General features: G+C 62.7%; 53 protein-coding genes (1 of these 53 running past the window's edge). 26 read left to right on the forward strand and 27 right to left on the reverse strand.

The window, feature by feature from the left end; translation table 11 throughout:
• The first annotated feature begins 244 nt into the window (after positions 1 to 244).
• Entirely contained in the window at positions 245 to 469 is a 225-nt protein-coding gene (locus ACODR6_RS03275; RefSeq protein ID WP_130280000.1) for a hypothetical protein, read from the forward strand.
• Here ACODR6_RS03275 and ACODR6_RS03280 read toward each other — a convergent pair.
• Positions 466 to 672, reverse strand: a complete 207-nt coding sequence (locus tag ACODR6_RS03280; RefSeq protein ID WP_112712372.1) for a hypothetical protein — start codon at positions 670 to 672, stop codon at positions 466 to 468. The two genes, ACODR6_RS03275 and ACODR6_RS03280, sit on opposite strands and share 4 nt — an antisense overlap.
• A 193-nt stretch (positions 673 to 865) precedes the next feature.
• Between ACODR6_RS03280 and ACODR6_RS03285 the strand changes: the two genes are divergently transcribed.
• The gene (locus tag ACODR6_RS03285) at positions 866 to 1,036 is read left to right on the forward strand and encodes a hypothetical protein (protein WP_489020726.1); all 171 of its coding nucleotides are present in this window, start codon (positions 866 to 868) and stop codon (positions 1,034 to 1,036) included.
• Positions 1,037 to 1,051: 15 nt separating this feature from the next.
• Here the strand turns inward: ACODR6_RS03285 and ACODR6_RS03290 are convergent, their stop codons facing one another.
• Entirely contained in the window at positions 1,052 to 1,303 is a 252-nt protein-coding gene (locus tag ACODR6_RS03290; protein ID WP_130280004.1) for a hypothetical protein, read from the reverse strand.
• A gap of 161 nt (positions 1,304 to 1,464) precedes the next feature.
• Here ACODR6_RS03290 and ACODR6_RS03295 point away from each other — a divergent pair, with 161 nt between their 5' ends.
• From ACODR6_RS03295 to ACODR6_RS03315, 5 genes are read left to right on the forward strand one after another with little or no spacing between them, the layout of a single operon-like run.
• Entirely contained in the window at positions 1,465 to 1,797 is a 333-nt protein-coding gene (locus tag ACODR6_RS03295; RefSeq protein WP_130280923.1) for a DUF6665 family protein, read from the forward strand.
• A gap of 48 nt (positions 1,798 to 1,845) precedes the next feature.
• Complete coding sequence (locus tag ACODR6_RS03300; RefSeq protein ID WP_489020728.1) at positions 1,846 to 2,403, forward strand: DsbA family protein; 558 nt, start codon at positions 1,846 to 1,848, stop codon at positions 2,401 to 2,403.
• 31 nt (positions 2,404 to 2,434) lie between these two features.
• The gene (locus tag ACODR6_RS03305) at positions 2,435 to 3,022 is read left to right on the forward strand and encodes a hypothetical protein (protein ID WP_489020730.1); all 588 of its coding nucleotides are present in this window, start codon (positions 2,435 to 2,437) and stop codon (positions 3,020 to 3,022) included.
• The gene (locus ACODR6_RS03310; RefSeq protein WP_489020732.1) at positions 3,019 to 3,582 is read left to right on the forward strand and encodes a hypothetical protein; all 564 of its coding nucleotides are present in this window, start codon (positions 3,019 to 3,021) and stop codon (positions 3,580 to 3,582) included. The genes ACODR6_RS03305 and ACODR6_RS03310 overlap by 4 nt, the downstream gene beginning before the upstream one ends.
• A complete protein-coding gene (locus ACODR6_RS03315) occupies positions 3,572 to 4,150 on the forward strand; it encodes a hypothetical protein (protein WP_489020734.1) in 579 nt (192 codons plus the stop codon). Before ACODR6_RS03310 ends, ACODR6_RS03315 begins: the two co-directional genes overlap by 11 nt.
• Here ACODR6_RS03315 and ACODR6_RS03320 read toward each other — a convergent pair.
• Together ACODR6_RS03320 and ACODR6_RS03325 are read right to left on the reverse strand one after the other, a co-directional pair.
• Complete coding sequence (locus ACODR6_RS03320) at positions 4,147 to 5,445, reverse strand: hypothetical protein (RefSeq protein ID WP_489020736.1); 1,299 nt, start codon at positions 5,443 to 5,445, stop codon at positions 4,147 to 4,149. The genes ACODR6_RS03315 and ACODR6_RS03320 overlap by 4 nt on opposite strands.
• 41 nt (positions 5,446 to 5,486) lie before the next feature.
• Complete coding sequence (locus ACODR6_RS03325) at positions 5,487 to 6,539, reverse strand: LacI family DNA-binding transcriptional regulator (RefSeq protein ID WP_165402678.1); 1,053 nt, start codon at positions 6,537 to 6,539, stop codon at positions 5,487 to 5,489.
• A 160-nt stretch (positions 6,540 to 6,699) separates the two neighbouring features.
• Here ACODR6_RS03325 and ACODR6_RS03330 point away from each other — a divergent pair, with 160 nt between their 5' ends.
• Positions 6,700 to 7,968, forward strand: a complete 1,269-nt coding sequence (locus tag ACODR6_RS03330) for an ABC transporter substrate-binding protein (RefSeq protein ID WP_489020739.1) — start codon at positions 6,700 to 6,702, stop codon at positions 7,966 to 7,968.
• 17 nt (positions 7,969 to 7,985) lie between these two features.
• Positions 7,986 to 9,635 (forward strand): acyltransferase, encoded by a 1,650-nt coding sequence (locus tag ACODR6_RS03335; protein ID WP_489020741.1) that lies wholly within the window; start codon positions 7,986 to 7,988, stop codon positions 9,633 to 9,635.
• A 3-nt stretch (positions 9,636 to 9,638) separates the two neighbouring features.
• On the opposite strand, the gene ACODR6_RS03340 is transcribed toward ACODR6_RS03335, so the two are convergent.
• Positions 9,639 to 10,778, reverse strand: a complete 1,140-nt coding sequence (locus ACODR6_RS03340; protein WP_489020743.1) for a sensor histidine kinase — start codon at positions 10,776 to 10,778, stop codon at positions 9,639 to 9,641.
• 297 nt (positions 10,779 to 11,075) lie between these two features.
• On the opposite strand from ACODR6_RS03340, the gene ACODR6_RS03345 reads away from it, so the two are divergent.
• Positions 11,076 to 12,977: a potassium transporter Kup gene (locus ACODR6_RS03345; RefSeq protein ID WP_449097638.1), complete on the forward strand. Its 1,902-nt coding sequence runs from the start codon at positions 11,076 to 11,078 to the stop codon at positions 12,975 to 12,977.
• Between the two features lie 66 nt (positions 12,978 to 13,043).
• Here ACODR6_RS03345 and ACODR6_RS03350 read toward each other — a convergent pair whose 3' ends face one another.
• From ACODR6_RS03350 to ACODR6_RS03395, 10 genes are all read right to left on the reverse strand, one after another.
• A complete protein-coding gene (locus ACODR6_RS03350; protein WP_489020746.1) occupies positions 13,044 to 13,889 on the reverse strand; it encodes a fumarylacetoacetate hydrolase family protein in 846 nt (281 codons plus the stop codon).
• A gap of 29 nt (positions 13,890 to 13,918) precedes the next feature.
• On the reverse strand, positions 13,919 to 14,653 hold the full coding sequence (locus tag ACODR6_RS03355) for an SDR family oxidoreductase (protein WP_203431106.1): 735 nt from the start codon (positions 14,651 to 14,653) through the stop codon (positions 13,919 to 13,921).
• Between the two features lie 4 nt (positions 14,654 to 14,657).
• The gene (locus ACODR6_RS03360) at positions 14,658 to 15,113 is read right to left on the reverse strand and encodes a MaoC family dehydratase (RefSeq protein WP_203431107.1); all 456 of its coding nucleotides are present in this window, start codon (positions 15,111 to 15,113) and stop codon (positions 14,658 to 14,660) included.
• 4 nt (positions 15,114 to 15,117) lie between these two features.
• Positions 15,118 to 16,197 (reverse strand): Gfo/Idh/MocA family protein, encoded by a 1,080-nt coding sequence (locus ACODR6_RS03365; RefSeq protein ID WP_203431108.1) that lies wholly within the window; start codon positions 16,195 to 16,197, stop codon positions 15,118 to 15,120.
• Entirely contained in the window at positions 16,190 to 16,519 is a 330-nt protein-coding gene (locus ACODR6_RS03370) for an L-rhamnose mutarotase (protein ID WP_112712414.1), read from the reverse strand. Before ACODR6_RS03370 ends, ACODR6_RS03365 begins: the two co-directional genes overlap by 8 nt.
• A gap of 11 nt (positions 16,520 to 16,530) precedes the next feature.
• On the reverse strand, positions 16,531 to 17,643 hold the full coding sequence (locus tag ACODR6_RS03375; RefSeq protein WP_489020749.1) for a mandelate racemase/muconate lactonizing enzyme family protein: 1,113 nt from the start codon (positions 17,641 to 17,643) through the stop codon (positions 16,531 to 16,533).
• A gap of 16 nt (positions 17,644 to 17,659) precedes the next feature.
• The gene (locus tag ACODR6_RS03380) at positions 17,660 to 18,757 is read right to left on the reverse strand and encodes an ABC transporter ATP-binding protein (protein ID WP_489020751.1); all 1,098 of its coding nucleotides are present in this window, start codon (positions 18,755 to 18,757) and stop codon (positions 17,660 to 17,662) included.
• Between the two features lie 6 nt (positions 18,758 to 18,763).
• Entirely contained in the window at positions 18,764 to 19,630 is an 867-nt protein-coding gene (locus ACODR6_RS03385) for a carbohydrate ABC transporter permease (protein WP_130280029.1), read from the reverse strand.
• A gap of 3 nt (positions 19,631 to 19,633) precedes the next feature.
• Positions 19,634 to 20,527, reverse strand: coding sequence for a carbohydrate ABC transporter permease (locus tag ACODR6_RS03390; RefSeq protein ID WP_130280031.1), 894 nt, complete (start codon positions 20,525 to 20,527; stop codon positions 19,634 to 19,636).
• Between the two features lie 122 nt (positions 20,528 to 20,649).
• Positions 20,650 to 21,960 carry a type 2 periplasmic-binding domain-containing protein gene (locus tag ACODR6_RS03395; protein WP_489020754.1) on the reverse strand — a complete coding sequence of 437 codons (1,311 nt, stop codon included), beginning with the start codon at positions 21,958 to 21,960 and terminating at the stop codon, positions 20,650 to 20,652.
• Positions 21,961 to 22,127: 167 nt separating this feature from the next.
• Here ACODR6_RS03395 and ACODR6_RS03400 point away from each other — a divergent pair, with 167 nt between their 5' ends.
• Positions 22,128 to 22,913 (forward strand): IclR family transcriptional regulator, encoded by a 786-nt coding sequence (locus ACODR6_RS03400; RefSeq protein ID WP_112712426.1) that lies wholly within the window; start codon positions 22,128 to 22,130, stop codon positions 22,911 to 22,913.
• A gap of 54 nt (positions 22,914 to 22,967) precedes the next feature.
• Positions 22,968 to 23,807 (forward strand): amidohydrolase family protein, encoded by an 840-nt coding sequence (locus ACODR6_RS03405; protein WP_489020757.1) that lies wholly within the window; start codon positions 22,968 to 22,970, stop codon positions 23,805 to 23,807.
• Between the two features lie 54 nt (positions 23,808 to 23,861).
• On the opposite strand, the gene ACODR6_RS03410 is transcribed toward ACODR6_RS03405, so the two are convergent.
• The 3 genes from ACODR6_RS03410 to ACODR6_RS03420 are packed head-to-tail and all read right to left on the reverse strand — an operon-like array spanning position 23,862 to position 26,710.
• Complete coding sequence (locus tag ACODR6_RS03410; protein ID WP_489020759.1) at positions 23,862 to 24,992, reverse strand: extracellular solute-binding protein; 1,131 nt, start codon at positions 24,990 to 24,992, stop codon at positions 23,862 to 23,864.
• The gene (locus ACODR6_RS03415; RefSeq protein ID WP_489020761.1) at positions 24,989 to 26,149 is read right to left on the reverse strand and encodes a CaiB/BaiF CoA transferase family protein; all 1,161 of its coding nucleotides are present in this window, start codon (positions 26,147 to 26,149) and stop codon (positions 24,989 to 24,991) included. The genes ACODR6_RS03410 and ACODR6_RS03415 overlap by 4 nt, the downstream gene beginning before the upstream one ends.
• A gap of 6 nt (positions 26,150 to 26,155) precedes the next feature.
• Positions 26,156 to 26,710, reverse strand: a complete 555-nt coding sequence (locus tag ACODR6_RS03420) for a MaoC family dehydratase (RefSeq protein WP_112712434.1) — start codon at positions 26,708 to 26,710, stop codon at positions 26,156 to 26,158.
• A 323-nt stretch (positions 26,711 to 27,033) separates the two neighbouring features.
• Between ACODR6_RS03420 and ACODR6_RS03425 the strand changes: the two genes are divergently transcribed.
• Positions 27,034 to 28,179, forward strand: a complete 1,146-nt coding sequence (locus ACODR6_RS03425) for an alpha-hydroxy acid oxidase (protein WP_489020764.1) — start codon at positions 27,034 to 27,036, stop codon at positions 28,177 to 28,179.
• A gap of 97 nt (positions 28,180 to 28,276) precedes the next feature.
• On the forward strand, positions 28,277 to 29,308 hold the full coding sequence (locus tag ACODR6_RS03430; RefSeq protein ID WP_489020766.1) for an aldo/keto reductase: 1,032 nt from the start codon (positions 28,277 to 28,279) through the stop codon (positions 29,306 to 29,308).
• Between the two features lie 30 nt (positions 29,309 to 29,338).
• Here the strand turns inward: ACODR6_RS03430 and ACODR6_RS03435 are convergent, their stop codons facing one another.
• The 6 genes from ACODR6_RS03435 to ACODR6_RS03460 form a co-directional block, all read right to left on the reverse strand.
• Positions 29,339 to 30,415, reverse strand: a complete 1,077-nt coding sequence (locus tag ACODR6_RS03435; RefSeq protein WP_489020768.1) for an ABC transporter ATP-binding protein — start codon at positions 30,413 to 30,415, stop codon at positions 29,339 to 29,341.
• Between the two features lie 46 nt (positions 30,416 to 30,461).
• Complete coding sequence (locus tag ACODR6_RS03440) at positions 30,462 to 31,349, reverse strand: carbohydrate ABC transporter permease (protein ID WP_489020770.1); 888 nt, start codon at positions 31,347 to 31,349, stop codon at positions 30,462 to 30,464.
• Positions 31,346 to 32,254, reverse strand: coding sequence for a carbohydrate ABC transporter permease (locus ACODR6_RS03445; RefSeq protein ID WP_112712442.1), 909 nt, complete (start codon positions 32,252 to 32,254; stop codon positions 31,346 to 31,348). Before ACODR6_RS03445 ends, ACODR6_RS03440 begins: the two co-directional genes overlap by 4 nt.
• Before the next feature lie 66 nt (positions 32,255 to 32,320).
• The gene (locus ACODR6_RS03450) at positions 32,321 to 33,580 is read right to left on the reverse strand and encodes an extracellular solute-binding protein (RefSeq protein WP_112712444.1); all 1,260 of its coding nucleotides are present in this window, start codon (positions 33,578 to 33,580) and stop codon (positions 32,321 to 32,323) included.
• 90 nt (positions 33,581 to 33,670) lie between these two features.
• Entirely contained in the window at positions 33,671 to 34,573 is a 903-nt protein-coding gene (locus ACODR6_RS03455) for a sugar phosphate isomerase/epimerase family protein (RefSeq protein ID WP_489020773.1), read from the reverse strand.
• Positions 34,574 to 34,584: 11 nt separating this feature from the next.
• Entirely contained in the window at positions 34,585 to 35,619 is a 1,035-nt protein-coding gene (locus ACODR6_RS03460; RefSeq protein ID WP_489020775.1) for a Gfo/Idh/MocA family protein, read from the reverse strand.
• A 264-nt stretch (positions 35,620 to 35,883) separates the two neighbouring features.
• On the opposite strand from ACODR6_RS03460, the gene ACODR6_RS03465 reads away from it, so the two are divergent.
• The 8 genes from ACODR6_RS03465 (at position 35,884) to ACODR6_RS03500 (ending at position 43,781) form a co-directional block, all read left to right on the forward strand.
• Positions 35,884 to 37,014 (forward strand): ABC transporter ATP-binding protein, encoded by a 1,131-nt coding sequence (locus ACODR6_RS03465; RefSeq protein WP_413711888.1) that lies wholly within the window; start codon positions 35,884 to 35,886, stop codon positions 37,012 to 37,014.
• Positions 37,015 to 37,044: 30 nt separating this feature from the next.
• Positions 37,045 to 38,178, forward strand: a complete 1,134-nt coding sequence (locus ACODR6_RS03470) for an ABC transporter substrate-binding protein (protein WP_203431123.1) — start codon at positions 37,045 to 37,047, stop codon at positions 38,176 to 38,178.
• A 178-nt stretch (positions 38,179 to 38,356) separates the two neighbouring features.
• Complete coding sequence (locus ACODR6_RS03475; RefSeq protein ID WP_112712454.1) at positions 38,357 to 39,181, forward strand: ABC transporter permease; 825 nt, start codon at positions 38,357 to 38,359, stop codon at positions 39,179 to 39,181.
• Between the two features lie 80 nt (positions 39,182 to 39,261).
• Entirely contained in the window at positions 39,262 to 40,020 is a 759-nt protein-coding gene (locus ACODR6_RS03480) for an ABC transporter permease (RefSeq protein ID WP_449097662.1), read from the forward strand.
• Positions 40,021 to 40,029: 9 nt separating this feature from the next.
• Positions 40,030 to 41,073, forward strand: coding sequence for a LacI family DNA-binding transcriptional regulator (locus ACODR6_RS03485; RefSeq protein ID WP_199625472.1), 1,044 nt, complete (start codon positions 40,030 to 40,032; stop codon positions 41,071 to 41,073).
• Between the two features lie 15 nt (positions 41,074 to 41,088).
• Entirely contained in the window at positions 41,089 to 41,904 is an 816-nt protein-coding gene (locus ACODR6_RS03490) for an inositol monophosphatase family protein (RefSeq protein WP_489020778.1), read from the forward strand.
• A gap of 2 nt (positions 41,905 to 41,906) precedes the next feature.
• Positions 41,907 to 42,662, forward strand: a complete 756-nt coding sequence (locus ACODR6_RS03495) for a phosphodiesterase (RefSeq protein ID WP_489020780.1) — start codon at positions 41,907 to 41,909, stop codon at positions 42,660 to 42,662.
• 81 nt (positions 42,663 to 42,743) lie between these two features.
• Positions 42,744 to 43,781 (forward strand): LacI family DNA-binding transcriptional regulator, encoded by a 1,038-nt coding sequence (locus ACODR6_RS03500; RefSeq protein WP_112712462.1) that lies wholly within the window; start codon positions 42,744 to 42,746, stop codon positions 43,779 to 43,781.
• On the opposite strand, the gene ACODR6_RS03505 is transcribed toward ACODR6_RS03500, so the two are convergent.
• The 3 genes from ACODR6_RS03505 to msrA all read right to left on the reverse strand — a co-directional run bounded on the left by ACODR6_RS03505 (position 43,771) and on the right by msrA (position 46,628).
• Positions 43,771 to 45,069, reverse strand: a complete 1,299-nt coding sequence (locus ACODR6_RS03505) for an MFS transporter (protein ID WP_489020783.1) — start codon at positions 45,067 to 45,069, stop codon at positions 43,771 to 43,773. The two genes, ACODR6_RS03500 and ACODR6_RS03505, sit on opposite strands and share 11 nt — an antisense overlap.
• Positions 45,070 to 45,261: 192 nt before the next feature.
• The gene (locus ACODR6_RS03510; protein ID WP_112712516.1) at positions 45,262 to 45,702 is read right to left on the reverse strand and encodes a response regulator; all 441 of its coding nucleotides are present in this window, start codon (positions 45,700 to 45,702) and stop codon (positions 45,262 to 45,264) included.
• 230 nt (positions 45,703 to 45,932) lie between these two features.
• Positions 45,933 to 46,628 (reverse strand): peptide-methionine (S)-S-oxide reductase MsrA, encoded by a 696-nt coding sequence (gene msrA / locus ACODR6_RS03515; protein ID WP_413711913.1) that lies wholly within the window; start codon positions 46,626 to 46,628, stop codon positions 45,933 to 45,935.
• Positions 46,629 to 46,830: 202 nt separating this feature from the next.
• Between msrA and ACODR6_RS03520 the strand changes: the two genes are divergently transcribed.
• The 4 genes from ACODR6_RS03520 to treY all read left to right on the forward strand — a co-directional run.
• Complete coding sequence (locus tag ACODR6_RS03520; protein ID WP_489020785.1) at positions 46,831 to 52,305, forward strand: MG2 domain-containing protein; 5,475 nt, start codon at positions 46,831 to 46,833, stop codon at positions 52,303 to 52,305.
• Positions 52,305 to 54,386 (forward strand): penicillin-binding protein 1C, encoded by a 2,082-nt coding sequence (pbpC, locus tag ACODR6_RS03525; protein WP_489020787.1) that lies wholly within the window; start codon positions 52,305 to 52,307, stop codon positions 54,384 to 54,386. Before ACODR6_RS03520 ends, pbpC begins: the two co-directional genes overlap by 1 nt.
• 90 nt (positions 54,387 to 54,476) lie before the next feature.
• Entirely contained in the window at positions 54,477 to 55,040 is a 564-nt protein-coding gene (locus tag ACODR6_RS03530) for a dihydrofolate reductase family protein (protein WP_489020789.1), read from the forward strand.
• A 95-nt stretch (positions 55,041 to 55,135) separates the two neighbouring features.
• Positions 55,136 to 57,026: the 5' portion of a malto-oligosyltrehalose synthase gene (gene treY / locus ACODR6_RS03535; protein ID WP_489020791.1), read on the forward strand. 551 nt of this gene lie beyond the right edge of the window; 1,891 of the gene's 2,442 nt are visible here — the first part of the coding sequence; its start codon is at positions 55,136 to 55,138; the stop codon falls past the right edge of the window.

Consider the following 57,026-nt stretch of genomic DNA (forward strand, 5'->3'; position numbering starts at 1 on the left):
CGAGTGAATCACGACAACAGCATATGTGCCAGCGCCTTTTTCAACGGCCTGCTAGTCATCCCGCTTCGCCCGGCTCAAGCGAAATCCACGAAACCGCGGCGGAATATCGGCGGCGTCAGCCTCGCCGTCTCCTCCCGGCAACAGCCCCACGTCGAAGCGCAACACTTTGCTAACCATAGGCTTTCGATAGACGGAACGTGCGCCGGGTTCGCTCGTTTGCAGAATAGAAGAGGAGCCTTTCACCATGAGCGAGCGGCTGGAAAAGCAATTCATCACCCAGAAAGAACATCAGGACATCGTCGACTTCTACAAGAAGGTCGTGGCCTTTCAGCACCGCACGATTCGCGACCTGCGCGAGTTGATCGCGGTCAGGGATGGTCCGCGGGAGCCCGAGGAAGAATTCGTGGCGCCGCAGATCGAGACGCAGCCTGACAATGTGATCACCGTCGAGTTCAGACGGCAACGCTAGCTGACCAGGCGGCAACGGAAGGCTGGGCTGCGGGCGATCTCAGCCCGCTCCTTGCCAATCGGGACGATGTCGATGACATCGGCCAATCTGAAGAGGTGGCGAACGCCGCCAGCCTCGATGAGGATATCGCCGTGATCAACGCGAAGATCGGTAGCAACAAAGTTCCGTTCGTCGCCGTCATCTATAATCGACACAACAAACACGACAGCCTCACCAGAGATCGACTTTGAGATTCTGTCTAATTTCGCGTCAATTCGTAAATATTATATGAGAAATTACTGATTAGACTTTGTAGTCGCGCTAAATCTTCGATGTCCTTGCCTTAGTTTTGCCACCGGCACGACATGCCGCCTTTACAGAGCGGTGGTAATCTCCTTCGCAAAGATGGAGATGATCATGCAAGATTTGACGATGTCCGAAGCCCTGAAGGATCCGCTGATCCGGCTGCTGCTGCGCGCCGACAAGGTGAGCCTGGGCGACTTTGCCAAGGTCATGGAAACCGCTGCCAACGACCGGAATCGTCAGCTCGGCAGCAAGGGCAAGCAGCGGGAGCCGCTCGCCGCCTGATTGTTGGAAATCATTTCAGTGGTGGCTGTAGAGGCCCGGCTGGAAATCTTCGTCGGCGCGATCGGGAAACAGGGTTCTGCGCACCTGCTTCAGCCGCTGCACCTCATTCTGCTGCCGCAACAGAAGCTCGGCGGTCACATCCTTGAAAGCACCGCCGTCGGATTGGGCGACGCGAACGGTGCCTCCCTTCGACAGGAAGTCACAAAACGACTGCGCCGAGCGCAGATGGGTCGTTATCTCGACATAGCGATCATCAGTGACTGACACGCTTACCTCCTCGCTTTGACGTCAGCATTAACCATCAGTTTGGCGACTTCATGACTGCCGCCTGTGAATGGTCAGCTATCTCTCCCTAGCCTCAGTTCAAGGGTTCCGTTTGCTGCTGCCAATAGTGTAAGACCTTGGATAGCGATGACATATTTGATTGGCTGACAATGCGCGCACCCCGCAGCTTGAACCCATCGAACTTGGTCGAGACCGGCTTGGGCGTCCTCGAATATGAGCTGGCGGCTGAACGCGCGAGTTCGCTTGGCCGCCAGGGATTGTCCGTCGAGCAGGCTCTTTCTTCTCTCAAGACAGCCGAAGAGAAGGGCGTGCCGGTAGCCGAGCGCGAGCAGCTCGTCGATACGGCAGCGCAGGCCGTCTGGGCGCTTTTCGTGCAGCGCGACATTTGCGGATTGCGCAACACCCGCGATGTCATCCAGCGTTACGGCATTCCCAACCACGTGCTTGCGCGTCTCGGCGCAGCCCCGCGGCGATAGCCTGCCGCCCCACCAATCCCGAAATATCAATCCCGAGGAACATCGACGATGAGCATGACGAACTGGAAAGCCGACCCATTGGAATGGGGCAACGGAAAGCGGATCTTCGAGGTTTTTCTGGAGCCGACCTGCCCCTATTCCGTCAAGGCGTTCCGCAAGCTCGACGGCCTGCTGAAACTTGCCGGAGAGGATCGCATCACCATCAAGATCCGCCTGCAGTCCCAGCCCTGGCACATGTTTTCGGGTGTCATCGTCCGCGCCATTCTGGCGGCATCGACGCTTGAGGGCGGCAAGGAAAGCGCCAGGAAAGTGCTCGCTTCCGTCGGCGATCACCGCGAGGAATTCGAGTTCACCCACCACGCCGGCGGCCCCAACATGGACGCGACGCCGAATGACATCCTCAAGCGGATCGCCAATTACAGCGGCCTCCAGCTCGCCGAAGCCTTCGCGATCCCCGATCTCGACCGCGAGATCAAATGGCATGCCAAGTATGCCCGCCAGAACGGCATCCATGTCTCGCCCACCTTCATGATCGACGGATTGGTCCAGGCCGATCTCGGCAGCGGAGACGAGATCGAAGTCTGGGCCAAGAAGCTTGTGGGGTGAGAGCGCCTGACAAGCGCGAACCGATTGACGCATGAAGCAGCCATCGAGAAGTCAGAAAGCGAGAAAGGCGTTCACGGCAAAGCTCATTGCCGGGATCGGCGGCTTTGCGGCCGCAGCGCTTTCGCTCGGCCTGTCGCTCTATCAGGCGCGGACGGCGGGCGAGATTGCGACGGTCGCGCCGGGCACCTCGGTCGATAGCGGCCAGTGGAATGTGACGCTCTATTCGGCGCAGGTTTCGAGCGAAATGCCTGACGGTTCACGCATTCCCGACGGCAAGAAGGCGCTTGTCGTTGAGGCGGCGCTGGAGAATATCACAGAGGAAAGCTCCAACCTCTACAGGAAAACGATCAGGCCGGATCTGGCGGATGCGCCGGAGCCGCAATTCTACCTGATGCGCGATCGGGGCACACTCTGGGATCTGCAGCCCCTGATGCCCGAGAAGATCGCTGTTGTCTGGCAGGTGCCGGCCTCGCAGAAACTGCCGGACAGGCTGAGCCTCACCATTGCCGGAACCACCTACAAGGCGAAGGACAATCTCTATGCGGCGCCCGGCTGGTTTCCGGCGAGCGACGTCGCCAAGGTCGAGCTGCCGCTTTCGCAGCAGGGAGCGGCGCAATGATGCGGCTTCTGACATCGCTGTTGCTGGTCGTCGCCGCCTTTGCCGTGCTGGCATTTCTGCATTCGACAACGCCGTCCTATGCCGTGCTGACCGGCCCGCTCGAAACCTTCGGTCCGCAGCACCAGACAGTCGAAAGCGACATCTTCAGCCTCAAGGCCAACAAGGTCCTGCGGGCGAAAACCCTCGCCTTCAAGCGGTATGGCAGCCCGGTGTCGCTCGATACGCAAGGGATTTTCGTGATCGTCACCGCCGATGCCGAGACGAAGCACGAGACCATGCCGCTCCGCGCCGCGGCGATCGAGGGCGCCTCCGGCCGGCTTTACCGGCAGACCCACCGCGCCGATGGCGCGCCGCAGCTTTTCAGCGACAAGACGCTGCAGCCCGGCCTTCCGGCCAGCGGCCTCTTCATCTTTGAAATGCCGGAAGCGGAAACCGCCGGCATGACCCTCATCGTCTCGCGCCAACCGGGACCGCAGCTCGACGCGGAGATCCACATCCGTCTCGATCAGAACGGCATCGAGACACGCAAGATTGCGGAGATCGGCGAAAATGGGCTCTAGAACCGAACGCCGCTTCCGTCTGCTGTCCATTTGCGCGCTTCCAATCCTGCTGGTTGCCAGCTACGGCGTCTTTGCCTGGCGCAATATCGAGGACTATGTACAGCGCAACGAGCTCAGCATTCGCGAGAATAGCGAGCAGACGCCTTACGCCGGGGCCCTCTGGAGAATCGAAAAGGTCCGGCTGATCGGCGATGGCCGCGATACCAAGGTGACCTTTCCCGGCGAAAGGCGGCTGCTGATCGTTCGCCTCGCCGCGAAGGCGGAAGGCGAGATCGGCGATGGCTGGTTCGATTGCACGATGTCGCTGACCGACGGCAGCGGCCGGGAATGGGCGCCGCTCGATTTCATCTCCTCCGACACGATCAGCCGCACGCTCGATCCACAGGCAAAGCCGGTCGAGGGATGCGCAGCAGCATCCCGCCAGCCGCCGGCCAGGGATGCCGAGGTCGAGATCGAGGAAAAATTCGTGATCCCCGCCAGCGCGGCGCAGTCGCTTCAGGCAAGGCTGAGCTTTGCGTCGACGCGGCCGGAGGCTCTGGCCCTGCCGCTCGGCTTGCAGCAGAACTAGCTGGCGCTGCGCCGCCACTCGCGGCCCTGCGCGAAGCCGATTTCGAGCGCAGCGGCAAGCAGGCAGATTTTCACCGGGATGACGAGAACGCCGACATCGCCGGGCGCACTCGGGCTTCCGAGAAACAGCGATATCCCCTGCGAGATGATCTGCCAGGTGTGAAGGTCGTGGGGACCGATCAGATTGGCAGTTCCATACCAGGCCCAGGCAGCCGCCCAATCCAGCACCCGGTAAAGCACGATGACGCTGAGGGCCAAGGCGAGACCGGAGCCGATCGCCAGCCCGATGCCTTCCGCCAGCGCCCTGTAGCGCTTCGCCGTCCCGGCGATGAAATGGGCAATGAAATCGCGGATGAATGAGGGCAGCCCGTCCCAGCGCGACACGATGCGGGCGATGCGCCCTTCGGTCATCGGCCGCTCGCCATTGATGTCATAGCCGTAGATGATTGCGGCGAGCGTCAGCCACACCGCCGGATAGACGGCGTAGAAGAACAGGTTGCGGATCTGATCATAGGTGCTGATCGACGCCGCTTCCGCCGTCGGCGGAAAGGTTGTCGCGGCGATCGCGTTTCCGATGGGGTCGAGCGCGGCAAACAACTGGCCGATTGCCTCCGGCAGGTGGGCGACCCAGGCCCTGATCTCGTCTTCCCAACTTGAAATCACATAAAGACCGATAAAGGCCCAGTTGGCGTCGCAGACGACGATCACCAGCGGCCAGACCGGCGACTTCGAGCGCTTGTGCATCGCCTTGGCAAACCGGCGCACCGCCCAGGCGATGGCAACCGAGGCGATGAGCCAGGTGCTTGTCGAAAACTCCAGAATATTGGCGTCCTCGCCAAACATCGTCAGGTCGAAGGAGAGTTTCGAATATTCGCGGATAGTATCGCCGAGCAGGCCCCAGGCGGTGTAGTAGGCAAAGAACGGCAGAAGCGTCAGCGCCAAAGCCGAGGTGAAGCCGGAAGCTCCGGAGTCCGAACCCTTCGCCCTCTCCGGCCGCGCCTCGGCAGTGCGCGAGGCGGCATCGAGCGCGGGCAGGCCCGGCCTTACCGTCTGGAACAAGGCGACGATGATCACGAGCTTGAGGAGAACGACGAAGGCGAGCATCGACAGGCCGGCGATGCCATTCAATCGCCCAAGCATCACGGCCATCTCGTTCAATACAGCGTTGCCGATAACGCCGACCAGCCAGAGCGCCATCAGTTGCGGCCAGAACCGCCACAGAAGACGAAGCGTCAGAGAGGGAAGCCGGAAGAGCGGGCGCACCGGCGAAGTGCTGTCCTGAACGAGCGCGGTCATGCCTGTGATACTAACCGGCACACCGGAAAACGCCACCCCGCCTATCGATTTGGCGAGGAGCGGAGATAGTGGCGCGGCGGGCCGACGGTGGCGCGCTCGATGAGCCTGACGGACATCCCCACGCGCCGCACCCTGGCATCCGGGTTCAGCGCCCTTTCCTTCAGGATTTCCCAACCAACGCGTCCGAGCTCCTCGCGCTCGATCCTCATCGTCGTCAGTGGCGGGTTGCTGTGCTGGGCAATCGAGATGTCGTCCATGCCGATGACGGAGAAATCGCGCGGGATGCTGTGGCCGCGCCCGCGCAGTGCATCGACCACGCCGAGCGCCATGATGTCGTTGCTGCAGACGAAAGCCGTTGCCTTCTCGAAGCGGCCCTTCTGCATGGCTTCGATAAGCGCCTTGGAGGTATCCGGCTCAAGAATACCGGCGGCCGTCAGGTCGAACAGATGCCGTTCGGGATCGATCGCAATGCCCGCCTCCTGCATGGCATCGCGGAAGCCGTCGAAGCGCTCCTTGAGCGAGGTCCTGAACAGACGGCTGACATGGACGATCTCGGTATGCCCCTCCGACAGGAGCCGCGTCGTCGCCAGCCATCCGGCCGAACGGTTATCCGGCAAGACGCAGGAGATCCGCATCGTCCGGTCGATACCATTGACGATGACAGCCGGCGCCCTGCTCCTGACGACCTGCTCGATGAGGACGGGATGATCGAGCCCGACGAGCAGAAGGGACGCGCCTTCGGCCGCAAGCAGGTTCTCGACATTGACGCTTCCGGTCTCGATATCGGGCGTCAGCAGATTGACCTTGGCATCGATGCCAGCCTCGCGCGCCGCATCGAGCGCGCCCTGAATGACGCCTTCGTAGAATTTCGAATTGAGATAGAGCGCCGCCGTCGTCACCACGGCAAGGCCGGAGGGAAAGGCCTCGGCCAGATCGTTGTTCCTGTGCCGGTAGTCGAGACGCGCGGCCGCTTCGAGGATGCGCTCGCGGCTTTCGTTGCCGACGCCGGAGCGGTTGTTGAGCGCCTTGGAGACCGACGCAATCGAAACGCCTGCGGCTTCGGCAATATCGGCAATTCTCGATCTGCGTGACATTGGGCTCTCCTCGCATTCCATCTAGCACGAGAAAAGCGCCCTTCACCAGATGAGGAAGAAATTTTCGTTCAGTACGAAATTTTTCTTTCCTGCATCACATTTTCGTTTATCGTTGCCCTGTCGCCGCATCAAGCGGGCGGCATTGACCTGGGAGGGGAAGATGCTGAGACGAAGGGAATTTATCGCAAGCGCACTCGCGGCAGCGGTCATCGACATTCCTCGCGCCATGGCGGCGGAAGAATCGCTGCGGGTCTTCTGGTGGGGAAATCCCGACCGCGCGAAACGGACCGGCGAAGTCATCAAGCAGTTCGAAGCCGCCACTCCTGACGCGAAATTCGTCGGGCAGGTCGCCACGTCTGACTATTGGGTGAAGCTCGCGACGATGGTTGCCGGCCGCAATGTTCCCGATGTCTTCGCCCTGGAGCCGGTGACCTTTGCCGATTATTCGCGCCGCGGCGCGACGCTCGATCTTTCACCGTTCCGCGACAGTATCATCGCCTCAAAGGATTTCTCGCCCGGCGCCCTCGATCTCGGAACGGTCGACGGCAAGCTGACGGGCATACCGACATCGCTGAACGCCGCCGCGCTCATCGTCGACAAGACTGCTTTGGAGAAAGCGGGCGTTCCCGCGCCCACGGCGACCACCACCTGGGACCAATTCAAGACGATCTGCACCGATTTAAAGAAGGCGGCGGGTTCCGGAAACCTCTTCGCCGTCGGCAACGGCGCGCGCTACAGCTTCGTCTTCGAAGTCTGGCTGCGCCAGCGCGGCAAGACGCTGTTCACGCAGGACGGATATCTCGGCTTCGAAGAGGCGGATGCGATCGAATGGTTCGACTATTGGGACCAGATGGCCAAGGCGGGCGCTTGCGTCACCGCCGACATCCAGGCGCTCGACAAGGGGAATATCGAGACGAACCCGATCGCCAGCGGCAATGCCGTCATGGCTTTTGCTTACTCCAACCAGCTTGCCGGCTACGGCGCGCTTGCAAAATCCGAGATGTCGATCGGTTCGCTCCCGGTACAGGATGCCGGCGGCCCTTCGGGGTTGTTTTACCGCCCCTCGACGCTATGGTCCATCTCACCCTGGTCGAAATCGCCGGAGACGGCGGCCAAGTTCATCAACTTCTTCGTCAATGACACCAATGCCGGACATGCGCTTGGAACCGAGCGCGGCGTGCCCGTGAATACCAAGATCCAGGGTGACGTGGCGGCGACCGGCGACAAGATCTCGAAGCAGACGATCGACTATATCGCCTCACTGAAGGACCGGGTCGGGCCCTATCCGCCCGCCATCCCGATCGGAGCTGCGGAGTTTTCGCAGCAGGTTTTGACGGCAACGGCCGACAGCCTGGCCTTCGAGCAGATCTCGCCGTCCGACGCCGGCAAGCAGCTGATGTCGGAAGGCAAGCGCATACTGGGCGGCTAGACCGCAGCGAGACGATCATGGATCAGCGAAACAATCCGAACCCGGCCGTGGATAAAGAGGATGAAGCGCGCCGGCTGCAGTTCCTGCCCTGGGAACATGTGGCCGGCGACCTGCTTCATCCGGCGCACCTGGCACGCAAGGCGGCACTCCAGAAGGCATGCGGAGCTGAGCTGGCGCAGACGGCCTACATTGCCGAGCAAGCCGCCGTCTTCACCGAGAGGCTGAAGATGGGCGAGCGGTCCTGGATTGCCGGCCATGCGCTGGTCAGGGGCGACATCACGTTCGGCGACGATTGCACCGTCAACCCCTATGCCTGCATCTCCGGAAAAGTCGCCTGCGGCAATGGTGTCAGGATCGCATCGCATGCATCGATCGTCGGCTTCAACCATGGCTTCGATGACACCAGCCTGCCGATCCACCGCCAGAAAGTGACGACCACGGGCATCACGATTGGCGACGATGTGTGGATCGGCGCCAATGCCGTCATTCTTGACGGCGCAATCATCGGCAGCGGCGCGGTGATCGCCGCGGGCGCCGTCGTCGCCGGCGAGATCCCGCCGATGTCGATTGCCGGCGGCGTGCCCGCGCGCGTCATCCGCAAGCGCGGCGCCCCCTCCCGCCTCTCCGCTTCCGGCGGCATCGAGGACCGGCTTCAGAAGCTGGGCAACAAGGCGCAGGCGCAGTGGCCCGAAATTCTCGGGCGATGGAAAACCGCCGAAGTCTATGAATCGCTGGAAGCCGACGGCATCAGTCGCCCGGCCGCCCGGCATCTCAACGATGCGATCGAGATTGCCGCAGGTTTCGGGGCACTTCCGCCGGGCCTCGATGCGACGGCGACGGTCGAGCTTCTGCAGAGCCTGCAGGACGAGGAGACCGGTCTCTTCCCTGACGAGAATACGCCGCGGGATCGTCCGCTCCGGGAAGATCCGAAGGCACTCTATAACGTCCTTTCGGTCGGCTACGCGCTCGAAGTGCTCGGATCGCGTCCACGCCAGGCTATCCAGGCGGTGCAGATCGATGAGACCGAGCTCGGCCGGTGGCTTTCGGGTCTGCCCTGGAAAACATCGGCCTGGAGTGCCGGGAGCGTCGTCGACGCGATAGGAACGGCGATGTATTTCAACGCCCGCTATTTCAATGTCGAGCAACCGCGCCAGGCGCTCTTCGATTGGCTCACCCGCCATATCAACAAGGCGACCGGCCTTTGGGGCGAGCCCACAGCGCTCGAAGGCTGGCTGCAGCCGGTCAACGGCTTCTACCGCCTGACCCGCGGCACCTATGCGCAATTCGGGCTTCCGCTTCCGAACCCGCAGGCATCCTTCGAAACGGTGCTGCTGAACTACCGCAATCACGAGGGTTTCACCGGCGCCAAATACACCGCGTGCAATCTCCTCGACACGATCCACCCGTTGCTGCTGATCGCGCGGCAGACCGATTACCGGCGCGGCGATGGCGAAGAGATTGCGCGCAAGATCATCGTAAGAGCGCTCGATCGATGGCAGGATGGCGAAGGTTTTGCCTTTGCCGACGGTAGCCCGGCGAGCCTTCAGGGCACCGAGATGTGGCTCTCGGTCGTTCATCTCGCCGCCGACTATCTCGGGCTTGCTGGCGCCTTTGCCTTCGTTCCCAAAGGTGTCCATCGCACCGAAACCGTCGGTCTCGGGCTTTAGGCGCTACTTACCGGCCACCGGGAGGGAAACGCCCACCGGTACGCGCGGATGCTCGCCCTGCCGGAAGGCAATCCGGCAGCGGACGCCTGCGGGATCGAAAATATGCTCCAGCGTGCCGCGAAGCTGGCGCTCGACGAGGCGGGCGAGCAGGCCCGATCCCTCCCCGGTCCGGCCGATATTTCCAACGCGCGGTCCATTCGTCTCGATCCACGAGAGAGAAATGGCCTCGCCATTCCGCGACCATGTGATTTCGACCGTGCCCGATTCGATCGACAGCGCGCCGTGCTTCAGCGCGTTCGTTGCAAGCTCGTTGATAGAGAGCCCCAAGGGCACGGCCCGGGTACTGTCAATCTCCATCGAGGGACCGCTGAGCACGATCCGTCCGGGCGCCGTGTTCCTGTAGGGCTCGACCTCGATCTCGATAAGATCGCGGATGTCGATGCTGGCATCCCGCGACATGCGCTCGTCGAGCAGCGAATGAGCGCGCGAAAGCGCCTGGATACGCCCGACGAGATCGTCGGCGGCTTCGCCCTTTATCGAGAGCTTAGCCAGGCTCTGCGCACCCATATAGGCATTCTTGACCCGGTGGCGCAGTTCATCGCGTGCGAGTTCCGCCTCCTCCAGCGCGCCTGACAGCGCGACGATCAGCCGGACGTTTTCGATCGCCGTTGCCGCCGCACTTGCCAGCGCTTCGAGAATCTCGATCTCCATTCTCGTCGGCCGATAGGGTGCCGCCCAATAGGCGCCGATCGCACCGATCGGATCCTGTGGACGCACCGGCGTCATGGCGATCGCGCGAACGAACGTGTCCTGATAGAGCTCCCGCGGAACGCGGTCCTCGTGGTCGATATCGGGAATGACGATCGTCTTGCGCTCGGCCATCGCCCAGCCGCTGACGCAGGCCGATGCCGGGAATTTCTGTCCCTTCCAGAGCGCGCCGATCGCATCCTCTTCGATATAGTGGCAGAGGTCGTCCTCTTTCCGGATCACGGCGATGCCCTGGCAGCCGATCATGCTGCGCGCGGTGGCGCGGATGATCTCGACGACATGGCTGGCGTCGCGCGCGCCGGCAAGCTGCGCAATCGCGTGCGTCAGGACGGCGAGCGGCGTCGCTTGCTGATCTGTGTAATCCAGGGATGTCATAGCGGCCTCCTTCCGGGGCCGGCGGCCGCTTCTCGACCACTCAAGGTGGCATCCTACAGGTTTTGATGGGATACGTCTAACAACCGGATCGATTTATATTTTCAAAGATATCGCCCTCCAAAATTGCCGCAACCGGCGCATGCGACGCAACGAAAGTCCGGCCACGGCGTTGGAAAGCTGATTGTGTATGGACCGTCTCGAAGCTTTGCACATCAGGCGTTTGCCGATATCAATCATATCGCCGCAAGGCAGCAGCCATTGCTTCGCTGACACGAAGCTCGAAACAGGACCCCTTCGTTGACATTCCCGCAATTGCGATCCGAAGATCCCGAGCTGGGGCACGAGACCCGAAATGGTCTGCCCGCGCTCGTTCTGGCAGCCTTGGGCGTCGTCTATGGCGATATCGGCACCAGCCCGCTCTATGCTTTCAGAGAGGCGCTGCATGCGACGGCGGGATCGGGATCGCATCGCGATAATGTGCTGGGCATTCTCTCGCTGATCGTCTGGGCGCTGACGATCGTCGTAACCGTCAAATACGTGACCTTCGTTCTGAAGGCAGATAACCGAGGCGAAGGCGGCACGCTCTCCCTGATGACGCTCGCGCGCCAGAGCCTTGTCGGGCGGCCGGTCTGGGTGCTCGTGCTTGGCGTCGCCGGCGCCTCGCTGTTCCTGGGTGACGCGATCATCACGCCGGCGATTTCCGTGTTGTCGGCGGTCGAAGGCATTCAGGTGGTGGCACCGGCGCTGTCCGACTGGATCGTGCCGATCACCCTGACGATCATCGCCGTCCTGTTCTTCGTCCAGCGTTTCGGCACCGGCGGCGTGGCATCCGTTTTCGGCCCGGTCATGGCGCTCTGGTTCGCCGTGCTCGGCATCAGCGGCGGCATTCATATTCTCGACGATCCGGCCGTCCTCGGCGCGATCAACCCCGTTCACGCGGTCACCTATGCCGCAAGCAATGTCGGGCTGACGATCACCGTTCTCGGCGCTGTCTTCCTCGCCGTCACCGGCGCCGAGGCGCTCTATGTCGATCTCGGCCATTTCGGCCGCAAGCCGATCGTCATGGCATGGTTCTGCCTCGTCTTTCCGTGCCTGCTGCTCAACTATTTCGGACAGGGCGCCTTTGTTCTCGCCAATCCGGAGATGGCCGCGCACCCGTTCTTCGGCATGCATCCGCCATGGGCCCGCGTGCCGATGGTCTGCCTTGCGACCGCCGCAACGGTCATTGCCAGCCAGGCGGTGATCTCGGGCGCCTATTCGCTGGTGCGCCAGGCGATGCACCTCAATCTGCTGCCGCGCCTGCAGATCCTGCACACCTCGGAGACCCATTCCGGGCAGATCTTCATGCCGCAGGTGAACTCGTTCCTGTTCATCTTCGTCGTCGCGCTCGTGCTCTATTTCAAGAATTCGAGCGGACTGTCGGCTGCTTACGGCATCGCCGTGACCGGCGAGATGGTGATCACCAGTGTCCTGCTCTTCGTGGTCATGCGCCGCATCTGGAACTGGAAACCGGTAACCGCCGCTGCCGTCGTCGTGCCGCTGTTCCTGATCGACAGCGGCTTCTTCATCGCCAATGTCGCCAAGTTCGCCGATGGCGGCTGGGTGCCGGTTGCCGTCGCCTCGACGATGGGGCTGATCATGTACACCTGGATGGCGGGACGCCGTTTGCTGATTGCCCGCACCAGGGCAGACGAGATCCCGCTCGCCTCGATCATCGATCGTCTCGCGCAGAAGCGGCCACCGACCGTTCCCGGCACGGCGATCTTCCTGACCAGCGATGTCGAGGGTGCGCCGACGGCGCTGCTGCACAGCCTCAAGCACTACAAGGTGATCCACGAACAGAACGTCATTCTCAGCGTCATCACCGCGACAACGCCGTTCGTGCCTGATGACGAGAAGATCTTCCTCGAGAGCTTCAATCCGCTGTTCAGCCGGCTGATCATCACCTTCGGCTATATGGAGACGCCGAACATCCCGCGCGCGCTCGTGCTCGTGCGCCAGCTCGGCCTGAAGTTCGACATCATGTCGACCTCCTTCTTCCTGTCGCGGCGGACGCTCCTGCCGTCGAAGAAGGGCGGCATGCCCTTCTGGCAGGACCGCCTCTTCATCGTTCTTGCCCAGAATGCCGGGAATGCGACCGACTATTTCGGCCTGCCATCCGGCCGCGTCGTCGAACTCGGGCTGCAGACGACGATCTGACATCTTCTTAAAATGAAAGAGGCGGAGCTCATGCCCCGCCTCTTGCTCACCGGCAGCCTGGAGCTGTCAGATGTCCGCCCTGACGGCCTGGCGCTGGTTGCCGAGCTTTTCGATGCCGAGTTCGACGACGTCGCCTGCCTTGAGATAGCGCGGCGGCTTCATGCCCATGCCGACGCCGGGCGGCGTGCCCGTCGAGATAATGTCGCCCGGGTGCAGCGACATGAACTGGCTGAGATAGGAGACGAGATAGGCAACGCCATAGACCATGGTCTTGCTGGAGCCGTTCTGCATCGTCTCGCCATTGACCTTCAGCCACATGCCGAGGTTCTGCGGATCGGGAACCTCGTCCTTGGTGACCAGCCACGGACCGGTCGGACCGAACGTGTCGCAGGACTTGCCTTTGGTCCACTGGCCGGAACGCTCGATCTGGAAGGCGCGTTCGGAGACGTCGTGGATCGTGCAATAGCCGGCGACATAATCGAGCGCGTCGGCTTCGCTGACATATTTCGCGGTCTTGCCGATAACGATGCCGAGCTCGACTTCCCAGTCGGTCTTTTCCGAACCGCGCGGGATGAGGAGATCGTCATTGGGACCGACAATGGCGGAGGTCGCCTTCATGAAGATGATCGGCTCCGGCGGCACGGTGGCGCCGGTCTCGGCGGCGTGGTCGGAATAGTTGAGACCGATGCAGATGAACTTGCCGGTTCCGGCCACGCAGGCGCCGAGCCGCGGATTGCCGTCGACGGCAGGCAGCGTGCTCGCATCGATGCGCGACAGTTCTGCGAGGCGATCGGGGTTCAGCGCTGCGCCGGAGAGATCGGTCAGATGGCCCGAGAGATCGCGGATCGTGCCACCGGCATCGAGAAGGCCGGGCTTTTCCTGACCGGCTTCACCGTAACGAAGAAATTTCATGATGCTTCCATTCTGTTGTCTTCCGGAAATCAGATCGTCCAGCCGCCATCGATGGCGTAGGCCTGGCCCGATGTGTAGGTGGCGCCGGCGAGATAAACGGCGAGCTCGGCGATCTCTTCTGGCGACCCCAGGCGGCCCATCGGCTGGCGGGAGATGAAGGCGGCGCGTGCCGTCTCGTAGTCACCCTGTGCCTTCATGCGATCCTGCAGCGACGGGCTCTCGACGGTGCCGGGGCAAATGGCGTTGCAGCGGACGCCCTGGGCGACATAATCGGCGGCGACCGACTTGGTCAGCCCGATGACGGCCGCCTTGGTCACGCCGTAGGCGAAGCGGTTCGGCACGCCCTTGATGCTCGAGGCGACCGAAGCCATGTTGATGATCGAGCCATCCTTGCGCTCCAGCATCCCGGGCAGCACCGCACGGATGGTGCGGATCATCGCCTTGACGTTGAGGTCGAGCGCAAATTCCAGATCGCTGTCCTTCATTTCGAGGATCGATCCGGCATGGACGAACCCAGCGCAATTGAACAGCACGTCGACCCGGCCGATCTCGGAGACCAAGGCGTTCACTGCCGCTTCGTCGAGGACGTTGAGCTTGTGGGTCGAGATCCCGGTCTCGGCGCTAAGCTGCGCCAGCGTCTCGGTGTTGATATCGGTCGCGTGCACTTTGGCACCGGCCTGATGGAAGGCGATCGCCGAGGCCCGGCCGATCCCCTGCCCTGCAGCGGTGATCAGAACGGTCTTGCCGGCCAAATCCTGTGTCATGGTTCTATCCCTGTTTCTGTTTGCGCTCGACGAGCAGGATGTGGTCTGCGGCGAGCACGACTTCATTGCGCTGGTTCAGCACTTCGCAACGCTCGACGACGCGGCCCATATCCGGTCGCTTCGGATCGTCTTCCTTCGAGGAGATCGTCACGCGAGTGCGGATCGTATCGCCGATATGGACGGGGCGGACGAAGCGCAGGCGGTCGTAGCCGTAGGAGAAGGCGACCGGGTTGATGAGCGTCGCCGTCAGCCCGACGCCGATCGAGAACACCATCGTGCCATGGGCGATCCGCTGGCCGCCGGGCATCGTCTTGGCGAATTCGGCATCCATGTGATGCGGAAAGAAATCGCCGGTATGCCCGGCATGGACCACGAAGTCGGTTTCGGTGATCGTGCGTCCCGTCGTCGTGCGAACGGCGTTCAGCGCGTAGTCTTCGTAATGGATGGTCTGTTCGGACACGGGATCACTCCTTCGGCAGCGGGCTCAGCGGCGTCGCCGGGCTCGCGCTCGATTGATAGGCGGCTTCGACAAGCGCCATCGTTTGCCATCCGTCCTCGACGGATCCGATGAGCGCATCGTCTTCGCCGGAGGCAAAGCGCTGCAGGTTTGCCATGCGGTTGGCAAAGGCATCCGGGAACCAGGTTCCGTCGAGCGGCACCGAGACCCAATCATCGGCGCCATTGGCCTTGATCCAGAGTTCGTCCGGCTCGCCGCGCGGATAGTCGAGATTGACGCCGAGCTTCAGATAGGCAGCACCCTTCGTTCCGCAAATACGGAATTCGCAGGCCTGGAACCGGCGCCCGAAATCGTGGTCGTGATTGATCGACAGCGCGCACCGGATCCTGTCGCCATAGTCGAGGATCGCGGCGGTGCGCGTCTGCGCCACCTCATGGTTCGGATGGCCGATGGTCTTGGCGTGGACGCCGAGCGGATTGCCGAGCAGGTCCCTGACGACATCGAGATAATGGATCGAGTGCATGGCGATCTCGATGCGCGGCAGTCCCTTGAGGAACGGCCAGAGACCCCACGGGGTCGCCAGCGCCAGCCATGCGTCGAAATCGACGACCTCGCCGAGATGCCCCCTGGCGATCGCATCCTTCAGCGCCAGCATCATCGGCGCGAAGCGCAGCTGGAAATTGACGGCGGCCTTTATCCTCCGGGAACGGCAGAGCGACAGGATTTCCGTCGCTTCCTGCAGATTGCTGCCCATCGGCTTTTGCAGCAGCGCGAAGGACCCTTCCGGCAGCTTCGACAGGATTGCGGCATGGGCAGCGGGCGGGGTCGCCAGATCGAAGATCGCGCCTTCGGTCTTGAGCGCGTCGTCTTCAGAGGTGAAGGCGACCGTGCCCCATTGCTCGGCGAGTGCGCTCGCCTTGGCATGATTGGGATCGAAGATGCCTGCGACGGGAAACCCGGCCTTCCTGTAAGCCGGAAGGTGCGCGTCGCCGACGATGCTTCCGGCCCCGAAGATCACGATCGGGCGCGGCTTGGCGGGGCGCGGCCATGATTGCCGCAGACGGCTTGGATCGAAGGCCTCAGTCATGATGGAAGACCTCCTCCATCATCGCCCACCATTCGCCGGGCTTGCGGGTTTCGAGCGGCTGCTGCTGCGGCATGCAGACGGCCCACCACTCCTTGTTCTTCGGATGTGCCGCCATCTTCGCCATGTCGGCGTCGAAGTCGTCGCCGGTATATTCCCAGTAGCCGAAGAGCAGGTTTTCAGGCTCTTTCAGGAAGATGGAATAGTTGGTGATGTTGCATTCGGAGATCAGCGCCAGGATCTCCGGCCAGACAGCCGCGTGCAGGGCCTTGTACTCCGCGATCTTCTCGGGTTTCAGCCCGACAACCATTCCCATGCGCTGCATGGCCACTCTCCTCAGCCGCGAAACTCTCGGGTGAATTCCTTGATTGAGCGAGCCTCGACGGCCTGCCAATCCCAGCTGATGCCGAGGCCTGGTTCGGACGGCGCGATCGCGCGGCCGTCGCGGATCTCCATGCCCTTGGTGGTCAGCTGATCGAGCTGCGGAATGTATTCGACATATTTGCCGTTCTGCACGGCGCAGACCAGGCTGACATGCAGCTCCATCAGGAAGTGCGGGCAGACCGGGATATCGAAGGCCTCGGCGGCGTGCGCGACCTTGAGCCAGGGCGTGATGCCACCGATGCGGGCAACATCGACCTGGACGATCGAGCAGGCGCCCTTCTGCATATATTCGCGGAAATGGCGGATCGAATAGATCGACTCGCCGACGGCAATTGGCGTCGCAGTCGAGCGCGACAGGCGGATATGCCCATCGAGATCGTCGGCCGGCAGCGGCTCTTCGATCCAGGCAAGGTCGAGCTCCTTCAGGCGCGCGGCGCGGCGGATCACTTCATCGACCATGAAGCCCTGATTGCAATCCGTCATGATCTCGAAGCCGTCGCCGACAGCGGCGCGCACCGCCGAAAGGCGCGCATAGTCTTCGGCGCCATGCGGCTTTCCGATCTTCACCTTGGAGCCGGAAAAGCCCTTCGACTTCGCCAGCAGCGCGTCTTCGACCAGCGCTTCCTTCTCGATATGCAGCCAGCCGCCTTCGGTGGTGTAGAGCGGGCAGCTATCCTTCGCGCCGCCCGCCAGCTTCCAGAGCGGCAGGCCCTGCTTCTTGGCCCGGAGATCCCAGAGAGCGGTATCGACGGCGGCGAGCGCTAGGGCGGTGATCGCGCCGATGGTCGTCGCGTGCGTTGCAAATTCCATCTTGTGCCAGATCGCCTCGATGCAATCGGCATCCTCGCCGATCAGCAGCGGGACGAGGTGATCAGACAGCAGCCGCATGATCGACGAGCCACCGGTGCCGATCGTGTAGCTGTAACCAATGCCCGTCGCGCCGTCGGAATCGGTGATCGTGACGATCGGGGTTTCCTGGCTGACGAAGCTCTGGATGGCATCCGTGCGCTTGACCTTGGGAGCAAGGTCGACCATGCGGATTTCAATTTTCTCGATGCGGGCCATGTCTCTCTCCTCCCCCTCAGATTGCCAGGCTCTTGCCGGTATCGGCTGCAAACAGATGCGCCTGTGACAGGTCGAAGCTCATCTTGATCTGCTCGCCCGTTGCCAGCGCCCGCGGATTGAGCATGCGCGCCACCCATTCGCGGCCGGCGAATTCGACGAAGACGAGCGTTTCGTTACCGAGCGGCTCGGTGATGCTGACCGGGAGGCTCGCCTCGTGAACCTCCGATGCACTTCCCGTGACCAGGCCGTGACCGGTCGGGAAGAGATCGTCGGGGCGCAGGCCGAAGGTGACCTTCTGACCCTGTGTCACCGCACTCTTGAATTTCGCCGGCAGCGGCAGGCGATCGCCGTTGGGGAAGACGACGCTGTCGCCATCGACAGTGGCATCGAGAATGTTCATCGGCGGCGAGCCGATGAAGCCCGCGACGAAGCGGGTTGCCGGACGCTTGAACACTTCATCCGGGGTGCCGACCTGCTCGATATAACCGTCGCGCATGATGACGATGCGATCGGCGAGCGTCATAGCCTCGACCTGGTCGTGGGTGACGTAGATGACCGTTGCCTGCACCTTGGCATGCAGCTTCTTGATCTCGGTGCGCATCTGCGTGCGCAGCTTGGCGTCGAGGTTCGACAGCGGCTCGTCGAACAGGAAGACCTCGGGATTGCGCACGATGGCGCGGCCCATGGCGACGCGCTGGCGCTGGCCACCGGAGAGTTGCGCCGGGCGGCGGTCCATCAGGGCTTCGAGGCTGAGGATCGCCGCGGCCTCGTTGACACGCTGATCGATCTCGGGCTGCGCCACCTTGGCGATCTTCAGCGAGAAGCCCATGTTCTCGCGCACGCTCATATGCGGATAGAGCGCGTAGGACTGGAAGACCATCGAGATGTTGCGGTCGCGCGGCGCCAGATCGTTGACGACACGGCCCCCGATTTCGATGTCGCCGCCGGAAATCGGCTCCAGACCGGCGACCATGCGCAGCGTCGTGGACTTGCCGCAGCCGGACGGACCGACGAGCGCGATGAACTCCTTGTCGGCAATATCAAGATCAATGCCGTGGACGATTTCGAGCGCGCCGTAGCGCTTGACGAGTTTCTTGAGGGAGACCTGAGCCATGGGAAATCAACCTTTGACCGCGCCGAATGTCAGGCCGGATACGAGATGCTTTTGAATGATGAAGGTGAGCGCCAGCGCCGGAACGATCATGACGACCGCAAGCGCGCACATGCCGCGCCAGTCGATGGTGAACTCCGCCGTGTAATCGAGGAGGCCGACCGGCAGGGTCTTCGAGTTGACCGAACGCGTCAGCTGCGAGGCGAGTGCGTACTCGTTCCAGCAGGTGAGGAAGGCGAAGATGCCTGCCGAGGCGATGCCGGGACCGGCCAGCGGAAACTCGACCTTCCAGAAGGCCTGCCAGCGGGTGCAGCCGTCGATCTGCGCGGCTTCCGCCAGATCCTTCGGCACCTGGCGGAAGAAGCCATCGATCAACCAGATCGTGAAGGGCACGTTGAGCGCCACATAGGTCAGGATCAGGCCGAAGTGCGTATCGATGATGCCGATGCGCGAATAGACGATGAAAAGCGGCAGCGACAGCGCAATGCCCGGCACCGACCGCGTCAGCATCAGGCCGAGGAAGGTCGCGGACTTGCCGGCAAAGCGGAAGCGCGCGAAAGCGTAACCGCCGGACATGCCGATCGCCAGTGCGATCACCGTCGAGGTGATCGAGATGATCAGCGAGTTGCGGAAGTAGTCCCAGATCGGAATGCCGCCCTTGCCGATGCCCGAGAACATCGCGCGGTAGGCATCGAGCGACAGCTCGTTCGGGATCCAGACCGGCGGCTTCGCCATGATTTCGACCGGTGGGCGCAGCGAGCTGAGCACGATCCAGAAGCCTGGAAGGCAGATGACGAGCATCGCCAGGAACAGGCCGATCAGATAGAAGACACGGCCGATACGGCGGCGCAGGCGTTGTTGTGCGTTGAGATCCATGGCTTACCACTCCGCGCCGATTTGGGTGCGGGCGAGCGCCAGCTTCCGGAAGAAATAGACGGTGAAGGCGATAGACAGGATGATCGAGACATAGGCCATGGCATTGGCAAGGCCCATCTGCGCATCGGCATAGGCGGTGCGGCCAACAAGCGTCCAGAGCAGCTCCGTGCGCCGCGCCGGTCCGCCATCCGTCATGATCTTGACGATGTCATAGGCGCGCGCCACGTCGAGCGAGCGGATCGTCATGGCGATGAAGGCGAAAGGCATCAGGAACGGCCAGATGACATAGCGGAAGGTCTGCCAGGGCGTACAGCCATCGACGCGGGCGGCCTCGACCGGCTCCTGCGGCATGGCGAGCAGCCCTGACAGGATCAGGATCGCGAAGACCGCCGTTGACGACCAGACCTCGGCGACGACGATCGAAAACAGCGCCAGATTGCCGTCGATCAGCCACGGGATTGCGTTGTCGGTCAGCCCCAGCGCCTGCAGGGCATTGTTGATCAGGCCGACATTGTCGTTGAACATGAACTTGAACTGGAAGCCGACGAGCACCGGCGAAAACATCATCGGGAACATCATCATAGTGCGCAGCACGCGCTGGCCCATGGTCGCCTTGTTGACGAGCAGCGCCAGACCGAGACCGAGCAGCATTTCGAGATTGAGCGCGATCGTCAGCAGCACGACGGTGCGCACGAAAGCAGCGAGAAACACCGGATCGGTGAGGATGCGCATGTAGTTGCGCAGGCCGACGAACACATAGAGCGTCTGCGGCCGGGTCAGCCGGAACGGCGTGAAACTGGAGTAAAGCGACAGCAGCAGGGGAACCAAGACGACCGCCGCGAGCACGATGATGGCCGGCAGAAGCAGAAGAATGGGTGTCGGAATTTTTTTGAACATCGAACGACCTGTCCACGCCATATCCGGCGCCTGGACTGCAGGAGGGAGCCTGCAAGAAGCTCCGGTCTTCCAAAAATGAAGCCCCGCACCCGTTTCCGGATGCGGGACCTGTTATGACAGGATCAGAGAGCGCCAGCGTCCTTGAGGATGTTGGTCGCCTTGTCGGCTGCAGCGTCGAGAGCCTCCTTAGAGGTCTTGTCGCCAAGGATGGCCGACTGCAGTTCCGGATAGACCGCGTTGGAAATCTCGATCCATTCAGGCGTGCGCGGAACCGGGAAGGCATGCTTCATGGCTTCCTGGAAGGCGCCGAGAGCTTCCTTCTTGTAAGGGTCGCTCGCAGCCTGCTGGATATCCCAGTCCCAGACCGCCTTGCGGGTCGGCAGGGTGCCGTTCGCAGCTTCGATCTTCTGCGAATCCTCGTTGGTGAGGAACCAGACGAGCGAGGCCGCCGCATCCTTGTGCTCGCAGGCTTCGGTGACCGAGAAGCCGTGGTGACCGGACCAGCCGGTCCGCTTGCCAGAAGAACCGGCAGGCTGGACGATCACGCCGACATTGCCGGCAATCTTCGAGTTTTTCGGGTCGTTGAAGTAAGCAGCCCAGCCGGGCCAGTCGAGATCGAGCGCCACGGTGCCCGATGCGAAGCCGGCGCCGAGGTCATCCCACAGGTAGTTGGTCGTGCCGGCCGGAACGGCCTTCGCCTTGTACATGTTCACGAACCAGTCGAGAGCGCGCACACCGGCATCCGAATTGAAGGCCGGCTTGCCGTCCTTGTCGAGATATTCGCCGCCCTCGGCGACCAGCATTTCGAAAAAGCGTCCGTTGATAGCCTCTTCCTTGCCGGGGAACTGCGTGCCGAAGAAATTCGGCGGGTTGGCGAAGAAGATCGCCTGGTCGGAAACCTGCTTCCACGTGTCCGGCGGCGCCAGGTCATAGCCGTACTTTTCCTTAAACGCCTTCTTCTTGGCTTCGTCGGTATAGAGGCTCTTCTGGTAATACATGGCCGAAACGTCGAACTGGGCGCGCGGCAGCATGACCAGCTTGTCGGAGATCGTCGAAGCCGAGATCGTCGAGTCGACGAACTTGGCGATTTCATCGGCCGGCAGAAGCGGCTTCAGGTCGGTATAGAGGCCTTCGTAGATCGGCGCGAAGGACGAATGGTTGGAGCCGACGCACCACTTGATGTCGCCGGAAGCCAGGTCCGACTTCATTTCCTTGTCGAGTTCGAAATAGTTCTTCTTCGAGAGAACGTTGACCTTGGCGCCGGTCTCCTTCTCCCACTCGGCGATGCGCGCATAGAGCGGCTCGTACTGCTGGCCGCCGATCAGCTTGGCATCGATGGTCACACCTTCAAACTTGCCCGGCAGATCGGCCGCATTGGCCACGGATGCAAATAGCGAAATCCCAGCCGCGAGGCTGGCTATCAATCTTTTCATATTCCTCTCCTCCACAACGGCGGCCTTGTTCAAGTTCGCCGACTCTCCTCACATATGAGTTTTATGTTTATATACAAACGACAAGAAAGTTCCTGCGTCAAGCGGAACTTTCCCTTCTCGAATGGTCCGTCTGCGTATATGCAACTATCATTCATGGGAGATCGCACATGGACATGGATGACGCAGACCGCTACCGCGCCCCGGCGCTCGACAAGGGTCTCGACATTTTGGAACTGCTGGCCAGCGTCGAGGACGGCCTGACGCAGGCGGAAATATCGAAGCGGCTCGACCGCAGCCCGAACGAGTTCTACCGCATGCTCGACCGCCTGGTGCGCCGTGGCTATGTGACGAAGCTCGAAGGTGATCGCTTTGCGCTGACGCTGAAGCTCTTCGGCCTTTCGCAGCTGCATGCGCCGACCCGCCGCCTGGCCTCCTTCGCGACGCCGCTGATGCGCGATCTGGCGCAGAAGAGCCGGCAGGCAAACCATCTCGCCGTCTTCGACCGCGGCTATGCGGTTGTCATCGCCCAGCAGGAAGCCCCGGATTATTGGGGCATTTCGATCCGCGTCGGCTCGCATGTGAACCTGTTCGACACCGGCTCCGGCCATGTCCTGTTGGCCTTCCGGGATGCCGAAGAGCGCGAACTGATGATCGCCGAGCATGTGCGCAGCAAGGACGACCCGCGGCTGACGCCGGAATTCTACGAGCGGCTCGACCAGATCCGCGAGCGGGGCTACGAGATGATGGCCAGCGCCCAGACGGCCGGCGTCTACAACCTTTCGGCACCGATCCTGGGCCCCGATGGCCGCGGCATCGCCGCCCTCACCTGCCCCTATATCGCGCTGGTCAACGCACCAAGCGCGCCCGATATCACCCGCACGATCACCCACCTGCAGAAGACGGCGGAACAGCTGTCGCTGCTCGTCGGATCCGATGTCAACGTGAAGTTCTAGGCCTATTTCCTATCTGAATGATCTCTGCATAAGCCGCAAAACGGGGAGGACGCTTTGCTTATCGACACCCACCTGCACCTGATCAACAAGTCGAAACTGAACTATCCCTGGCTCTCCGGCGTCCCGGCACTCAATCAGGACTTCCTCTATAGCACCTATGCGACGGAAGCCCGCCGCTGCGGCATCGATGCGGCGCTGCATATGGAAGTCGACGTCTATCCCGGCGAAATCCAGCGGGAGACGGACGTCGTCCGGGAGCTTTCGCAAGGCGACGGCAATCTGATCCGCGGCGTCATCGCCTCCTGCCGCCCCGAGGAGGAAGGCTTTGCAGCCTATCTCGAGCGTCAGGCGGCCGATCCCTTCGTGAAGGGCTTCCGGCGCGTTCTGCACGTCGTTCCGGACGATCTCTCCGAAGGCGCCCTGTTTCGCGAAAACATCAAGCGCATGTCGGGCACCGGCCTGACCTTCGACCTCTGCGTTTTGCCGCATCAGATGACGCGGGCGATGGCGCTCGTCGATCTGGCGCCGGATGTACAATTCATCCTCGATCATTGCGGCGTTCCGGCGATCAGCAGCGGCGCGTACGACGCCTGGAACGATGGCATCCGTGACATGGCCAAGCGGCCGAACGTCATCTGCAAGGTCTCGGGCATCGTCGCCTATGCCGATGCCGGGACCTGGGACGTCGAGACGCTGCGGCCCTATGTCAAGCATGTCACGTCAAGCTTTGGCTGGGATCGCCTCGTCTGGGGCAGCGACTGGCCGGTCTGCACGCTGGGCGGCGGCCTTTCGACATGGGTCGCGACGACCCATGCGCTATTTTCAGCCAACAGCGAGAGCGAGCGGACGAAGGTCTTCTCGGGCAACGCCAGGAAGCTCTGGAATCTCGGCTAACCGGACGTGGCGCTCGCTGCCGGACACGGAACCGGGCGCCACGACGGCAGTGCTTCAGAAGCTCTCTGCAAAGAGCCTGTTCAGATCGGCAACGATCACCGCTGCGCTCTGCTTTGCCTTCAGGCCTTCATTCAGCCTGTCGGATCCCCGCTGCTGGAAGGCCATGTAGCCATCGTGCCGGGGCCGGACCCAGGCGCCCTCGAGGGTGGCGCGGGTACCGCGGTAGAAGTCGGCCGTCGCCGCGTTCGCAGCGTCGTCTTCCCATGCAGCGGCATGCCCGGCCTGACCGCCCGAGGTCGTATAGAGACTGCGCTGGATGTCGGCGCCGGAGATCCAGTAGGCGAAGTCGAGCGCCTGCTGCGGATGGCTTGAGAAGGCCGAAACCGCAATGCCGGTGCCGCCCAGCGCCGAGCCGACCGGACCGAGATTTCCGGCGACCGGAATGTCGGCGAACTTGATCAGGCTCTCGCGGAAACCGTCGATCGAATAATTGATGTAGCCGTAGATCAACGGCACGCAGGCAATCGGGCTATCGGCAAGCGCCATGCGCTCGAAGACCGCGATCGGATCCATCTCGAAACATTCGGGGTCGATGAGGTCAGCAATCTCCCGCATCATCTCGACGGTTTCGGCGCCAGCGGCCGGATCGATCAATTGACCGGCTTCCGTCCGGCACGGATGACCGCGATTGGCGGACAGCGTATAGAAGGTCATCAGCGTATGCGGCGGGCGGAGCGGCAGCAGCACCTGCCCTTTTCGGGCGAGATCAAGAACCTCCTGCCAGGTCGTGGCGGGCTTTTCGATCCGGTCCGGACGGTAGGCCTGCACCTGCGTTGCGGCATCGATCGGGAAGCCCCACTGGCGCCCGTCCCAGAGGTAGCTCGGATAGGAGGCGCCGACGCTGCCCTTCTTCAAGGCTTCGCGCTCGGCCTCGCGGCCGGGCACATCGAGTGGCAACAGGCACTTCTCGCCGGTGATCTGCCCGACATGCGGGTGATCGATGACGATCAGGTCATGGGCGCGCGCCAGTTCCTCGACCGGATAGGTCTCGAAGTCCTGCAGCGACCGCTTTTCCCAATGGATTGCAGTGCCCGTCTGCTCCTCGAACAGCCGCGAGCAGGCAACCATCGGGTCGTAACCACGCGGATGGTTCCAGGTCATTCCCTTCAGCGTGATCTTGCTCATAGCCCGAACTCCTCGCGGATGGCCGCACTGTGTTCGCCGATGCGCGGCGCGGCACGATGAAAGACCGGCCGGGCGCCATCGACGCGGAGCGGCGAGCGGGTGGTCAGAATGGAAACGTTGTCCTCGCGGGTCACCGTCTGCAGCATATCGAGCGACTTGAAGCCGTCGCTCTCCATCAGTTCGTTCCAGTTCAGCACCTTGGCGCACCAGATATCGGCGGGCTCCAGGATTGCCAGCCACTCGTCGATGGTCTTCGTGGCAATCCGCCTGGCGATCAGTTCCTTGATCAGGTCACGCTGCTGGAACCAGCTTGAGGGATCGTCGCGATAGGGATCGAGTTCCGGCATTTCCAGAAGATCGGCAAGCTTCGGGATCGGCGTCATGGCGATCGCCAGATAGCCGTCCGCAGCGGCGTAAACGCCGTAGGGAGCGGCGAGATAGGCATGGGCGCTTCGGAAATTCGACCGCTTCGGCAGCCGCTTGCCATCATTCAAATGCGTGGTCAGCACCTCGAACTGGAAGTCGACGAGCGCCTCGAGCAGGCTGGTCTCGACATGCGCCCCCTTGCCGTTGATCCCCCGGCGAACGAGGGCCGCAAGGATACCCTGGCAGGCAGCGGCACCGGCGAGCATATCGCCGATCGCCAGACCGAACGGCACCGGTCCTTGGTCCTCATCGCCATTCAGCCACATCACACCGGAGCGCGATTGCGCCAAAAGATCCTGGCCGGGGCGCTTCACCCAAGGACCTTCTTCGCCATAGCCGCTGATCGACGCATAGACGAGGCGCGGGTTGATCTCCTTGACCGCATCGTAGTGCAGCCCAAGCCGTTCGATGACACCCGGCCGGAAGTTCTGGATCAGCACATCGGCCTTCAGAAGCAGCGTGCGCAGCGCCTTCAGGTCGGCCTCGTTCTTCAGGTCGATCGCCAGGCTTTCCTTGGCGCGGTTGATGGCGTGGAAGATCGTCGAGTCACCGCCGATTTCGGTGTCGCTGAGATAGAGCCGGCGCGAGAGATCGCCGCCGTCGGGCCGCTCGATCTTGATGACCCGCGCACCGAGATCCATCAGGCGCAGCGAACAATAGGGGCCGGAGAGGAACTGGCTCATGTCGACGACGACAAGGCCGCTCAGGGGAAGATCGCTGGATTGCGTCATTGCATCTTACTTTTCTGTCTGGCCGGCAAAATCGGCCGGGTTCCTGTATTTCACCGTTTGCAGGTGCTCGCAGTAGAGCACCAGTTCGCCCTCGCCCTTGAAGACCTCGTAGCTCGCCCTGATCAGGCCGAGCTCCTTGTAGCGGGGGCGTTTGTCGAGGTTGGTGCGGATCGTGTAGATCGTGTCGCCGATAAAGACCGGCTTGATGAAGCGCAGCTTGTCGTAGCCGTAGGAAAAGGCGTTGACGCAGTTGGTGGCGACAAGCCCGAGCCCGGCCGAGAAGACGAAGGCACCGGCAACGAGCCGGCGCCCGAAGACGCCTTCCTTCTCCGCAAACATCTGATCCTGCACATAGGGATGGATGTCGGTCACCAGCACATTGAAGAGGTGGCTGTCGCTCTCGCCGATCGTGCGGCGCAACGAGCGGATCTTCTGGCCCTCCGGCCAGTCCTCATAGAACCAGTTTTCGGCATTCCAGACCGGCAGATCGGCATGCGCCTGCGGCATGTCGGACGGATGCGTGGACGAAATCCCGACTGTCGGCTCCTGGCCCACGATCATGCCTCCTCCCGGCGATGAGTTTTCTTATGTGAAGATCATTTTCACATATGAGTGATCTTTGCAAGTCCCGTAAGTTTGTGCCAAGACAGAAGGCGCGGCGTGAATGCCGCGAGAGCTGGGAGGCAGAGAGAGAGAATGAGAGCCGCAGATTCATCGACCGCGCCGCATCGATGTGTATAAAGGCGCTAGCGGCCTTGATATCTTCAGCCGCGCCGCGCCAAACTCCTAAAATAGAAGAGCGCGCTCCATCCATAATAGGATGCGCCGCCGATCAATCCCAAGCAAGCAGAGCCCTGCGACAACGAGATTCTGGTCCAAAAAACATGCGCCTTACGGATTGCCATAACTTCCACGACTTCCGCCGCCTCGCGAAGCGCCGCCTTCCCGGCCCGATCTTCAACTACATCGATGGCGCGGCTGACGACGAGGTGACCTACCGGCGCAACACATCCTCCTTCGAAAGCTGCGATCTGCTGCCGAGCGTTCTGCGCGGCGTCAGCAATGTCGATATGTCGGTCACGGTCATGGGCCAGCGGCTGGCGATGCCGGTCTATTGCTCGCCGACGGCGCTGCAGCGGCTGTTCCATCACGAGGGCGAGCGCGCAGTGGCGCGTGCTGCCGGCAAGTTCGGCACGATGTTCGGCGTCTCCTCGCTGGGCACGGTGAGCCTCGAGGAAGCGCGGCGGATCAGCGGCGCGCCGCAGGCCTATCAATTCTATTTCCACAAGGACCGTGGCCTCAACCGCGAGATGATGGCGCGCGCCAAGGAAGCAGGCGTCCAGGTGATGATGCTGACCGTCGACAGCATTACCGGCGGCAACCGCGAGCGCGACAAGCGTACCGGTTTTTCCATCCCCTTCCGACTGAACCTCGCGGGCATCGCGCAATTCGCCGTCAAACCGGGCTGGGCGCTCAACTTCTTCACGCATGAGAAGTTCAAGCTGCCGCAGCTCGACAGCCATGTCGACATGGGCAGCGGCACCATGTCGATCAGCCGCTATTTCACCGAGATGCTCGATCCCGCCATGAACTGGGACGATGTCGCCGAAATGGTGAAGACCTGGGGCGGCCAGTTCTGCCTCAAGGGCATCATGACCGTCGAGGACGCCAAGCGCGCCATCGATATCGGCTGCACCGGCATCGTGCTGTCGAACCACGGCGGCCGCCAGCTCGATGGCTCGCGCAGCGGCTTCGACCAGCTGGCCGAAATCGTCGATGCCGTCGGCGACAAGATCGACGTGATGATCGATGGCGGCGTGCAGCGCGGCACGCATGTGCTGAAGGCGCTATCGCTTGGCGCCAAGGCAGTTGGCCTCGGCCGCTACTACCTCTTCCCGCTCGCCGGTGCCGGCCAGGCCGGGGTGGAGCGGGCGCTGACGCTGATGCAGGCCGAGCTCGAGCGCGGCATGAAGCTGATGGGCTGCTCGTCGGTCGACCAGCTGACACGCGCGAACGTCCGTTTCCGCTAATCCGGCCGCTCCAGCCGTTCACGATTGAGAGAGCAAGCGTTGTGTGTGACGGCACGGCGCGGTAGCTTGCCATGTCTTTTGAAATGGAGGATTTTCAATGGATTATCGCAAGCTCGGCCCGAGCGGCACGATCGTGACCGCCTATTGCCTCGGGACCATGACATTCGGCGCGGAGTCGGATGAAGCCACTTCGCACAAGCTGCTCGACGACTATTTCGCCTGGGGCGGCAATTTCATCGATACCGCGGACGTCTATAGCGCCGGCGTCTCCGAAGAGATCACCGGACGCTGGCTGAAGGCCCGGCCTACGGAGGCCAAGCAGGCCGTGATCGCCACCAAGGGCCGCTTCCCGATGGGCGACGGCCCCAACGATATCGGCCTGTCGCGCAAGCATCTGCATGCTGCGCTCAACGCCTCGCTGAAACGCCTCGGCGTCGAGCATATCGATCTCTACCAGATGCATGCCTGGGACGCGCTGACGCCGATCGAGGAGACGCTGCGCTTCCTCGACGACGCCGTTTCGGCCGGCAAGATCGGCTATTACGGCTTCTCGAACTATGTCGGCTGGCACATTGCCAAGGCCTCCGAGATTGCCAAGGCGCAGGGCTATACGCGCCCGGTCACGCTGCAGCCGCAGTACAATCTGCTGATGCGCGATATCGAGCTCGAGATCGTCGCTGCCTGCCAGGACGCCGGCATGGGCCTGCTTCCCTGGTCGCCGCTCGGCGGCGGCTGGCTGACGGGCAAATACAAGCGCGACCAGATGCCGACGGGTGCCACCCGTCTCGGCGAAAATCCGAAGCGCGGCGGCGAGGCTTATGAGGCCCGCAATGCGCAGGAGCGCACCTGGGATATCATCGCCACCGTCGAGGAAATCGCCAGGGCACGCGGCGTCAGCATGGCGCAGGTGGCACTCGCCTGGGTCGCGGCGCGCCCGGCCGTCACCTCGGTCATTCTCGGCGCCCGCACCACCGAGCAGCTCGCCGACAATCTCGGCGCCGCCAAGCTGACGCTCTCGGACGAAGAGACGCAGCGGCTGACCGACATCAGCGCGCCGGCGCCCGGCCAATATCCCTACGGCGTCAACGGCACCAACCAGCGCCACCGCAAGATGGAAGGCGGACGCTGAAGCCCGGTTCACTGAAGATTGAGAGCGGCGTCAGAGCCTGACGCCGCTCGTTTCGTCGAAAAGATGAAGATGGGCCGGATCGACGGTGACACCGATGGTTTCGCCGGCATGCGCACCGCTGCGGCCCGTCTGGACGATCGTCAGCTCCGGCGTCGTTGCGGTCGCGACGAAGGTCGACGAGCCCGTCGATTCCACGAAGGCGACCGGCACGTCGAAGGTGCCTTGGCCCGGACCGGTAATCCCGAGATGTTCGGGCCGAAGTCCTGCCGTCACCTTGAGGCCCGGCTGCAGCTGGTGGCCGGAGGCGATTGTTTGCTTCACCGTTCCGAAATCCAGGATCAGGCTCCGTCCGTCTTCACCGACGACGGCCGGGACGAAATTCATCGCCGGTGAGCCGATGAAACCGCCGACGAACTTGTTAGCCGGCCTGTCATAGAGATCGAGCGGCTTGCCTTGCTGTTCGATGATGCCGTCGCGCATGACGACGACATGGTCGGCCATGGTCATGGCTTCGATCTGGTCGTGGGTGACGTAGACCGATGTCGCATGCAGCCGGTCGTGCAAGGCGCGGATTTCCTTGCGCATCGAGACGCGCAATGCAGCATCCAGATTGGAAAGCGGCTCGTCGAACAGGAAGGCCTTGGGATTGCGGATGATGGCGCGGCCCATGGCGACACGCTGGCGCTGGCCGCCCGACAGTTGACGCGGATAGCGATCCAGGAGACCGCTCAAGCCGGCGATCGTCGCCACTTCCTCAGCCTTGCGCTTCGCCTCGGGCTTCGGGACCTTCCGCATCCGCAGCGAATAAGTGAGGTTCTGCTCCACCGTCATATGCGGGTAGAGCGCGTAGGACTGGAACACCATGGCGATATCGCGCATGCGCGGCGGCACGTCGTTCATCACGTCGCCGGCGATCTTCATCGTGCCGCCGGTGATCCGTTCCAGCCCCGCGAGCGAGCGCAGCAACGTCGACTTTCCGCAGCCGGAAGGGCCGACCAGCGCCACGAATTGCCCCTTCGGGATCGTCAGATTGATATTCTTGAGGGCGTGGTAGGCGCCGTAATGCTTCTCGATTCCCGAGAGCTCGATCTGGATATCCTGGTTCATGCGCGGCGACCTGTGATTGGAACGAAGAGCGGATTTGTCATTGCCATCATTTAACGGCCCCCACCGCGATGCCGCGCGTCAGGGTGCGCTGGAAGATCAGGAAGAAGATCAATGTCGGCGCAATGCCCAGCAGGGCGGCGGCGGCCGTCGTCGTCGGCGTCTGCACGAATTGCCCGTTGAGCACGCCCATGGAGACCGAGACCGTCTGGTTGAAGTTCGAGACCAAGAGCACCAGCGGCAGCAGGAATTCGTTCCAGGTCCAGATAAAGAAGAAGGTCGCGAGCACGGCGAGCGTCGGCATCAGCATCGGCACGACGATGGTCCAGAGGATCTTCCACGGCGTCGCGCCGTCCATCTCGGCTGCCTCGATGATCTCGCGGGGAAAGGCGGTCATCACCGAGGAGAGAAGATAGGTGCCGAAGGCGCTCTGCAGCACCGAGAAGACGATGATGACGGACCAGATCGTGTCGAAAAGCCCGACGGCCTTCGAGAGATAATAGATCGGATAGACCAGCGATTCATGCGGGATCATGATGCCGACCAGCAGGATGGTCAGCATATACTTGCTGCCCTTCACCCGGCCGACCCCGAAGGCATAGGCATTGAGCAGGCTCAGCAGCACCGCGATGACGGCGGTCGATGCGCTGATGATTGTGCTGTTGATCAGCTTCTGCGTGAAATCGACATTGTTCCAGAAGGTCTTCAGCGCTGTCAGATCGAAGCTGCGCGGGAAAGCCAGCGGCCCCCAGGTGCCGTAGTCCTCAGGCGTCCTGATCGCGTTGGTGAAGGCCAGCACGAAGGGGCAGAGGAACAGGATGAGCGCGAAGGAGATGGCAGCCAGCACCCACCAGCGCGACGATCCGTACATGGATCCTGCCGATGTCACGTGTGCAGCCTTGCTGGAGGTATCGAGCGCGATCGCCGCTTCACTCATCGGTCATTCTCCGTATGGCGTGCCTGGATGCGGATGAAGATGAAGCAGATGACGAGGGTCATCAGCATCTGCGCCGTGGTGATGGCCGCACCATATCCGACGCGGTTGGTCGCGAAGAACTCGTGGTAGGACATCTGCGACGGCACCATCGTGGCGTTGTCGGGCCCGCCCGAAGTCAGCACGAAGATCGGCGCGAAGACCTTGAGCGCGGCAATGGTCGTCGTCAGGCCGACCACGAAGATCTCCGGCTTCAGAAGCGGAACGGTGATCGTCCAGAAGCGCGGCAGCCAGGCGGCGCCATCGAGCTCGGCGGCTTCCTGCAGCGAGGGATCGACGCGGGCGAGGCCCGACATGAAGACGACGAGGCAATAGCCGAGCTGCAGCCAGACCATGACGACCATGATCGCCCATAGCGCCAGCTGCGGTTCGCCGAGCCAGTTCTGCTTCAGGCTTCCGAGACCGGTGGCATCGAGCATGGCGTTGACGATGCCGAACGGGTTCAGCATCCAGCCCCAGAGGATACCCGCGGCCGAGACCGGCAGGATCTGCGGCAGATAGAAGCCCGCCCGGAAGAAGCTGGCGAGCGCATTGGAAAAGCGCGAGCTGATATAGTCGAAGAGCAGTGCCGCAAGCAGCACCCCGATCGCCGTCGGGATGATCGCCATGGCGAAGACGAAGGCGGCCGTGTTGACCAGCGAATGCCAGAACGTGTCATCCGTCAGCAGCCGCTCGTAATTGCGCAGACCGGCGAATTTCGGGATGCCGATGCCCTTCCACGTCGTGAAGCTGATCATCAGGTTCATGACGAAGGGGACGAGGATGATGGTGACGAAGCCAAGCATTCCGGGAATGAGGTAGAACCAATAGACCCTGCCCGGCTGTGCGTCCGAGGATGCGCCCGACATATTTCCTCCAGCGTCATTCGAGAATTGGCAGGGCGCCGCAGCGCCCTGCCGGTCGCGGCATATCTGTTACTGGTCGCCCTGGACTTCGTCGTAGGGCTCCTTCAGGCGCTCGGCGAATTCTTCGGGAGTGACCGAACCGCCGATGACCGCCTGCGTCGCCTTCAGCATGACGTCGTAATAGCCGGGGACCGGCCAGTCGGGATAGAAGCCGAGGCCGTTCTGCGCGACCAGCTTGTTGAAGAGCTCGACCTCGATCTTGCCGACGGGATCGGTGACCATGGCCGGATCGGCAGCGATAGGCAGACCGCCGGAATTGCCGAACAGGGCCTGGTTGTCCTTCGACAGCGTGATGTCGATGAAGTCGTAGGCGAGGTCCTTGTTCTTGGCGTTCTTCGGAACGACCCAGATGTTGCCGGTCGAAGCCGGCGAGATGACATTGCCCGGGAACAGGAACTGGCTGGCCTTGAAGTTCTTGATCGCGCCGAACTGGGCGCCATACCAGGTGCCGGTGACCACCATCGGCGACTTGCCGGTTTCGAACAGGTTCGCCATGTCAGGCGCCTTCAGGCCGGTCGAATCCTTGGAAATATAGCCCTTCTTGACCCATTCCTGCAGCTTCTGGCCGGCATAGACGAAGGGAGCCGAGTCGAGCGGCGCGCGGATCGCCTGGAAATCGTTGACCCACTTCGCATCCGCCTTCGACAGCGCGAAGAGATACATCAGGTGCTGTGCCGGATAATCGTTGGCAGCTTCGGCAATGGGGGTGATGCCCTTCTTGACGAAGACATCCATCACCTTTTCCATGTCTTCCAGCGTCTTCGGCACTTCGACGCCGGCTTCCTTGAACATGTTCTCGTTGTAGAAGACCGAGACGAATTCGCCGTAATTGGCAACGCCGATCAGCGGCCCGTTGCCATAGATGCCCTTCTCGTCATAGCGGCTCAGCTGGTTGCTGGCATCGGAGAGAACCTTGTCCCAGCCGCGCTGCTTGGCAACGTCGCCGAGATCGGTCAGCAGGCCCTGCGATGCGGCGAGACCGGCAACGGCATTGCCCTTGTTATATTCCATCAGATCCGGCGCTTCGGCCGAATTGAGGATCATGGTGCCGGACTTTGTGATCTGGTCGAAGGTCTTCAGTTCGAACTGAACTTTGACGTCGGGGTGCTTTTCCTGAAAGGTTTCGAGCGCCTTCTTCCAGGTGATGCCGGCGGCACTCGCCGCGTCTTCATACCACCAGATCTTGAAGGTCTTGTCCTCGGCGTGAGCGGTGCCTGATATCAGCATCGAGACGCCGAGAGCGAACGCAAGTCTTGATATCGCTTTCATACTTTCCTCCCAAAAAGCGGCTGTGCCGCGAAAGCTGTCACGTTAGCGTCGCGCCTGGCCTCCCCGCCGGCACGCCGCACGATAGGTCACTCAGCCGGGATCAGCAACAAAATCGCCGCCCCTTGCATGTTTCAGATGGTTCAGCGCATGGACCTGGCCGGTCATCTCCAGCGCGTCGCGATAAACAGGGTCGTGCCAGCCTTCGATATCGATCGAGCCCGACCAGCCGGCGAGACGAAGCTCGGAAATGATATCGGTCCAGTTGCTGTCGCCGAAGCCCGGCGTGCGCATGAAGACGAACTTTTCCTTGCCGAAGATGCCGTGTTCCCTGATGACATCCCAGCGGATCGTCGCGTCCTTGCCGTGAACGTGGAAGATCTTCGAGGCCCATTTGCGGATCTGCGGCAGCGGCTCGATGAGATAGACCATCTGGTGGCAGGGTTCCCATTCGAGGCCGATATTGTCATCTGGCGTCTCGTTGAAGATCAGCTCCCAGGCATCGGGATTGTGGGCGATGTTCCAGTCGCCGGTCGCCCAGTTGCCGTCCATGGCGCAGTTTTCGAAGGCGATCCTGACGCCCTTGTCGGCGGCGCGTTTGGCAAGTTCGCTCCAGATCTGCTTGTAGCGCGGCAGGCTGTCGGTCAGCACCTTGCCGCGGATGCGGCCGGTAAAGCCGGCTACGCAGGTGGCGCCGAAATGATGGGCGTTGTCGATGCAATCCTTCCAGCCCTGCAGCGTCTGCAGGTCGATCTCGGTTTCCTCCAGCGGATTGCCGAACATGCCCAGCGTCGAGATCGTGATGTCGCGGTCGCCGATCGCATCTTTGCAGCGCTTGCCGAGCTCGGCGATATCCTGGCCGTTGGTCGTCTGCCAGAAGAAGGGCTCGAAGCTTTCGAAACCCATGCCGGCGATCTGGCCGATGCGCTCGGCGGCGCCGCCACTCGAGGCGCTGATCATGGTGCCGATGCGGATGGACTTTGCGGGGTTGCTCACGTTCTCATTCCTTATGCTGAAATTTCGACGCGCTTGCCCGTCCTGGCGCTCTCGATGGCGCCGAAGACCATGGCAAGGCTTCTGATATTGTCGGAACTGGCCGTCTCCGGCCGCTGGCCCGAGCGGATCGCCTCGATGAAGCTGGCGATCACGCTGGCATGGCCGTGCGTCTCTTCGTCATGCTCGGGGCCTGGAACCTCTACGGACGTGAAGCCATGCAGCAGGCCGGGTTCGGCGCCGGAGGTGGCGGCGCTGAAATTCTCGGCGCCATCCCAGGTGAGCATCCCCTTCGAGCCGACGAGGCGCCATTCGCTTTCCCAGCTGGTGCGCTCGCCTTCGGCGCACCAGGAGCCGCGATAGGTGAAGACCACGTCGTCGGCAAACTCGAAGGTAGCGTTGGCCGAGGCGCCGTGGCGGTACCACGAACCCTTCGGATTCTTCTCGACGCAATAGACGGCAAGCGGCTTCTTGCCGGCGACGTAGCGGGCCGCGTCGAAGGTGTGGATCGCCATGTCGAGCAGCAGGACATTGTCCATCTCCTCGCGGAAGCCGCCGAAATGCGGGGCGATGAAGAAGTCGCAATGGATGCCGGTGAGATCGCCGATCGCTCCGCTCTCGACGAAACGGCGCATGCGGCGCACGCCCGAAATGAAGCGACGGTTCTGGATGATCGCGTGGACCTTGCCGGCCTCGGCGGCGAGATCGATCAGGGCAACCCCCTCTACCAGCGAAGTCGCCATGGGCTTTTCGCTGAGCACGTGGCAACCTGCCTTCAACGCTGCAGAGACGACGGCAAAGCGGGCCGCGGGAATGACGACGTCGAAGACGATATCGGCCCTGGTCTGCGCGATGACGTCGTTGAGATCTGTGCCGATCACGGCGTCGCCGAGACCGAACTCGGCGGCAAGCGCCTGCGCGACCTCGGGATTCAAATCCACGAGGCCCCTGATCGCGATCGCATCGGCCAGCGCCGGCGTTTCCTTGATCGCGCGCAGCCAGCCTTTGGACATAGCTCCGCACCCGCAGAGAACGGCATTCAGTTTCACTGATTTCCTCCCGTGGCGCGTCTTCAACCATCCTCCGAAAACGCATCCCGTAAACGTTTACGATAGTATTCAGAAACGTTTCCTGCTGTCAAGACAGGCTTAATTTAGAGAAAATGCTGCGGAAAACATGAGCATAAACGCGGCCTTAGCCGGCTTTGCATTGCGCTGCAGCACAAAAAAATCCGCCATGTCATCTGGCTGTTAAACAAACATTCTACTAAGCTCGGGATCGGATTGCACAGCCGTGCAATGGGAGGAGACACGATGAACCAGGACGCGTTTCTGGAACTGAATTCTGTTGCCTGCAGATATGGCAACACCAAGGTTCTGAACGATATCAACCTCAGCATCCAGCGCGGCGAATTCGTGGCGCTGCTCGGCTCTTCCGGCTGCGGAAAGACGACGCTGCTGCGCGTTCTGGCAGGCTTCATCGCCCCCTCCTCCGGCACCGTCTCGGTGCGCCAGCGCGACGTGACCTACATGCCGCCGGACAAGCGCGGCATGGCGCTAGTCTTCCAGTCCTATGCGCTGTGGCCGCACATGACGGTGGCGCAGAACATCGGCTACGGCCTGAAGCTCAAGGGTGTCGCCAAGGCAGCGATCGCCGAGCGGGTCAATGCCATGCAGAAACTTCTCGGTCTCGATGGACTCGGTGCGCGCAAACCGGCAGCGCTCTCCGGCGGCCAGCGCCAGCGTGTCGCCCTTGGGCGCGCGCTGGCGGTCGACCCCGAGATCCTGCTGCTCGATGAACCGCTCTCCAATCTCGACGCCCGCATCCGCCTGACGGTGCGCCACGAATTGCGCGCGCTGCAGAAGCGCCTCGGCATCACCGCCGTTCACGTCACGCACGATCGCGAAGAGGCGATGGTCATGGCCGACCGGATCGTCATCCTGAATGCCGGCGAGATCGCCCAGCAGGGAACGCCGGAAGATGTCTACAATCGTCCGGCCTCGGCCTTCGTCGCCGCCTTCATGGGCGCCGAGAACGTGCTCTTTCTGGAAGGCAGCCGGCAGGGCGACAGTTTCCATATCGCCGCGGGCCCTGCGAATGCCGCGGGCAGCGTAGCACTTCTCGGCCGTCAGCTGCAGTCCGGCGCGGTCGAAGCCCGTTTTCGCCCGGAAGCCGCGCAGCTCCTGCCGATGGATACGCCGATTGCCGCCCCTGGCATGACCTTCACCGGCGAAGTCACCGCCGTCAGCTATCCCGGCGGCCACTGGCGCCATTCTGTGCGGCTTGGCGATCGCGAGATCATGGCCGATGCGCCGCGCGCCTTCGAGCCCGGCGACCGCGTGCAGGTCCATGTCGGGCCTGACGCGCTTTTCCTCTTCAATTCGCCGGAGTCCAACCCGGCCATTTCCATTTCCCGGTCCGCGGCCGGGAAAGCCCACGCATGACTTTATTCCTTTGAACCCTGGAGAGCACTCATGAAAAGACTGACCTATGCAGCTTTCGCCGTCGCCCTCGCCGCCCTGCCCGTCAAGGCCGATGAGCTGACCGTCGCAACCGCCGGCGACCAGAACATGGTCGATTACATCAACCAGTATCTCGGACCGCTCTTTGAAAAGACCTATCCGGGCAACACTGTCCGTGCCGTCGGCACCGGTCCCGGCGATGCCGGCTCGCAGAAGATCCTCGAGCGCTTCGACGCCCAGCAGGCCGCCAACACCGCCAACTGGGATATCGACGTCGCCGTCGTCCACGAAAAGTTCGCCGGCCCAATGGTCCAGAAGGGCTATCTCGAAAAGTATCGCAGCGCGATCGACACCGGCAAGCTCGTCTCCCGCGACAACGCCAAGAACGCCCTCGGCTCCGACGTCGACGGCTATGTCATGCCGATGTTCAACAGCCAGACGGCGATCGCCTATAACCCGACGCTCGTTCCAAACCCGCCGAAGAGCTACACCGAGCTCGCTGCATGGGCCAAGGAACATCCGAAGCAGTTCGGTTATAACGGCATCAAGGGCGGCGCTTCCGGCGTCAGCTTCGTCATGGGCTGGATCTACGCCTTCGGCGGCGGCGATGCCAACAACCTGATGACCGGTCCGTTCAAGCAGGACGAAACCGCCAAGTGGGGCGATGCCTTCAAGAGCCTCGCCGACTTCACCAAGAACGCGACGCTGACGCCGGGCAATGCCGGCACGCTCGACCTCCTGTCGCGCGGCGAAATCGCCATGGGCCCGGTCTGGGTCGACATGTTCTACTCCTGGCAGGCCAACGGCCAGCTGCCGCCCGAGCTGAAACTCGTCCTGCCGGCTCCGGGCATGCCGGGCCAGCCGATGCACTATGTCGTTCCGGCCAAGGCATCGCATAAGGATCTCGCCGAGAAGTTCATCGCGCTCGCCACCAGCCCGGAAGTCCAGGCCGACGGCATCGTCAAGAAGTTCAATTGGTATCCGGGTATCGACGCGCAGTTCGTCAAGCCGAAGCTCGACGACGCCACCTGGAACAAGCTCTTCGTGGACATTACGCCTGAAGATCTCGCCACCAAGGGCAAGCCTTTCCCGATCGCCCAGTACAACACGGCGATCCTCGAGGCTTACGAGCAGTCGGTGAAGTAACGCACTGTCTTCTCCCCAGCGGGGAGAAGATGTCCGAAGGACAGATGAGGGGGGTGAGCGACGAAGGAGCGAACGGCCGGCGCAAGTAAGGCCGCTCCCCACCTTGTCACCCCCTCATCCGGCCCTCTGGGCCACCTTCTCCCCGAGGGGAGAAGGGAACAAGAAGCGAGGTTGAACGATGTCCAGACGCCTGCTCGGTCTCCTGCTCGTGCTCCCGGCACTGGCGGTGATCGCCTTCCTCTTCATCCTGCCGCTGGTCATGTCGGCGGTCGGCGCCTTCAGGATCGAAGGCGGCGGGTTCGGCTGGGACAATTTCTACAAGACCTTCGATCTCTACACGAAAGACATCGTCTTCTCGGTGGTGATCATCACCATTTCCACGATCCTCATCGGTCTCGCCTCGATCGCCATCGGCGGCTATCTGACGCTTGGCGAGCACCCGGTCGCGGTCGCGATCCTGCGCTGGCTCTATCGCTGGCCGATGTTCATTCCATTCATCGTCGTCGGCCAGATCCTGCGCACCTTCCTTGCCAAGAGCGGCCTGATGAACAGCACGCTGATCAGTCTCGGCCTTTTGACGCCGCTCGATGCGCAGAGTTATCTGGACTGGCGCGGCATCGTCATCGCCTTCGTCTGGAAGCAGACGCCCTTCGTGGCGCTGCTGGTCGCCGGCGCCATGGCATCCGTCAACCGCGACACGATCGAGGCCGCGCGCAATCTCGGCGCCTCGAAACTGCGCGTCCTCTTTGAAATCCTCGTGCCACAGGTGTCGGTGACGCTGACCGTCGGCCTTATCCTCTCCTTCGTGACGATGATGTCGGTCCTGTCTGTGCCGCTGATGATCAACGCCCAGTCGCCGACGATGCTGACGGCCGATATCGCCTTCCGCGTCAACGCCTATGGCGATTACGGCGTGGCCAATGCGCTCGGCCTCGTGTCGCTGGTGCTCGCTTCGTCGGTCGCCTGGATTTATCTGCGCCAGAGCCTGAAGGAGCGCGCATGAGCACCGCAACGCTATCCGCCACGCAATCACATCCGCTCTCGGCGCTCTGGTGGATCCCGCGCGCCATCATCTTCGGGCTGATGGCCTTCTTCATCTTCGGGCCGCTCGCCAATCTACTGCTCTGGACTGTCGCGGAGAAATGGTACTTCCCGCACAGCCTGCCGCTGCAATATGGCTTCAGCAGCTGGGCAAAGGTGTTCGCCCCGCGTGGCGGCGCGGTGGAGTCGCTCACCAATTCTCTGATCGTCGCGGTGCTGACCGTCGTCGTTTCGCTGCTGCTGGCGATCCCGGCAGGCTATGCGCTGGCGCGGCTGAAGCTGCCGTTCCGGGCGCTGATCCTGCTCGCCTTCCTCATTCCTCAGGCTTTTCCAAATCTCACCGTCTACGTGAACGTCGCCCGGATCTTCTACGAGATCCGCCTCAACGGCACGATCCTCGGCGTCGTCCTCGTGCATGCCTCGCATGGTCTCGTCTACGCGGTCTGGATCGCCACCGCCGCTTTCTCGGCGATCGACGAAGAACTGGAACAGGCGGCGCGCTCGGCCGGTGCCAGCGCCATGCGCGCCTTCATGGACATCACGCTGCCGCTCGCCGCACCCGGGCTGATGGCGAGCGCCATCTTCGTGTTTCTCGAGAGCCTCGACGAATTTACCGGCAGCTATTTTGTGGGCGCTCCTGACGTAAACATGCTGCCGCTTCTGCTGTATACTGCAGGTTCGGGCGGCAATTATCAGATCGCGTCGATCACTGCCCTCTTGCTGCTCATTCCATCCTTGGTTTTTATGCTTATCGTTGAGCGATTCCTGAAGGCAGACGTCCTATCGCGTGTGGGGCACTGAGAGATTGCCATGAACGACGGCCCAACCAACGACCTCAAGAACCAGCGCAAGGAGCGGATGCGCTTCGTCAGCGCCGAGCAGGTGGCGCAGCTTGCTGGTGTCTCGCGCTCGGCGGTGTCACGCACTTTCACGCCCGGCGCCAGCGTTGCCCCTGCCACCCGCGAGCGGGTGCTGAAGGCGGCCGAAGAGCTCGGCTACCACGTCAACGACCTTGCCCGCGGCGTCCTCGCCAACCAGAGCCGTCTGGTCGGCATCGTCGCGACGCGGCCGGAAGTGGGCTTCCGCGCCCATCTGGCGGCCGCGCTTTCCAAGGCGCTGATCCAGCGCGGCAGCATCCCGATCCTGATCAATACCGGCCAGACCGAAGAGGAAATGCTGGCCGCCCAGAAGATGCTGATCGGCCACCGCGCCGAGGCGACGATCATCCTCTCCGGCTCGCCGCCGGCGAATTTCTTCGAGCTTGCGCATCGCAACGGCCAGCCGCTCGTCGTCATCGGCCGCTCCGAGCCGGATGCCGACCATGTCCGTGCCGGCAATTCAGAGGCATCGCGCAAGGCGGCCAACGCCTTTTTCGAGAAGGGTCGCCGCAAGCTTGCCGTCGCCACCTCCTTCTCGGCGACATCGAGCATTGCCGAGCGCGAGACGGCCTTCAAGACCGCAGCCGAGGCGCTCGGCGCCAGCGTCGCGATCGGTCGCGGCAAGGATTCCGACTATGACAGCGGCATTGCCGCCGCAAAGCAGCTTTTCGCCAGCGCCGCCGATTATCCGGATGCCGTCTATTGCGCCAACGACCAGATCGCTTTCGGCCTGATGGACCATGTCCGCACCACGCTCGGCCTCAGCGTTCCCGATGATGTCGCCGTCATCGGTTTCGACGACGTGCCGGAGGCCGCCTGGCTGAGCTACAGGCTCACCACCTTCCGCCAGGACCCGATCGTCATGGCGCAGCGCGCCGTCGAACTGGTGGAAAAGCGCCTCGCCAATCCCGATCTGCCCCCCGCCTATGAACGGGTCATCCCCGAGTTTGTCGTGCGCGACAGCTTCGTGCCCTGATCCAGAAAGATACCGATGCCCTGCGAATTTCCCGACGATCCGCGCTTCGTGCTGGCGCGCGAGGTGATCCTTGAAGCTGCGGAAAGGGCACTCGCCTATTTCCGCGACCTCTCCTCTCTGGAAACCAGCCAGAAGCTGAATGGCCAGGACGTGGTCAGCGAGGCCGACAAATCGGTCGAGGCATTGATCCGCGAAAGGATCGCCGCCGCCTTCCCCGATGATGGCGTGCTCGGCGAAGAAGAGGGTCTCAGCGAAGGTCCTTCCGGCTATCTCTGGGTGGTCGATCCGATCGACGGCACCAGCTGCTTCCTGCACGGCATCGACCAGTGGTGCATCTCGATTGCCGTGATGCGCGGCAGCGAGACGGTGCTCGGGCTGATCTGCCAGCCCTCGACCGGCGATCTCTTCGTTGCCAGGCAGGGTGCCGGGGCACAGCTCAACGGCCGCCCTATGGAGGCCAGCCGCACCAGCCGCATCTCGACGGGGCTGCTCGGCGTCGGCGCCAATTTCCGCATTCCGCTGCGCCAGGTCTCTGCCTTCGTCCAGTTGCTGCTCGAAGCCGGCGGCATGTTCATCCGCAATGGCTCCGGTGCCCTGATGCTGGCGCAGGTCGCCTGCGGGCGCCTTGCCGGCTACTATGAGCCGCATATCAACGCCTGGGATTGCGCCGCGGGCCTGCTGATGATCCGCGAAGCCGGCGGCTGGACCGCCGATTTCCCCGGCGAAGGCGGGACATTGCTGACCGGCGGCCCGGTCATCGCCGCTGCCCCGCAGATGCGGGATGAATTGCTGGCGCTCGTCGAGCGCTCCCTCGAAGACGCGGAAGGCTAGTAATGAAGCTCATCCACATTTCCGATTTCCACCTCGTTCCGGCTGGCGGCACCCTGCTCGGCCTCGATCCGGCCGCGCGCATGGATGCCTGCCTCGCCGACGTCGAAGCCCATCATGCGGATGCCGATCTCGTCGTCGTGTCGGGCGACCTCTCGGAAACCGGCGGCGAGGATACCTACCGGATCCTCGAAGAACGCGTTTCCCGGTCGAAGCTGCCGATCCGGCTGATGCTCGGCAATCACGATATCCGCGAAAACTTCGCCACCGTCTTTCCCGGCCAGATGGCGAAGAACGGTTTCGCACAAGCGGCGATCGATCTGCCCGAGGGACGGGTGATCACGCTGGACACGCTGGACGACGGCAAGGTGACCGGCAGGCTCTGCGACAGCAGGCTCGCCTGGCTGAAGGAGAAACTCGAGGAGGCGAAGGACCGCCCGGTCTATCTCTTCATGCACCACCCGGCAGACAAGGTGCATCTACCGGCCCTCGACGTCTTCGGCCTTCTCGATCCCGAGCCGCTCTTTGCACTGCTGAAGGCGCATGGCGATGTCAGGCATATCTTCGCCGGGCATCTGCACCGGCTCGTGACGGGGAACTGGCAGGGCATTCCCTTCACCATCCTGCGCAGCACCAATCACCAGACGGCATTGGACTTCGTTTCGCCGACCACCACCAACTGCTTCGAACCGCCGATGTACTCGATCATTCTCGCCGATCGCGGCAGCCTTATCGTCCACATTCACCAGTTCGCCCATTGAGAGCGGCTCCGCTTTCCGAAAACGTTTTCCTATGGCAAGAAGAAGCCTCACGTTTTCGATCGCGGAGGAAGATCGGCTGACATGAAGGGCATCCGGCAGCTTGCCAAACATCTCGATATCTCGATCGGGACCGTCTCGCGCGCGCTGAACGGCAAGCCCGATGTCAACGAGGAGACCCGCAAGCGGGTCCTCGCCGCCGCCGAGGAACTCGGCTACGTCGCCAACCAGTCCGGCCGCAGCCTGCGCCAGGGAACGACCAACGTCATCGGCCTGATGATCGAATCCAGCAAGGAGACGGTCGAAAACAGCGACAACTTCTTCCTTGGCCTGACCGGCGGCCTGCAGAGCGTGCTTGCCCGCCATAAGCTCGACCTCGTCATGCTGCCCTGCCCGAATGACGAGGACCCGCACGAATACCTGAAACGCATGGTGGCGCGGCGCGTCGTCGACGCGATGATCATCTCGGCGACGCAGCGGATCGACAAGCGCATCGACCTGCTGGTCAAGGCCAAGATTCCCTTCGTGACGCTGGGGCGCAGCTCCTCTGGCGAGAACTATCCTTGGATCGACCTGGACTTCGAGGGCGTGGCGGCATCCGCCGTCGACCGGCTGGTGGCCAAGGGCCATCGCACCATCGCCATCGCCGCCCCCTCCAACGATATCAATCTCGGCTATATCTTCGTCGATTCCTATCGCCAGGCGCTGGAGCGGCACGGGATAAAGTATGATCCGAAGCTGGTGATCCGGGTCAAATCCAGCGAACAGGGCGGCTATCAGGCAGGCCACGAACTGCTGCTGCTCGACGGCAAGCCGACGGCGATCATCCTGATCTACGAACTGATGGCGATCGGCCTCTACCGCCGCCTTGTCGAGGCCGGCGTCATGCCCGGGCGCGACCTTGCCATCATCGGTTTCCGCGAGGAACCGCGAGGCCGCTTCCTGCAGCCGTCGCTTACCTGCTTCCGCATGTCGCTGCGCGATCTCGGCATCGAGCTCGCCGAGACCCTGCTGGCGACCATGCCCGCCTATGCCGAGACCTACCCGCGCGGCGCCCGCAACACGATCTGGCCGCTGGAGCTGGTGCCCGGCGAGAGCGACGCCTTCACGCTCACGTCCTGAGCGCGCCGTCCGTATGGGCGTGATCCCTGCGGGCGATCAACTGCGTCACCACGAAGACCAGCAGGGCACCGGCCGCCAGGCAGACGGCCAGGAAGATCATCGGCGCGATCGTGCTGCCTGTCGCATCCTTGATCCAGGGCACGACATTCTGCGCCACGAAGCCACCGAGATTGCCGACCGAATTGATGGCAGCGAGACCCGCAGCCGCACCGGCACCTTTGAGGAAGCGCGAGGGCAGGCTCCAGAATACCGGCTGCGGCGCGAAAATGCCGGCAGCGGCAATGCAGAGGAAGGCGAACTGCAGCGTGTTGTTGGGGATGAGCGCCGAGAGCAGCAGGCAGGCCGCCCCGATGAAGGCCGGGATGACGATATAGGGTGTCTTCGACGCCGCCTTGTCGGCCATGGCGGGCACGGCATAGAGCGCGATCGCCACGAGGATCCAGGGGATGATGTTGAGGAAACCGTTGACGGTATTGGTGACGCCGAAACCCTGGACGATGGTCGGCAGCCAATAGCTGAGACCATAGGCCGCCAGCGGAAAGGCCACATAGCAAAGCGCCATCAGAAGCACCCGCGGGTCGACGAGCGCCTTGAACCCGTTCTCGGCATTCTTGTCCATCCCGGCATTTTCGCTCTCCAGCCGGTTATGCAGCCAGCTGCGCTCGTCGGTGGAGAGGAACGAGGCCTTGTCGGGATTGTCAGGCAGATAGAAGAAGGTGACGATACCGGCGAGAACCGCCGGAACCCCAGTCGCCAGGAACACCCATTCCCAGCCCGCATAGCCATAGAGGCCATCGAGATCGAGCAGCATGCCGCCGAGCGGCGCGCCGACGGCATTGGCAAGCGCACTGAAGATCATGAAGAGGCCGACCATGCGGCCGCGATAATCGGCCGGGAACCATAGTGTCAGCAGGTAGAGGACGCCAGGAAAGAACCCCGCTTCGCAGACGCCGAGCAGGAAGCGCAGGATGTAGAACATCGTCGCATTCTGCGTATAGGCGAGCGCGATCGTGACGATGCCCCAGGACACCAGGATGCGCGCGAACCAGATGCGCGCGCCGAGGCGATTGAGAAACAGGTTGCTTGGAACCTCGAAGAGAAAATAGCCGATGAAGAACAGCGAGGCCCCAAGGCCATAGGCATATTCGCTCATCCCGAGATCACCGACCATCTGCAGCTTGGCGAAGCTGACATTCTGCCGGTCGATGTAAGCGATGAGATAGAGGATGCCGAGGAAAGGCATCAGCCGCCAGGTGATCTTGGAAATCAGTTCCCGTTCGCTGACCATACTATGTCTCCAAATGCTATGTCTCAGCAGATACTTATGGCCCGGCCGGGGATTATCAATCGGGCGTTGAGCAAATGGAGGGCGATAGGGGGAATTGCTTAAAGGCGTCAACGAACTCACAGGCCCACGCGCCTTCAGCGGCGGGAGATAGCCGGACGGTCACTTGAAGCGGCCGCCCGCGGCTATGTCAGCTCACGCAAACACCATCATCTGCGGCGGAACGGCCGCGAGCATGCCGGCGCGGCGCGCGACGGCGTATTTGAGGGACTGCTCGACGACGGCGGGCATGACGGGCTTGCTGACGACGCCGAGGGCGCCCTTGACGCCGTCGGCGACGGTTTCGGGGTTGCCGGTCATGAAGACCACGGTGATGCCGTGCTCTTCTGCAAGGCGGCGGCCGATCTCGGGGCCGGTTGCGCCATCGGACAGGTTGACATCGACGAAGGCAACATCGGCAAGCGGCGCAAGCTGCAGCGCCTGCTCCTTGTTGGTCGCGAGGCCCGCGACTTCCATACCCATGTTTTCGACCGTCGCTTCCAGATCGAGCGCGATCAGGAACTCGTCTTCTACAATCAATACTCTCTGGTTCATAACGTTATCCCGCAGCCATTTACGCACAACATTGATGGCCATGACGCCCTCTTCCGTTAACCCAAGCACGCGAAAGAACTTCGTTTCGAAGGGTTGTGGCCCGCGAAACTTGACGAGATAACGAGGTGGAAAAGGATATGTTCCGGGCCGGGACGTATTTTTTTGAACTTAACCCATTGTTAACGTTGATAAAACACTAACATCGCTTAAGCCTTTGAAATAAAAGGCGGCTCGAGCGGCCGCCTCTATGCTTATTCACAGGCCGGCGTTACTCAGCCCTTGGCCTTCAGCACCAGAACGGGATCTTCCCTGTATGCTGCCGGGAAGACCTGCTTCAGATTTTCGATCTTCGGCAGATCGTTATAGACGATATAGGGATAGGTCGGGTTCAGCGTCAGGAAATCCTGGTGATAGCGCTCGGCCGGGTAGAAGCCGTTGAACTCCGAAACCTTGGTGACGATCAGGTGCGGGAAGACCTTCGCCTGATTGAGCTGCGAGATATAGCTCTCGGCGACCTTGCGCTGTTCCGGGCTCTCGACGAAAAGCGCCGAGCGGTATTGCGTACCGCGATCCGGCCCCTGGAAATTCAGCTGCGTCGGGTTGTGCGCCACGGAGAAAAAGATTTGCAGCAGCTGGCCGTAGCTGACCTGCTTGGGATCGAAGGTGACCTCGACGGATTCGGCATGGCCGGTCGAGCCGGTGCTGACGGTCTCATAGTCGGCCGTCGCCTTGTCGCCGCCGGAATAGCCCGAGACCGCGCTCTTCACGCCCTTCACATGCTGGAAGACACCCTGCACACCCCAGAAGCAGCCGCCGGCAAAGACCGCCTTCTCGGTGGCGGGTGCGGCCGTCTCGTCGACGGTCGGTTTTGGAATGACGACGGCATCTTCCGCGGCGATTGCCGAGCCACAGGCAAAGAGCGAAATGGCCGCCAGTGCGGCGAGCCTTCCTGTCGAAAATACGCTCATGAGAACACCTCCACGAATGGGCTGTTCCCATCGTGTCGAAAGCTGCAAAAAGGCGCAATTCAAAAGGACTTATCTCACGCGGAAGTGACAATGGGATGGCGGCCTCTGTACGAAAGCGGGACACCGCATAAGTTGTGTTGACAATGGCGGCGGCCCGGCCAAAAGTGCACGCCGATCAGCGCCAGCCGACCGGGGGGACTTGATGTCTGTACGCTCGTTTTTCGCCTTCGCCGCCATCGCCTTGTCTGCATTTGCAATCAGCCTTCCGGCCACTGCCGCAGACAAGAAGCGCGATATCCAGACGATCAAGGACGCCGATTTCTTCGGCTTCGATCTCAGGACCGAGCAGAACGTCTCGCTCGACCAGTGCAAGGCTTCCTGCATCGGCGACAAGAGCTGCAAGGCCTTCACCTATAATCCGAAGGTCCAGTGGTGTTTCCTGAAATCCGACTTCAAGACCATGAACGCCTTCCCGGGCGCGATCGCCGGGCGCATCGTCGAGACGACGGCCGCAGCCATTCCGCAGGAGCCGGATCTGGGCGCTGCCCCGCGCCTCAATTTCCTCTCTGCTGACGTCATCCAGCAGGCTCGCGACTACAAGACGAACAACGAGCTGACCGAGGCGCAGGAAGGCCAGTCGGTCGACAACCTGACGGCTACCGCCCGCCTCGACCTGACCGCCAACAATCTCGCGGCTGCGCTGGAATCCTTCCACGGCGCGCTGGCGCTCACCCCTGACGATGGCGATCTCTGGCTGGAGACGGCGCGCGCCGCGAATTCGCTCGGCGGCACCGACAGCCAGGTCTTCGGCCAGGCGCAGCTCGATGCGCTGAACGCCTATAATCTGACGCGCACCGCGACCAAGCGCGCCGATGCGCTGGCCGTGCTTGCGACCTCGCTCGCCAAGAATTCCAATTATCGCGCCGCCCTCAATGCCTACAAGGCGAGCCTGGCGCTCGTCAGCTCCAAGGAAGTCAGCGACGCCTATCTGAAGCTGAAAGCCGAGCAGGGTTTCCGCATCACCGAGCATAATGTCGATGCCGACAGCGCCACGCCGCGCGCCTGCGTCACCTTCTCGGAATCGCTGGTGAAGACCACCGACTATACGCCCTTCGTGACGCTGAACGGCCAGGCGCCGAAGGCGCTCGAAGCCAAGGACAAGCAGATCTGCGTCGAAGGCCTCGTCCACGGCGAGAATTACAAGCTGGTCTTCCGCTCCGGCCTGCCGTCCTCGGTCGACGAGGTGCTGGAAGCGCCCGTCAGCCTCGACATCTATGTCAAGGATCGCAGCCAGACCGTGCGCTTCACCGGCGACAGCTTCGTGCTGCCGTCGACGGCGCGCCGCGGCATTCCGCTGGTTTCCGTCAACATCCAGTCGGCGGCTCTGAAGCTTTACCGCATCGGCGATCGCGGCATCGCACCGCTGCTGACCAGCTCGCAGTTCCTGACCCAGCTCGACGGCTACAGCGCCCAGCGCATCGAGGATGAAAGCGGCGAACTCGTCTGGCAGGGCTCGATCGATATCGCCAACGACCTCAACAAGGATGTGGTGACAAGCTTCCCGGTCGATGAAGCGCTGCCGCAGCGCAAGCCGGGCGTCTATGTGCTGATCGCCTCGCCTGCCAATGCACCGGCCAATGAGTGGGACAGCAAGGCGACGCAGTGGTTCGTCGTCTCGGATGTCGGCATCACCACTTATGCCGGAACCGACGGCCTCAATGTCTTCACCCGCTCGCTGGCATCGGCCAAGCCGATCGCAGGTGTCGAGCTGACGCTGCTTGCGAAGAACAACGAAGTGCTCGGCACCGCCAAGACCGACGATAACGGCCGCGCCACCTTCACCGCCGGCCTGATGCGCGGCACGGCGGCGCTGACGCCCGCCGTCATCACCGCCAAGAACGGCGATTCCGACTACGTCTTCCTCGACATGACGCGTGCAGGCTTCGATCTCTCGGATCGCGGCGTCACCGGCCGCGCCTCGCCGGGCGCGATCGACATCATGACCTTCACCGAGCGCGGCATCTACCGCGCCGGCGAGACCGTGCATGCCTCCGCACTTGCCCGCGATACCGACGGCAAGGCGATCGAAAACCTGCCGCTCACCTTCGTCTTCCTGCGCCCAGATGGCGTCGAAGACCGTCGCATCATCAAGGAAACCAGCGATCTCGGCGGTTATACCGTCGACCTGCCGGTGCAGCAGAACGCCATGCGCGGCACCTGGACGATGAACATCTATACCGATCCCAAGGGCGAAGCGATCGGCACCAAGAGCTTCCTGGTCGACGATTTCGTGCCTGATCGCACCGACATGGAGCTGAAGACCGAGGCCAAGGAGATCGGCCCGGATACGCCGGCGACAATCGAGATCAACGGCAAATATCTCTATGGCGCACCGGCTGCAGGCCTGACGCTCGAAGGCGATGTCGTCATCAAGCCGACCCGCGAGAGCGCCGCCTTCCCCGGCTATTTCTTCGGCCTTGCCGATGAGGAAGCCTCCGAAGAGAACCGCCAGACGATCGAGGGCCTGCCGGAGCTTGACGAGAACGGACAGGCATCGACCGACCTGACCGTCGGCGATCTGCCAGCCACGACGCAGCTGCTCAACGCAACCGTCTATATCCGCATGCAGGAACAGGGCGGCCGGGCGCTGGAGCGTTCGCTGGTCATCCCGGTCAAGAACCAGGGACCGATGATCGGCATCAAGCCGGAATTCTCCGGTGACGTCGCCGAGAATTCGACGGCCTCCTTCAACATCATCGGCACCACTGCCGAAGGCCAGAAGCAGGACATGAAGGGCCTGCGCTGGAAATTCTACAATCTCGAGCGCGAATACCAGTGGTACCGCGACGGCACCGCGTGGAAATACGAACCCGCCTATAACGCCCGCCAGGTCGCCGACGGCGTGATCGACGCCGGAGCGGACGGCGGCAAGATTTCCGTGCCTGTCGGCTGGGGCCGCTATCGCCTCGAAGTCGAAAGCCCGGATGCCGACGGCCCGACCTCGAGCTTCGAATTCGACGCCGGCTGGTTCGTCGAGACGACCTCGACGGAAACGCCTGACGGCCTCGAAATCGCCCTCGACAAGGACAGCTACAAGGTCGGCGAAACCGCCAAGCTGAAGGTCACCTCGCGCTACGGCGGCGAGCTGATGGTCGCTGCCGGCACCGAAAATCTCGTTGCCGTCCAGAATGCGACGATGGGTGAGACCGGTGGCGAAGTCGATATTCCCGTCACGGCCGAATGGGGTGCGGGCGCCTATGTCACCGCCACGCTCTTCCGGCCCGGCGACAGCCAGGACAACCACATGCCGATGCGCTCCATCGGCATCAAATGGCTGAAGGTCGATCCCGAGCAGCGGGCGCTGCAGGTCAAGGTCGATGCGCCCGAAAAGATGCTGCCGCGCGGACCGCTGAATATCAGCCTCGCCGTTGCCGGAGCCGGTGCGAACGAGGGCGCCTATGTCACGGTTGCCGCCGTCGATGTCGGCATTCTCAACCTGACGCGCTACGAGGCGCCGAACCCAGAAGACTGGTATTTCGGCCAGCGCCAGCTCGGTCTCGAAATCCGCGACCTTTACGGCCGCCTGATCGACGGCTCGCTCGGCGCAACCGGCAAGCTGCGCACAGGCGGCGATGGCGGCGCGGTGGCGCTCTCGGCCAGCCCGCCGACGCAGAAGCTCGTCGCCTTCTTCTCCGGCCCCGTGAAGCTCGATGCCGAGGGTAAGGCGAATGTCAGCTTCGACATTCCACAGTTCAACGGCACGGCCCGCATCATGGCCGTCGCCTGGTCGAAGGACGGTGTGGGTCACGGCGTCAAGGATGTGATCATCCGCGACCCCGTCGTCGTCACCGCCAGCCTGCCTAAATTCCTGGCACCGGGAGACAAGGCGGAGCTGCGCCTCGACATCGCCAATACCGATGCGCCGGCCGGCGATTTCAAGATCGCCGTCACCGGCAACGACGCTGTCGGCGTCGATGCGGCTTCGGCTTCCAAGACCATCCATCTCGATGCCGGTGGAAAATCCGACCTGACCCTTGCCGTCGTCGGCAAGCAGCCGGGCCAGGGCACCGTTTCGATCAACCTCTCCGATGCATCCGGCCTGTCGCTCGACCAGACCGCTGACGTGCCGGTACGCCCTGCGGCACTGCCGGTCACCGAACGCCGCGTCATCGCGCTGAAACCCGGTGCTTCGCTGACGATCGATAAGGAACTGCTGGCCGACAGCGTTCTGCCGGGCGCTTCCGTCAGCGTCAATGTCACCCGCTCTGCCGCCTTCGACATTCCGGCGATGCTGATGACGCTCGACCGCTATCCCTTCGGCTGCGCCGAGCAGACGACGAGCCGCGCCATGCCGCTCCTCTATCTCGGCGAACTCGCCAAGCAGAATGGGCTGGAAGACGATGCCGACATCAAGAAGCGCGTACAGGACGCGATCTACCGCGTGCTCTCCTATCAGGCATCGGCCGGCAGCTTCGGCCTCTGGGGACCGGATTCCGGCGACCTCTGGCTCGATTCCTACGTCACCGACTTCCTGACGCGGGCGCGCGAAGAGAAGTATGACGTGCCGGATCGCGCTCTAGTGCAGGCGCTCGAAAACCTGCAGAACGCGCTCAGCTACGACGTCAACGTCAAGACGCAGGGCGACGAGATCGCCTATGCGCTCTACGTTCTCGCCCGCAACAAGAAGGCGGCGATCAGCGATCTGCGCTACTACGCGGACACGATGATCAACGACTTCCCGACGCCGCTCGCCAAGGCTCATATCGCCGCCGCGCTGGCGCTCTATGGCGATGCGACGCGCTCGAAGAACATCTTCGTCGATGCGCTGCAGATGACCGAGGATTCGATGGTCCAGCGCGTCAATCTCTCGCGCACCGATTATGGTTCGATCCTGCGTGACGGCGCCGCCATCCTGGCGCTCGCCGCCGAAAGCCGTCCGGTGCCTCCGGTCATTCCGGAGCTCGCCAAGGCCGTCGCCAAGGAGTTCAACCGCTCGAAATGGACGAGCACGCAGGAACAGGCCTGGATGCTGCTTGCCGCCCGCGCGATCCAGAGCGGCGACGACGCGCTGAAGGTCGACGTCAACGGCGCCGAGCATAGCGGTGCCTATATGGCGACGATGACCGGCGATGCGCTGATGACCAATCCGCTTACGCTGAAGAGCGCCACCAGCGATGCGGTCTCCGCCGTCGTCACCACGGTCGCCGCGCCGGTTTCGCCGCTGCCTGCCGGCGGTGACGGTTTTGCGATCGAGCGCAGCTACTACACGCTCGACGGCGAGCAGGCGAATGTCAGCGAGGCCAAGCAGAACGAGCGCTATGTCGTCGTGCTGCATGTGACCGAAAGCAACGACTGGCCGTCGCGCATCGTCATCACCGATCTCCTGCCCGCCGGTTTCCAGATCGACAATCCGAGCCTGGTCGATAGCGCCCAGCTGACGAATTTCGACTGGATCGGCGAACAGACGGCCGCCCACACCGAATTCCGCGACGACCGCTTCGTGGCGGCCTTCAACCGCTCGGAAGGCGACAACCGCGAAATCAACGTCGCCTATGTCGTGCGCGCCGTGACACCCGGCACCTACGATCATCCGGCGGCCGTTGTCGAGGATATGTACCGTCCGCAGCTCTCGGCACGCACGGCCATGGGCAAGATGGAGGTTGTCGCAGCACAATAATGCGGCTCTGGCACAAGCTCACGATCACATCTGCGGCCGGCATTCTTGTTGCCGGCGCAGTGCTGCTCGGTCTCGACGCCGCCGACAGGGCCTATCCGCCGCCGATCGACAGGGCCGGGCAGGTCTCCGCCGAAGTGCTCGACGCCGACGGCCAGCTGCTGCGCGCCTTCGCGACATCTGAGGGACGCTGGCGGCTGAAGACCGATGTCTCCGATGTCGATCCGCAATTCCTGCGCATGCTGGTCGCCTACGAGGATAGGCGCTTCTACGATCACCACGGCATCGACGCGCTGGCGATCGGGCGCGCGGCGCTGCAGCTTGTCACCAATGGCCGCATCGTCTCGGGCGCCTCGACGCTTTCGATGCAGGTGGCGCGGCTGATCGAGCCGCGCAGCGGCCGCTCGCTTTCGGCCAAGCTGCTGCAGGTGGCCCGCGCCATCCAGATCGAACGGCGGCTCTCGAAGGAACAGATCCTCGACATCTACCTGACCCACGCCCCCTATGGCGGCAATCTGGAAGGTGTCCGGGCAGCAAGCCTTGCCTATTTCGGCAAGGAGCCGAAGCGGCTGACGGTGGCGCAGGCCGCGCTCCTCGTCGCTCTGCCGCAGCTTCCCGAAAAACGCCGGCCGGACCGCAATCTCGCGGCGGCCGAAGCGGCGCGCAAACGCGTGCTGGAACGCGTCGCGGTGATCGACGCCGTCGGCGATGGCGAGGCCGAGCGCGCTGAGGCGACGCTGGTGCCGGCAAAACGCATGCAGCTGCCGGCGCTTGCCGCCCATGTCGCCGAGGCCGCGCTGCGCAAGGCGCCGCAGGAGCGCGAGCACAAGACGACGCTGAAGAAGCAGGTGCAGGAAGGGCTGGAACTCGCCGCGAAGAACGCCGCGATGCGACTTGGCCCGAAGCTCTCCGTCGCCATGGTGATGGCCGATGCCCGCAGCGGCGAGATCGTCGGCGAGGTCGGCTCGGCCGATTATTTCGACGCCAGCCGCTCCGGCTGGATCGACATGACTAGGATCAGCCGCTCCCCGGGTTCGACGCTGAAGCCCTTCATCTACGGTCTCGCCTTCGAACAGGGCCTCGTCAGCCAGGAAACCATCATCGAGGACCGCCCCTCCGATTTCTTCGGCTACCGGCCCCACAATTTCGACATGAGCTATCAGGGCGACGTGACGATCCGCGAAGCGCTGCAGCTCTCCCTGAACGTCCCCGCTGTCAAGCTGCTCGATGCCGTCAATCCGACGCGGCTGATGGTGCGCTTCCGCCGCGCCGAGGTGCGTCCCAGCCTGCCTCCGAACGAAACGCCTGGTCTGGCAATCGGCCTAGGCGGCGTCGGCGTGACGTTGAAGGATCTGGTCCAGCTCTACACGGCGCTCGCCAACAAGGGGCAGCCGGTGCGTATCGGCGACGGCGTGACCGGCATTCCGGGCAAGATCGATGGCGAACCGCTGCTGGAGCCGGTCGCCGTCTGGAACATCGCCGACATCCTCTCCGGCGTGATACCGCCGGCCGGCGCCCCTCAGCGCGGCATCGCCTACAAGACCGGCACGAGCTACGGCTATCGCGACGCCTGGTCGGTCGGCTATGACGGCCGATATGTGCTTGGCGTCTGGGTCGGGCGGCCTGACAATGGCGCCGTTCCGGGCCTGACGGGCTACGGCACCGCGGCGCCGATCCTCTTCGAGGCCTTCACCAAGTCGGGCATCGCCACCACGCCCCTGCCGCGACCGCCCTCAGGCGCGGTGCGCATCGCCAAGGCCGACCTGCCGATGAGCCAGCGCCGTTTCGCGCTGAATGCCAGCGGCCTGCTCGTCAATTCCACCCGTGAATCCGCCCCGCAGATCGTCTATCCGCCCGAAGGCGCGCATGTGGATCTCGGCGCCAAAAGCGGCCAACTCTCGCCGCTGATGCTGAAGCTTCAGGGCGGCCGGGCACCGTTCCGCTGGCTCGCCAACGGCAAGCCGCTGCCCGATCTCTCCCGCCGCCGCACCAACCAGTGGCTGCCCGATGGCGCCGGTTATTCGAAGCTGACCGTGATCGACGCCATGGGCCGCGCCGCCAGCGTCGGCATCTTCGTCGATTGAGGCGACGCCGTTTCACGAATTTTCGGCCGCGCCTGTCGGAACCTGCGCCCTCGCTGCGTCCTTGGATCAGAACAGCGCAAGGAGAGAGCAATGCGAGACCTGATCCTCACCATGGCCATGTCGCTCGACGGCTTCGTCTGCGGCCCCAATGGCGAGCTCGACTGGATTTTCAACGGCGACCAGGAGGCGATCGCCTGGAAGGTGGAGACCGTCTCCAGCGCCGGTCTGCACATCATGGGCAGCCGCACCTTCAAGAGCATGGCCGGCTTCTGGCCGACGGCGGCAGGCCCCTTCGCCGCGCCGATGAACGAGATCCCGAAGGCAGTCTTTTCGCAGCAGGGAACCTCGATTCTCGAAGCCGCAAAGACCGGGAACTGGCAGGACGCCTATGTCGCGGGCGGTGATCTGCGTGAGGAAATCGCCCGGCTGAAAGCCATAGGCGGCCTGCCGATCGTCGCTCATGGCGGCGCGGCCTTCGCCCGCAGCCTGATCGCTGGCGATCTGGTCGACGAATACCGGCTGATGGTTTACCCGATCGCGCTCGGCAGCGGCCTGCCGATCTTCTCCGGCGTCACGGCGCTCCGCCGCCTCGAATTGGTGGGATCGGAGACCTTTCCGAAGGGCACGCAGGCGCAGGTCTACCGGCGCGCTTGACGACCTCGTCCTGAAGCCTGCAAGAGCTCAGTTAGCGGGAACAAAAGCCCGCCGCCGCCGTTCCGGATCGTTGCAATCCCGAACAAAGGCGGCTCATGACGCTTCCCTCATCCACCTACAGACTGCAGTTCCGCGACGGCATGACGTTCGACCGGGCGGCCGAACTCGTGCCTTATCTCAAGGCGCTCGGCATCAGCCATCTCTATGCCTCGCCGATCTTCACGGCGGCATCCGGCTCGACCCATGGCTATGACGTCACCGACGCCGGTGAAATCGACCCTGCGATCGGCGGGCGGGAAGCTTTCGAGCGGCTCTGTGCCGAGCTTAAGGAAGCCGGTCTCGGCTTGATCCTCGATATCGTGCCGAACCATATGGCGGCTTCGGTGGAAAACGCCTGGTGGCGGGATGTGCTGAGATACGGGAAGCAGAGCCGCTACGCCGGCTATTTCGACATCGACTGGTCTGAGCCGTTGACGCTGCCTATCCTCGGCAAGCCCTTCGAGGAAGCGCTGGCCGACGGCGAACTGCAGATCGTTACTGATCAGAACACTGGCGAGCGCTCGCTCGCCTATTTCGAGACGCATCTGCCGCTGCATCCCGATAGCCTCGCCGAAGCCGGCGACATCGCCCGTCTCCACGAAGTCCAGCATTGGCGCCTGACGCACTGGAAAACAGCCGCCGCTCACCTGAGCTACCGCCGCTTCTTCGAGGTCACCGGCCTTGTCGGCCTGCGCGTCGAGGACGAGGCGGTCTTCGAAGACAGCCATCGCGTCGTCCTCGATCTCGTCCGCTCCGGTCAGGTCCAGGGTCTGCGGCTCGACCATATCGACGGCCTTGCCGACCCCAAGGCCTATCTCGACCGGTTGCGGCAGGCGACGGGGCCGGAAACCTATATCATCGTCGAAAAGATCCTCGGCCACGGCGAGGCCCTGCCCGCCGATTGGCCGATTTCCGGCACGACGGGCTACGAATTCATCTCCGCCCTTGCAGATCTCTTCATCGACCCAAAAGGCATGGCCGGGCTGCAGACATTCTATGCCACCATCGCCCCCGGTACTGCGGATTTTCAGGAAGGAATGCGGGCCGCCAAGACACTGATGGTCGAGCGGAATTTTGCAGGCGAAGTCAGCCGCCTGACCAGGCTCGCGAGCGCAGCCCTTCCCGATACATCCGAGGCGGAAATCAAGAAGGCCATCCGTGAGCTGCTGATCGCCTTTCCCGTCTATCGCACCTACGGTCAGGATGGTGTCATGGACGCGCGCGAAACCGTGATGCTGGATAAGGTCAAGGAAGAGGCTGGCAGGCATCTCAAAGACCGCAGGGCGCTCGAAGCCATCTGCGGATTGCTGAAGAGTGGACGCGCGGAGGAATTCCGGCGGCGCTTCCAGCAATTGAGCGGCCCCGTGATGGCGAAGGCGATGGAGGACACGCTCTTTTATCGCCACAACCGGCTTCTGGCGGCCAACGAAGTCGGCGGTGAGCCGGATGCCACGCCCGGCGGCATCGAGGCCTTTCACCGCTTCATGCAAGACCGCGCTGCAGAACAGCCGCACGGGCTGTCGGCCACCTCGACCCACGACACCAAACGCGGTGAAGACGCCCGCGCCCGCCTCTATGCCCTCAGCGAAGAACCGGATCTCTGGCGGCGCGGCGTCGAGCGCTGGCGGCAGATGAACCGCGAGCATCTGACCGAGCTGCCCGGCGGCCTGACACCCGAAGGCAATGTCGAATGGATGCTCTATCAAGCGCTCGCCGGCATCTGGCCGGAAGATTTCAGCGAGGGACGCGCGGAGAAACTGACGGAGCGATTTGCGGCCTATGCCGAGAAGGCAATCCGCGAGGCCAAGCTCGGCACCAGCTGGGACGAGCCGCATGCGGGCTATGAGGCTGCCGTCCACACATACGCATCGGCGCTGACTGCCTCTTCCAGCCTCACTTTCCACGAGGATTTCGCCGAGACGCTGCGGCCGGTTCTCTCCGCTGGCT

Source organism: Rhizobium sp. FG96 (assembly GCF_057808655.1).

Coding starts and splice junctions, on each gene's coding strand:
- ACODR6_RS03505 (WP_489020783.1), bottom strand. CDS start 45,069: ATGGTCAGCGAACGGGAACTGATTTCCAAGATCACCTGGCGGCTGATG.
- ACODR6_RS03445 (WP_112712442.1), bottom strand. CDS start 32,254: ATGTCGGGCGCATCCTCGGACGCACAGCCGGGCAGGGTCTATTGGTTC.
- ACODR6_RS03475 (WP_112712454.1), top strand. CDS start 38,357: ATGTCCAGACGCCTGCTCGGTCTCCTGCTCGTGCTCCCGGCACTGGCG.
- ACODR6_RS03470 (WP_203431123.1), top strand. CDS start 37,045: ATGAAAAGACTGACCTATGCAGCTTTCGCCGTCGCCCTCGCCGCCCTG.
- ACODR6_RS03480 (WP_449097662.1), top strand. CDS start 39,262: ATGGCCTTCTTCATCTTCGGGCCGCTCGCCAATCTACTGCTCTGGACT.
- ACODR6_RS03355 (WP_203431106.1), bottom strand. CDS start 14,653: ATGACACAGGATTTGGCCGGCAAGACCGTTCTGATCACCGCTGCAGGG.
- ACODR6_RS03285 (WP_489020726.1), top strand. CDS start 866: ATGCAAGATTTGACGATGTCCGAAGCCCTGAAGGATCCGCTGATCCGG.
- ACODR6_RS03275 (WP_130280000.1), top strand. CDS start 245: ATGAGCGAGCGGCTGGAAAAGCAATTCATCACCCAGAAAGAACATCAG.
- ACODR6_RS03435 (WP_489020768.1), bottom strand. CDS start 30,415: ATGAACCAGGATATCCAGATCGAGCTCTCGGGAATCGAGAAGCATTAC.
- ACODR6_RS03410 (WP_489020759.1), bottom strand. CDS start 24,992: ATGAGCAAGATCACGCTGAAGGGAATGACCTGGAACCATCCGCGTGGT.
- ACODR6_RS03430 (WP_489020766.1), top strand. CDS start 28,277: ATGGATTATCGCAAGCTCGGCCCGAGCGGCACGATCGTGACCGCCTAT.
- ACODR6_RS03415 (WP_489020761.1), bottom strand. CDS start 26,149: ATGACGCAATCCAGCGATCTTCCCCTGAGCGGCCTTGTCGTCGTCGAC.
- ACODR6_RS03425 (WP_489020764.1), top strand. CDS start 27,034: ATGCGCCTTACGGATTGCCATAACTTCCACGACTTCCGCCGCCTCGCG.
- ACODR6_RS03380 (WP_489020751.1), bottom strand. CDS start 18,757: ATGGCTCAGGTCTCCCTCAAGAAACTCGTCAAGCGCTACGGCGCGCTC.
- ACODR6_RS03305 (WP_489020730.1), top strand. CDS start 2,435: ATGAAGCAGCCATCGAGAAGTCAGAAAGCGAGAAAGGCGTTCACGGCA.
- ACODR6_RS03440 (WP_489020770.1), bottom strand. CDS start 31,349: ATGAGTGAAGCGGCGATCGCGCTCGATACCTCCAGCAAGGCTGCACAC.
- ACODR6_RS03400 (WP_112712426.1), top strand. CDS start 22,128: ATGGACATGGATGACGCAGACCGCTACCGCGCCCCGGCGCTCGACAAG.
- ACODR6_RS03420 (WP_112712434.1), bottom strand. CDS start 26,710: ATGATCGTGGGCCAGGAGCCGACAGTCGGGATTTCGTCCACGCATCCG.
- ACODR6_RS03465 (WP_413711888.1), top strand. CDS start 35,884: ATGAACCAGGACGCGTTTCTGGAACTGAATTCTGTTGCCTGCAGATAT.
- ACODR6_RS03490 (WP_489020778.1), top strand. CDS start 41,089: ATGCCCTGCGAATTTCCCGACGATCCGCGCTTCGTGCTGGCGCGCGAG.
- ACODR6_RS03495 (WP_489020780.1), top strand. CDS start 41,907: ATGAAGCTCATCCACATTTCCGATTTCCACCTCGTTCCGGCTGGCGGC.
- ACODR6_RS03310 (WP_489020732.1), top strand. CDS start 3,019: ATGATGCGGCTTCTGACATCGCTGTTGCTGGTCGTCGCCGCCTTTGCC.
- ACODR6_RS03330 (WP_489020739.1), top strand. CDS start 6,700: ATGCTGAGACGAAGGGAATTTATCGCAAGCGCACTCGCGGCAGCGGTC.
- ACODR6_RS03315 (WP_489020734.1), top strand. CDS start 3,572: ATGGGCTCTAGAACCGAACGCCGCTTCCGTCTGCTGTCCATTTGCGCG.
- ACODR6_RS03385 (WP_130280029.1), bottom strand. CDS start 19,630: ATGGATCTCAACGCACAACAACGCCTGCGCCGCCGTATCGGCCGTGTC.
- ACODR6_RS03450 (WP_112712444.1), bottom strand. CDS start 33,580: ATGAAAGCGATATCAAGACTTGCGTTCGCTCTCGGCGTCTCGATGCTG.
- ACODR6_RS03510 (WP_112712516.1), bottom strand. CDS start 45,702: ATGGCCATCAATGTTGTGCGTAAATGGCTGCGGGATAACGTTATGAAC.
- ACODR6_RS03325 (WP_165402678.1), bottom strand. CDS start 6,539: ATGTCACGCAGATCGAGAATTGCCGATATTGCCGAAGCCGCAGGCGTT.
- ACODR6_RS03335 (WP_489020741.1), top strand. CDS start 7,986: ATGGATCAGCGAAACAATCCGAACCCGGCCGTGGATAAAGAGGATGAA.
- ACODR6_RS03500 (WP_112712462.1), top strand. CDS start 42,744: ATGAAGGGCATCCGGCAGCTTGCCAAACATCTCGATATCTCGATCGGG.
- pbpC (WP_489020787.1), top strand. CDS start 52,305: ATGCGGCTCTGGCACAAGCTCACGATCACATCTGCGGCCGGCATTCTT.
- ACODR6_RS03395 (WP_489020754.1), bottom strand. CDS start 21,960: ATGAAAAGATTGATAGCCAGCCTCGCGGCTGGGATTTCGCTATTTGCA.
- ACODR6_RS03520 (WP_489020785.1), top strand. CDS start 46,831: ATGTCTGTACGCTCGTTTTTCGCCTTCGCCGCCATCGCCTTGTCTGCA.
- ACODR6_RS03370 (WP_112712414.1), bottom strand. CDS start 16,519: ATGCAGCGCATGGGAATGGTTGTCGGGCTGAAACCCGAGAAGATCGCG.
- ACODR6_RS03350 (WP_489020746.1), bottom strand. CDS start 13,889: ATGAAATTTCTTCGTTACGGTGAAGCCGGTCAGGAAAAGCCCGGCCTT.
- ACODR6_RS03320 (WP_489020736.1), bottom strand. CDS start 5,445: ATGACCGCGCTCGTTCAGGACAGCACTTCGCCGGTGCGCCCGCTCTTC.
- ACODR6_RS03485 (WP_199625472.1), top strand. CDS start 40,030: ATGAACGACGGCCCAACCAACGACCTCAAGAACCAGCGCAAGGAGCGG.
- msrA (WP_413711913.1), bottom strand. CDS start 46,628: ATGAGCGTATTTTCGACAGGAAGGCTCGCCGCACTGGCGGCCATTTCG.
- ACODR6_RS03300 (WP_489020728.1), top strand. CDS start 1,846: ATGAGCATGACGAACTGGAAAGCCGACCCATTGGAATGGGGCAACGGA.
- ACODR6_RS03390 (WP_130280031.1), bottom strand. CDS start 20,527: ATGTTCAAAAAAATTCCGACACCCATTCTTCTGCTTCTGCCGGCCATC.
- ACODR6_RS03375 (WP_489020749.1), bottom strand. CDS start 17,643: ATGGCCCGCATCGAGAAAATTGAAATCCGCATGGTCGACCTTGCTCCC.
- ACODR6_RS03530 (WP_489020789.1), top strand. CDS start 54,477: ATGCGAGACCTGATCCTCACCATGGCCATGTCGCTCGACGGCTTCGTC.
- ACODR6_RS03365 (WP_203431108.1), bottom strand. CDS start 16,197: ATGACTGAGGCCTTCGATCCAAGCCGTCTGCGGCAATCATGGCCGCGC.
- ACODR6_RS03340 (WP_489020743.1), bottom strand. CDS start 10,778: ATGACATCCCTGGATTACACAGATCAGCAAGCGACGCCGCTCGCCGTC.